The organism is Roseivirga sp. BDSF3-8, assembly GCF_041449215.1.
Taxonomy (GTDB): Bacteria; Bacteroidota; Bacteroidia; order Cytophagales; family Cyclobacteriaceae; genus JBGNFV01.
This window is the reverse complement of record NZ_JBGNFV010000001.1, coordinates 692,059-749,729: the sequence shown is the minus strand read 5'-3', so window position 1 is coordinate 749,729 and position 57,671 is coordinate 692,059. Positions and strand designations below refer to the sequence as shown.

At 49.6% G+C, this 57,671-nt stretch carries 33 protein-coding genes (2 of these 33 only partly in view); 17 read left to right on the top strand and 16 right to left on the bottom strand.

The window, feature by feature from the left end; translation table 11 throughout:
* The 11 genes from AB9P05_RS02905 to AB9P05_RS02855 all read left to right on the top strand — a co-directional run.
* A protein-coding gene (locus AB9P05_RS02905; protein ID WP_371907313.1) for an SDR family NAD(P)-dependent oxidoreductase crosses the window boundary here: on the top strand, positions 1–2,325 show its end. 4,218 nt of this gene lie to the left of the window's left edge; the window shows 2,325 of its 6,543 coding nt (coding positions 4,219–6,543); its start codon lies off the left edge, out of view; the stop codon is at positions 2,323–2,325.
* Between the two features lie 20 nt (positions 2,326–2,345).
* Complete coding sequence (locus tag AB9P05_RS02900) at positions 2,346–8,255, top strand: type I polyketide synthase (protein ID WP_371907312.1); 5,910 nt, start codon at positions 2,346–2,348, stop codon at positions 8,253–8,255.
* Positions 8,255–12,742, top strand: a complete 4,488-nt coding sequence (locus AB9P05_RS02895; RefSeq protein WP_371907311.1) for an SDR family NAD(P)-dependent oxidoreductase — start codon at positions 8,255–8,257, stop codon at positions 12,740–12,742. The genes AB9P05_RS02900 and AB9P05_RS02895 overlap by 1 nt, the downstream gene beginning before the upstream one ends.
* 29 nt (positions 12,743–12,771) lie before the next feature.
* Positions 12,772–16,026 (top strand): amino acid adenylation domain-containing protein, encoded by a 3,255-nt coding sequence (locus tag AB9P05_RS02890; RefSeq protein ID WP_371907310.1) that lies wholly within the window; start codon positions 12,772–12,774, stop codon positions 16,024–16,026.
* Between the two features lie 85 nt (positions 16,027–16,111).
* Entirely contained in the window at positions 16,112–21,334 is a 5,223-nt protein-coding gene (locus tag AB9P05_RS02885) for an amino acid adenylation domain-containing protein (RefSeq protein WP_371907309.1), read from the top strand.
* Positions 21,335–21,352: 18 nt separating this feature from the next.
* On the top strand, positions 21,353–21,976 hold the full coding sequence (locus AB9P05_RS02880; RefSeq protein ID WP_371907308.1) for a hypothetical protein: 624 nt from the start codon (positions 21,353–21,355) through the stop codon (positions 21,974–21,976).
* 78 nt (positions 21,977–22,054) lie between these two features.
* Entirely contained in the window at positions 22,055–23,860 is a 1,806-nt protein-coding gene (locus tag AB9P05_RS02875; RefSeq protein WP_371907307.1) for a hypothetical protein, read from the top strand.
* Between the two features lie 14 nt (positions 23,861–23,874).
* On the top strand, positions 23,875–25,683 hold the full coding sequence (locus AB9P05_RS02870) for a carbamoyltransferase (RefSeq protein WP_371907306.1): 1,809 nt from the start codon (positions 23,875–23,877) through the stop codon (positions 25,681–25,683).
* The gene (locus AB9P05_RS02865) at positions 25,664–26,749 is read left to right on the top strand and encodes a fatty acid desaturase (RefSeq protein ID WP_371907305.1); all 1,086 of its coding nucleotides are present in this window, start codon (positions 25,664–25,666) and stop codon (positions 26,747–26,749) included. Before AB9P05_RS02870 ends, AB9P05_RS02865 begins: the two co-directional genes overlap by 20 nt.
* 143 nt (positions 26,750–26,892) lie before the next feature.
* Positions 26,893–28,416 (top strand): IS1182 family transposase, encoded by a 1,524-nt coding sequence (locus tag AB9P05_RS02860; RefSeq protein ID WP_371911331.1) that lies wholly within the window; start codon positions 26,893–26,895, stop codon positions 28,414–28,416.
* A gap of 606 nt (positions 28,417–29,022) precedes the next feature.
* Positions 29,023–29,343, top strand: coding sequence for a hypothetical protein (locus AB9P05_RS02855; protein ID WP_371907304.1), 321 nt, complete (start codon positions 29,023–29,025; stop codon positions 29,341–29,343).
* A gap of 200 nt (positions 29,344–29,543) precedes the next feature.
* On the opposite strand, the gene AB9P05_RS02850 is transcribed toward AB9P05_RS02855, so the two are convergent.
* Positions 29,544–34,649, bottom strand: coding sequence for a PKD domain-containing protein (locus AB9P05_RS02850; RefSeq protein ID WP_371907303.1), 5,106 nt, complete (start codon positions 34,647–34,649; stop codon positions 29,544–29,546).
* A 259-nt stretch (positions 34,650–34,908) separates the two neighbouring features.
* Between AB9P05_RS02850 and AB9P05_RS02845 the strand changes: the two genes are divergently transcribed.
* The 3 genes from AB9P05_RS02845 (at position 34,909) to AB9P05_RS02835 (ending at position 39,588) form a co-directional block, all read left to right on the top strand.
* The gene (locus AB9P05_RS02845) at positions 34,909–35,928 is read left to right on the top strand and encodes a type IX secretion system membrane protein PorP/SprF (protein WP_371907302.1); all 1,020 of its coding nucleotides are present in this window, start codon (positions 34,909–34,911) and stop codon (positions 35,926–35,928) included.
* A 53-nt stretch (positions 35,929–35,981) separates the two neighbouring features.
* Positions 35,982–37,178, top strand: a complete 1,197-nt coding sequence (locus AB9P05_RS02840) for a M48 family metallopeptidase (RefSeq protein WP_371907301.1) — start codon at positions 35,982–35,984, stop codon at positions 37,176–37,178.
* A 106-nt stretch (positions 37,179–37,284) separates the two neighbouring features.
* Positions 37,285–39,588: an OmpA family protein gene (locus AB9P05_RS02835; RefSeq protein WP_371907300.1), complete on the top strand. Its 2,304-nt coding sequence runs from the start codon at positions 37,285–37,287 to the stop codon at positions 39,586–39,588.
* A 60-nt stretch (positions 39,589–39,648) separates the two neighbouring features.
* Here the strand turns inward: AB9P05_RS02835 and AB9P05_RS02830 are convergent, their stop codons facing one another.
* From AB9P05_RS02830 to AB9P05_RS02820, 3 genes are all read right to left on the bottom strand, one after another.
* Positions 39,649–41,415 (bottom strand): hypothetical protein, encoded by a 1,767-nt coding sequence (locus tag AB9P05_RS02830; protein ID WP_371907299.1) that lies wholly within the window; start codon positions 41,413–41,415, stop codon positions 39,649–39,651.
* A 710-nt stretch (positions 41,416–42,125) separates the two neighbouring features.
* A complete protein-coding gene (locus tag AB9P05_RS02825; RefSeq protein WP_371907298.1) occupies positions 42,126–43,184 on the bottom strand; it encodes an NAD(P)H-dependent glycerol-3-phosphate dehydrogenase in 1,059 nt (352 codons plus the stop codon).
* Complete coding sequence (locus AB9P05_RS02820; protein ID WP_371907297.1) at positions 43,156–44,847, bottom strand: 1-acyl-sn-glycerol-3-phosphate acyltransferase; 1,692 nt, start codon at positions 44,845–44,847, stop codon at positions 43,156–43,158. Before AB9P05_RS02820 ends, AB9P05_RS02825 begins: the two co-directional genes overlap by 29 nt.
* A 195-nt stretch (positions 44,848–45,042) precedes the next feature.
* Between AB9P05_RS02820 and AB9P05_RS02815 the strand changes: the two genes are divergently transcribed.
* Positions 45,043–47,007: an aconitate hydratase gene (locus AB9P05_RS02815; RefSeq protein WP_371907296.1), complete on the top strand. Its 1,965-nt coding sequence runs from the start codon at positions 45,043–45,045 to the stop codon at positions 47,005–47,007.
* Here the strand turns inward: AB9P05_RS02815 and AB9P05_RS02810 are convergent.
* From AB9P05_RS02810 to AB9P05_RS02795, 4 genes are all read right to left on the bottom strand, one after another.
* A complete protein-coding gene (locus AB9P05_RS02810; protein ID WP_371907295.1) occupies positions 47,004–47,747 on the bottom strand; it encodes a hypothetical protein in 744 nt (247 codons plus the stop codon). The two genes, AB9P05_RS02815 and AB9P05_RS02810, sit on opposite strands and share 4 nt — an antisense overlap.
* On the bottom strand, positions 47,747–48,655 hold the full coding sequence (locus AB9P05_RS02805; protein ID WP_371907294.1) for a hypothetical protein: 909 nt from the start codon (positions 48,653–48,655) through the stop codon (positions 47,747–47,749). The genes AB9P05_RS02810 and AB9P05_RS02805 overlap by 1 nt, the downstream gene beginning before the upstream one ends.
* A gap of 49 nt (positions 48,656–48,704) precedes the next feature.
* Positions 48,705–49,274 (bottom strand): TIR domain-containing protein, encoded by a 570-nt coding sequence (locus tag AB9P05_RS02800; RefSeq protein WP_371907293.1) that lies wholly within the window; start codon positions 49,272–49,274, stop codon positions 48,705–48,707.
* 234 nt (positions 49,275–49,508) lie between these two features.
* Positions 49,509–49,877 (bottom strand): OsmC family protein, encoded by a 369-nt coding sequence (locus AB9P05_RS02795; RefSeq protein ID WP_371907292.1) that lies wholly within the window; start codon positions 49,875–49,877, stop codon positions 49,509–49,511.
* 198 nt (positions 49,878–50,075) lie between these two features.
* Between AB9P05_RS02795 and AB9P05_RS02790 the strand changes: the two genes are divergently transcribed.
* The gene (locus AB9P05_RS02790; protein ID WP_371907291.1) at positions 50,076–50,342 is read left to right on the top strand and encodes a hypothetical protein; all 267 of its coding nucleotides are present in this window, start codon (positions 50,076–50,078) and stop codon (positions 50,340–50,342) included.
* An 85-nt stretch (positions 50,343–50,427) separates the two neighbouring features.
* Here the strand turns inward: AB9P05_RS02790 and accC are convergent, their stop codons facing one another.
* From accC to AB9P05_RS02750, 8 genes are all read right to left on the bottom strand, one after another.
* Complete coding sequence (gene accC / locus AB9P05_RS02785; protein WP_371907290.1) at positions 50,428–51,780, bottom strand: acetyl-CoA carboxylase biotin carboxylase subunit; 1,353 nt, start codon at positions 51,778–51,780, stop codon at positions 50,428–50,430.
* 50 nt (positions 51,781–51,830) lie between these two features.
* Positions 51,831–52,331 (bottom strand): acetyl-CoA carboxylase biotin carboxyl carrier protein, encoded by a 501-nt coding sequence (gene accB / locus AB9P05_RS02780; RefSeq protein WP_371907289.1) that lies wholly within the window; start codon positions 52,329–52,331, stop codon positions 51,831–51,833.
* A 5-nt stretch (positions 52,332–52,336) separates the two neighbouring features.
* A complete protein-coding gene (gene efp, locus AB9P05_RS02775) occupies positions 52,337–52,900 on the bottom strand; it encodes an elongation factor P (protein WP_371907288.1) in 564 nt (187 codons plus the stop codon).
* Between the two features lie 58 nt (positions 52,901–52,958).
* Positions 52,959–53,957, bottom strand: a complete 999-nt coding sequence (locus AB9P05_RS02770) for a beta-ketoacyl-ACP synthase III (RefSeq protein ID WP_371907287.1) — start codon at positions 53,955–53,957, stop codon at positions 52,959–52,961.
* Positions 53,958–54,245: 288 nt separating this feature from the next.
* Positions 54,246–54,437, bottom strand: coding sequence for a 50S ribosomal protein L32 (gene rpmF / locus AB9P05_RS02765; RefSeq protein ID WP_371907286.1), 192 nt, complete (start codon positions 54,435–54,437; stop codon positions 54,246–54,248).
* 22 nt (positions 54,438–54,459) lie between these two features.
* Positions 54,460–55,011 carry a DUF177 domain-containing protein gene (locus tag AB9P05_RS02760; protein ID WP_371907285.1) on the bottom strand — a complete coding sequence of 184 codons (552 nt, stop codon included), beginning with the start codon at positions 55,009–55,011 and terminating at the stop codon, positions 54,460–54,462.
* A gap of 144 nt (positions 55,012–55,155) precedes the next feature.
* The gene (pdxA, locus tag AB9P05_RS02755) at positions 55,156–56,187 is read right to left on the bottom strand and encodes a 4-hydroxythreonine-4-phosphate dehydrogenase PdxA (RefSeq protein ID WP_371907284.1); all 1,032 of its coding nucleotides are present in this window, start codon (positions 56,185–56,187) and stop codon (positions 55,156–55,158) included.
* The gene (locus AB9P05_RS02750) at positions 56,180–57,613 is read right to left on the bottom strand and encodes a M17 family metallopeptidase (protein WP_371907283.1); all 1,434 of its coding nucleotides are present in this window, start codon (positions 57,611–57,613) and stop codon (positions 56,180–56,182) included. The genes pdxA and AB9P05_RS02750 overlap by 8 nt, the downstream gene beginning before the upstream one ends.
* Before the next feature lie 51 nt (positions 57,614–57,664).
* Here AB9P05_RS02750 and rsmA point away from each other — a divergent pair, with 51 nt between their 5' ends.
* Positions 57,665–57,671, top strand: the beginning of a protein-coding gene (gene rsmA, locus AB9P05_RS02745; protein WP_371907282.1) for a 16S rRNA (adenine(1518)-N(6)/adenine(1519)-N(6))-dimethyltransferase RsmA. It continues 776 nt past the right edge of the window; only the first 7 of its 783 coding nucleotides appear in the window; the start codon lies at positions 57,665–57,667; its stop codon lies off the right edge, out of view.

The window sequence follows — 57,671 nt, the reverse complement described above, 5'->3', positions numbered from 1 at the left end:
GGCTATTGGAGTCGCCAGATTCGAGAGAGCGTAAACTTTGTCGGTGGAGCAGAAACCCTTCGGGAGATGGGCACCAATGTATTTGTTGAAGTTGGTCCCAAAGCCGTCCTGCTACCCATGATAGCCCGGCTGTTCCCTGATCAGCCTAAAGAAATTATCCCCTGCCTGCGCAGCATAGCCACAGAGGAGAGTGATTTTACCACTGCCATAGGTAAACTGTATGAAACAGGCCAGCCCATTAATTGGGAGGCCTATTATGGCACTACCCCCTCTCGTCATGTATCATTGCCGCTTTATCCCTTCAACGAGTCTTCCTATTGGCTCAAAAAGCCAGGCATGGCCTTCTCCGGAGATACAGAGGCACTGCTGGCAAGCCTGGAAGCACAGGGAGCGTTTACTCCTGAAGAAAAGGCCCTATTGCCGAGCCTATTGAAGAAAATCCAGGCCCTGTCTGGTAATCAACCCGCTGAAGATGACAGCATGTTGTATACAGCCAACTGGCAGCCTGCACCTGCTCGTGAGCTAAGCACCGCAGCCCCTCCGAATGAGCAGTGGCTTGTCATAGGCGATGCCGTAGACCCGGCCCTTTTGCTCGCCCTTTTCCGCAGAAATGAGAGGGTCGACACCATAAGTCTAAACGAATTTGTAGCCGTAGATCACGACACCACCTACCAGCGCTGGCAGCAGCTACTGGCACAGAAAGTTTCCGGTAATATACCACTCAGGTTTATCCTTACCCTGAGCGATGAGGCCGTGCGTGAAAGGGCAGAATGGCACCAGGCGATGTTCCTGAGCCTCTCCGCCATGACCCGGAGTTTGGACGAAAACCCCCAATACAAAGCCGTAGTGGTAACAAAGAGAGCTGTTATGGTGGAGGGGACAGAAGTTCACCAGGCCTACAGCCAGCTTTGGGGAGCAACCAAAGCCCTTTGCCTTGATTATCCACAGCAGTTTGCCGGTATTATCGACTACCAGCAAGCTAATAAGCAGGTTTTACCCCAACTGGTAGAAGATATTTGCAGCCCTGTAAAAGGCGAGCCATTCATCTCTTTCCAAGGCGAGCAGCGCCACCTCTACCGTATAGAAAAAGCACATTCCCTAACGGAAGAGCCCTTTAAAACGAACGGTGCCTATCTTATTTCAGGGGGTCTTGGTTCCCTCGGGCAGCACCTGGCCGTCTGGCTTTCACAAGCCGGGGCCAGCCACATTGTACTCCTTACCCGCAGGCAGGATGCGCTAATACCCCAACGCCTCAAAAATCACCTCGCCGCCGGTGCTACTGTTCAGGTAGCCACCTGCGATGTGCGAAGTGAAGAAGACGTACGCCACCTGGCCCAAAGCCTGGGGGAAGAAGGGGTCACCATCCGCGGCATAGTCCACGCAGCCGGTGTCGCTGCCGAGCTGACTCCCCCGGAGACTTCAGCAGAAGCCATTCAGAACATTGTAGACACTAAAGTACTCGGTGCTCAGTACCTGGATCGCTATTTTGGGGAAAAGGCCGGGCTGCAACTTCACTTTTCATCCATAGCCGCCATATGGGGCAGTGCCAGGCAGATGCTTTACAGCGCCGCAAACCAGGCCCTCGATGCCTTCTGCCATAACCTCCGTCTACAGGGCAAAAAAGCCATTGCCATTAATTGGGGCCCCTGGGCCGGCAGCCAGATGGTAGCCGGTGAGTTTGAAGAGAAAATGGCCAAAAGCGGCATTACCCCGCTACAGCCTGAAGCGGCCCTGGACAGACTTGGTAAAATCATCACCGCGGACCTGCCGGGTGCCATAGTCGTAGAGGCTGATTGGGAACGATTTGCCGATGTATACGCCAGCAGCCGTTCATTTAATCTCTTCAATGGGGTACTACAGGCCCCGGTAACTAATAAGGAAGGTCGGGAAGAAGTGAAGCAGGGAAATGCCCTTCGAAAGGAGCTGGCTGCCCTGAACTTTGAGGCAGACAGAAAGGCCCACCTCAGCACCATGCTACAGGAAATGGTACAGACCATTCTCGGCCACCGTGGCGGTTCCCTGCCCCCTGTACAGACCGGCTTCTTTGAGTTGGGGCTCGACTCCCTCATGTCCGTAGAGCTTAAAAATAAGCTGCAAAACCACACCGGACTTAAGCTCCCCAATACCCTGCTGTTTGAGCAGGCCAATATTACCGAACTGGCCGCCTACCTGGCTTCAGAACTGAGTGACGCAGAGGAGACAACCACTGTTTTGCAGGCTGTCCCCCCCCAAACACAGGATAATGTAACGGATACCGGAGAGTTTGATCACCTCTCTGAAGATGAACTGGCCCGCCTGCTGGCCGATGAACTGAGCGAAAACTAATAACACCCAGCCTGTCAGTAATGGAGAAGACCGATAACAAAGCAATCATCAAAAAAGCCCTGATTGAGATCAGGAAGCTGAAAGCCGAACTACAGGGCTACCGCCAGGCCGAACAGGAGGCTGTGGCGATCGTAGGCATGGGCTGCCGCTTTCCCGGCGGAATAGATAGCCCTGAAGCGTTCTGGCAGTTTCTGAGCGAAGGCAAAGACGGCGTAAACCTCGTGCCCGGCGAGCGGTGGAGCAGCGAGCGATACTTCGACCCCAGTCCCGCAGCCGGTAAAATCTATACAGACCAGGGCGGTTTTGTAGACAGTATCGACCGTTTTGACCCTGTCTTTTTCGGGATTTCGCCCCGTGAGGCTACCTACATAGACCCACAGCACCGCATGCTCCTTGAAACAGCCTGGCAGGCCCTGGAAAATGCCGGTATTCCCGTTGACCGTGAGCACGACCCGCACCGCACCGGCGTGTTCGTAGGCCTTACCACCAGTGACTACCTCAGTGACATACTCGAGCGCCACGGTAGTGAGAAGATCAATGCCTTCTATGGCGTAGGCAACGCCCACAACGCCGCCTCCGGGCGTATCTCCCATACCTTTGGCTTTGCCGGTCCTTCCATCACCGTCGATACCGCCTGCTCCTCCTCCCTTACCTCCGTACACCTGGCCGCTCAGGCCCTGCTAAACGGCGACTGCGGGCTGGCTCTCGCAGGAGGTGTCAATGCCCTCATCAACCCCACCAACTCCATTGTCACCGCCCAGGCCAGCATGCTTTCCCCCGAAGGCCGCTGCAAAACCTTTGACGACGCTGCCGATGGCTATATCCGTAGCGAAGGCTGCGGCGTAGTCGTACTTAAGCGCCTGAGTGATGCACAACGTGACGGCAATACCGTATTGGCCGTGATTAAAGGCAGCCAGGTAAACCACAATGCCACCAGCAGCTCCATCACCGTACCCAACATGAAGGCCCAGGCTGCCCTTATCAGTGATGTGCTGACCAAAAGTGGCGTGAAAGCCGAAGAGGTCGGCTACATCGAGTGCCACGGTACCGGCACCAATCTCGGCGATCCCATAGAGCTAAGAGCCTTGCAGGCCGTATTCGGCAACAGCCACAGCACCGCCGAGCCACTCTACATCGGCGCCGTAAAGTCCAATATCGGTCATGCAGAATCTGCCGCCGGTGTCGCCGGGCTAATCAAAACCGTAATGGCTTTGCAGAAAGGACGTATTCCCGGCAACCTGCACTTTAGCACCCCCAACAAAAATATTGACTGGGAAGGGCTGCCCTTCCGCGTCGTTACTGCCGAAACAGAGTGGAACGCCCGAACCGACAGGCGCTATGCAGGCGTCAGCTCCTTTGGCGTATCCGGCACCAATGCCCATATCCTGCTGGCCGAAGCAACAGAAGTGCACACAGATGCACCCGTAGTTCCCGGTTACGTTTTTGCCCTATCGGCTAAAACCCCCGAGGCCCTGCAGCAACTCAAACAGCAGTACGCCGACTACCTTACAGCGCACCCCCACACCTCCCTGCATGACCTTTGCCTCAGTACCACCAAAGGCCGCAGCCAGTTTGCTTACCGGTCAGCCGCTCGCGTCAATAGCTTGGAAGAAGTCCGGCACTTCCTGCAGCAGGAAAGTCCTTCTAACGAAAAGAAAGATCAATCTCTTTCACTGCATCTTACCGGAAGCCAGGCAGAGGTTAGTAAGACAGCAGGAAACCTTTTTAGCCGGTCAAAGGCTTTCCGGGAGATTGTGAAGGCCATGGAACCACCCGTAAAGGCGCGTTTTGCCCGTTCTTTCACAGAAAAGATACAAGACAACCAGGCCTGGCAACCTGTCGACACGTTTTGCGCCACCCTGGCCCTGGTCCGGTACTATCGGCAGATCGGTATTAGCCCTGCCAGCTTGCAGGCAGAAGGCTTTCACCTGCTGGCCGCCGCCTGCTTTGCCGGTGTCTTTAGCCTGGAAGAAGCCCTCGACTTCCTGGAAAGCGACGGTACCACGGCACCGCTCCTGCGAAAGCCTTCGCTCCCTGTTCGTAAAGGAGCAGAAGCCCGCCTCCTTACTGACGAGTTGATGTCAGTAAGCTTCTGGAAGAAAGTAATCAGCGAAGAGGTTACAGAAGCGGTAAACTCATCTCCTGCACATGGCCTCACCTTCTCCCTTACCGGCGAAGATATCTATACCCGTCTGGCGGAATTGTATGAATCCGGCTTTACCATAAACTGGCAGACCATTTACCAGGAGCCACACCGTCAACTGGCCCTGCCTAACTACCCTTTTGCCCGCGAGCGCTATTGGCTCGACGGCCGCACAGTATCCGTTAATGCAGAAGAAACACCCATTCACCCATACTGCGACGCCGTTTTACCCTATGCGAAGAGCCAGGGTACAACATTGATAAAGAATCGCCTGAACGCTGACCAGATACAAGACCACAGCATTCAGGGAAAAGTGACCGTGCCCGGTGCGGCCTATGTGGAGCTACTACTTGCAGCCGCCCGTACGGAACACGCAGAGGGCCCTGTACAGCTAAAAAACATCTCCTTTTCAGATACCTATACTGTTCCCAAAGACCAGGACGCCGGTCTCCAATCAGTTTGTGAGCAAAAAGACGGAGCCACCCAGGTTTCCATATACTACCCCGGCCCCCGGAGCTATAAGTTATGTGCCAGCGGGCAGATAGATAAACTATCAGAAATCACAACCACGGGTTTCGATTCCACTCGCCTTCAACTTTCAGGTAAACGATATGAGGGCACAGCCCTTTATGAAAAACTAGCCGGATTTGGTTACCACTACGGACCCCTGTACCAGGGCATAAAATCCTTTACCTGTGGCAGCGATGAAGTCAGCGGTAGCATAGAGGCCCCCGAAAGCCTGCTTCCGGAGTACGACCGCTATGCCTTCCACCCCGCTATGCTGGATGCCTGTCTCCAACTGGCCGGCGCCAGCCTGCTGCAGCAAGCCGATAGCGAAACCTTTGTCCCCGTCTTCATCGGTAATCTCCAACTGATGCGCAGCGTGCCTCCCCGCCTGAAAGTGCATGCCGAACTACGTCGAAACGGGCAGAACAGCACATTGTCCGCCATTTATCACATCTATAGTGAGGAAAATGAACCCCTCGCCCTCATAGACAATGTCATTTTCCGGAAACTGGAACAGAAGACGCCTGCCGCCGACCGCAGCAAGCTATACCGCAGAGGCTGGGAAGTACTACCCGGCAAGGCATTTGGCAGCAAAAAGAATACGGAGACGGCCCTGCTCATCAACGCCGGAAACCCGGCCGATAGCCCCCTCCGTCAGGCACTCGAAAACGAAGGCCTGGAATACCTGGAGGCTGTACACAGTACATATAATGCAGCTTTCGGAGAGTCCATTTACCCCGTGAACCTGCTGGACGAGTCCGTCTGCCATGAGTTCATCGCCAGCGCCGGAAATATCGACCAGGTAATGCTGGATCTCAGTACCCTGGACACGACCGGAGCGGAAGGAGCTCAGCAGGCCACTACCATGCTGCTCACCCTGACCAAATGCCTGCTCAAAAACAGTGGTAAGCACCTGCCTGCCCTCAGCCTCGTAGTACATACCGGTGAAAACCACCCAGGCACAAGCGGGCTTTACGGCCTCACCGCCGTACTTAATCAGGAGGAGCCGCGCCTCAAAGCGCAGGTTATTGGTATAGACCGAAATGAACCGAACTACCTCAACCTCCAGAAGGCCCTGTGCTACGAAACAGAAGAAGAACGCCTGCTACTGGCCGATGACGTAATCTACGGGCAACGACTACAGGCTACCAAAGCACCTGAAGAAAACCTGCAAAGTAACTACAAGCTCAAGATAGACGAGCCGGGCGCCTTCAGTGACCTGTACCTGCAGTCCTTTAACCCCGCAAAGCCCGGCCCCGATGAGGTCGCTATGCGCGTAGTGGCTTCCGGCGTCAATTTCAAAGAAGTTCTCTACGCCCTCGGTGCCCTGCCCATGCCTAAGGAGGAAGACAATACCTTCGAATTCGGCTTTGAGTGCGCTGGTATCGTCACTGCAGTGGGGGATAATGTAAAAGATATTAAAGCAGGTGATGAGGTAATCGGAGCCATTGCCCCCGGTAGCATTGGCAGCCATACCATCGTTCACAAAGACTTTGTGTTCCAAAAGCCTGAAACCCTTTCCTTTGAGGAAGCCGCCACCCTGCCTATTGTATTCATTACCGCTTGGTACGCACTGGTGGACCTGGCAAAGATAGACCAGGATAGCCGTGTGCTGATTCATGCCGCCGCCGGTGGCGTGGGCCTCTCCGCCTTGCAGGTAGCCCAACTGGCCGGAGCCGAAATATTCGGTACCGCCAGCCAGCCCAAGCACCACATCCTGCGGACCAAAGGCGTGGAGCACATCTACAACTCCCGCACACTCCATTTTGCCGAAGAGATCAAAGCCGATACAAATGGTAAGGGCGTTAGTGTAGTGCTTAACAGCCTTTCCGGGGACTTTATGTTCAAAAGCCTTGACCTGCTGGAGCAGGGAGGTTGCTTCCTGGAAATAGGCAAGGTAACGCAGGACACAATAAACAAAATAAAGAGGCTGCGTCCCGATGTCCGTTACTTCAATTTTGACATTGGTGAAATAGCCCAGGTAGATCCCCAACTCATTCGCGGCGTATTCCAGGCTGTACTGGACCGGATGGCTAAAGGGGAACTAAAGGCCATTCCGCATACAGACTGGCCCATAACAGAAGCAGAAAAGGCATTTGCCCATTTTGCCAAAGGAAAGAATATAGGAAAAGTGGTGCTGACCCACCACCAGCACCCTGAAGTGCCGCTCTTCTTCCCCTATGAAGACTACCTGGTAACAGGAGGAAACGGAGGACTGGGTAGCCAGCTCCTGCAGTGGATGTTCGACCAGGGCGCACGCCGCTTTGTAGTCATGAGTCGCAGCGGCAAACCGGAGGAAAACCCGGTACATCAGAAGCTGCTTGCCGATGGAGCCCGTATCACCTACCTGTCGGCAGATGTGGCCGACGAGAGGTCCGTAAAAGCCGCTTTTGATACACTGAAAGGGGAGGGGTATAACCTGCGCGGCATCTTCCATACCGCCGGTCTGCTGGACGACCACCTGCTCCTGCAGCAGGAGGCCGAAGCCATGGCGAAAGTAATGGCGCCTAAAGTTAAAGGCGCCTGGTTGCTCAACCACTATGCAGAGCCTTTTGCCCTGCGCCACTTCGTATGCTTCTCCTCCATTGCCGCCCTCATAGGACGCCCAGGCCAGTTTGCCTATGCCGCAGCCAATGCCGCCATGGATAGCCTCGTGGCCTGGAGACGTGAGCAGGGGCAACCCGCTACTACACTCAACTGGGGCCCGTTTGCCGGTCATGGCATGGCGAGAGACCTGGATATGAAAGGCAGCAGCATCCGCAAACTGAATGTGGCAGAAGACTTCAGCGCCATAGAAATCGCCCTGCGGGAAGACCATCAGCAGCTTGCTATAGCTGACGCAGATTGGGAAGGCCTGAGCCGTGAAGTGCCATACTACGGACGCACCCCCATGCTGGATCATGTGCGTACGCGGGCTGCGGCCCCGGCTAAGAAGCAGGCATTGAGCACTCCTGCTGCGGATGATCTCCCCGCCATCATTCGCCGGACCATCCGCCACGTGTTGGGCCTATCCGAGCACCACAACGTAGACCCTTCCCGTTCCCTGTTCGACTACGGGCTGGACTCACTGATGGCCGTAGAGCTCAAAAACAAGATAGAGAAGCTGACCGGTGAGGACATCGGCCCAGGCTTCCTCTTCAACTACTCCACCATGGAAGCCATAGCAGGCTACTTTGATAAGAGCCCTGGGGCCCCTGTTGCTGAAACAGAAAAGAAAGAAGAAGACATGACAGCCGAGGAACTGTCGAAACTATTGGACGAAGAACTAAACAGCCTGTGATGAGTGCGGACATAGCTTATTGGAAAGACCAGATACAGCGTAGCCTGAAGGCCATCAGGAAGCTGAAAGAAGAAAATGCACGGCTGAAAGAAGGCGGAGCATCTGACCGCGAGCCTATCGCCGTAGTCGGGATGAGCTGTAAACTGCCCTATGCAAACGACACGCTCTCTGACTTTTGGAAGGCACTGACCGAAGGCAAAGACCTGACCAGTGACATCCCCGCAGACCGCTGGGATACGGCCCGCTACCATGACCCCGACCCGACGCGTGAAGACACCTATTACGTCAATCGGGGCGGCGTGCTCGCCCGGAACCACAAGGTTTTTGATCCTGCCTTCTTTAATATTTCTCCCACTGAGGCCAAATACATGGATCCGCAGCAGCGGCTCTTGCTGGAGGCAGCCTGGGAGGCTTTTGAGAATGCCAGTATAGCTCCGTCTACCTATGATAAAAGCGAGACCGGCGTATTCATAGGTACCGCAGCCTTTGATAATGCCATCCGCCTCCACCAGTCCCACGCACCTGTAAGTGCCTACACCGGCACAGGCAATACCCTGAGCGGGGGAGCAGGCCGTATCGCCCACTTCTTCGGTTTCAATGGGCCCGTGCTGTCCACCGATACCGCCTGCTCTTCTTCCCTGGTCGCCCTGCACCAGGCCTGCCGCAGCCTGCAGAACAGCGAATGCAGCGCCGCCCTCGTCGGGGGCGTAAACATGCTCCTGTCGCCGGAGATCATGGTCAACTTCTGCCAGGCCAATATGCTCGCCCCCGATGGCCGCTGCAAGACCTTTGATGAGTCTGCAGACGGATATACCCGCGGAGAAGGAGTCGGCATGGTCATCCTGAAGCCCCTTTCACAAGCGATAAAAGACGGAAACCCTGTCTACGGCATCATCCGTGGTACCGCTATCAACCATGATGGCCGGGCCGGAGGCCTCACCGTGCCTAACGGACTCGCCCAGCAGGCCGTAATTGAAAAAGCCCTGAAGGACGCCAAACTCAAGCCCGCCCAGGTAGGCTACGTCGAGTGTCATGGTACCGGCACCAGCCTCGGTGACCCCATCGAGTTCGAGGCCATCGCCAATGTGTATGGCAAGCGCCCTGCGGATAACACCTTATTCATAGGCTCCCTCAAAACCAACATTGGCCACCTGGAAGCCGCCGCAGGCATTGCCGGACTTATCAAGACCCTGCTCTGCTTGAAAAACCGAAGCCTCGTACCTCACCTGCACGTACAGGAGCCCAGCAGCCACATTCCCTGGCGAAAATATCCCCAGATCCAACTGATACAGGAAAATGCCGGTTGGCAACCCACTCCGGGTGAGTCGCTACGTAGGGCGGCCATCAGCTCATTCGGATTTACCGGTAGCAATGCCCACGTCATTGTAGAAGAGTATGTGGCCGCTGAGGTGAAGGCAACACCGGAACTTACAGAACAGGCCGTGCTGACGATATCGGCCAAATCTGCCTCAGCGCTGAATGACCTGAAGAAAAAATACATTGACTGGCTGCCTGGTTCAGAAGCCCCCCTGCATGCCATCGCCCACAGCAGCCAAAGCGGTCGCGAGCATTTTGCCTACCGTATAGCTGTAGCAGGTAGCAGTAAGGAAGAATGGCTGGAACAGCTTGCCGGTGCCGAAGAGGAACAAACCGAAACCCCTCAGCCAAAGGTAGCCTTTCTCTTTACCGGTCAGGGAGCGCAGTACCACGGTATGGGAGCTACCTTGTATAAAGAGAACGCCTTCTTCCGTGAAAAAATAGAGGAGTGCGCCCGCCTCCTGGAAGGCAAGCTGCCTGTAGCGCTTACTAGTCTCCTCTTTGATGAAGCCCCTGCGGAAGAGCTCCACCAGACCCGCTACGCACAGCCTGCGCTATTCGCCATCGAGTATGCCACCGCTTCCCTGTGGATGCACCTTGGCGTACAGCCAGATGTATTGCTGGGACATAGCATAGGAGAGCTGCCTGCAGCCTGCCTGGCCGGTGTCTTCTCCCTGGAAGATGCCCTGACCCTCGTAGCTGAGCGCGGCAGGCTTATGCACGAAGCCCCCGGCGATGGGGTAATGTACAGCGTGGAAATGCCTGGTAATGAACTGGAAGCCTTGGTTGCCCATGAGCCTATGGCAAGTGTGGCTGCACAAAACACTCCGGTACAAAGCGTACTTTCAGGACAGCGGGAAGCTGTAGACAAGATCGTAAGCGAGTTGCAGGCAAAAGGCATCCATACCAAAGCCCTCAAAGTGTCGCACGCCTTCCATTCCCCCTTAATGCAGGAGGCAAAAGAACGCTTTTACGCCCTGCTGAAGACTATAAAATTCACTCAGCCTGCTATACCTGTCATCTCTAACCTGACCGGTAAAGTGCTGAGCCAGGAGCTGGCCACGCCGGAATACTGGGCGGAGCAGATTGTGAACCCGGTACGCTTTGCTGATTGTATTGAGGCACTGCCGCGGCAGGAAATTACCTGCTGCCTGGAAGTTGGCCCTAACCCCGTGCTCCTTTCCTTTATTGGCAATACCCTGGAGGAAGCCCCCGCCGCTGTGCCTACCCTGCGCCGCGTGCAGGATGCCGGGCATAGCTTTGCCAAAGCCCTTGCCAAACTTTACCAAGCAGGCGCTGACCTGCGTTGGGAGAACCTGCAGCCCGGATACCGCCCGGAACACGTACTGCTACCCAACTACGCCTGGCAGCACCAGGAATATTGGGTGGAAGGCACCTATCAACCTGCCATAAGCCACTCCGCTGAGCCCATCCCTGATGTATACCAAGAAGTGTGGCAGGAAGAGGAAGTGGCTCAAGCCACTGAAGTAAGCGCTCCGGTACACACAGTGCTGGCCGGATACCAGGCAGACGAAAGTGAGTACCTGAAAGCATTTCTTGAAAGGAAAGGCCAAAAGATTAGTCACCTGCAGATAGGCGAGGGACAGGAAGCCATCGGCCGCGTGCTGCAGGCAATAGAAGGCGATTTTAACCTCATCGTCTGCCCCACATCCACCACCGATAGTGAGGAGACAGAAGAAACAGGCTGGCAGTTTATAGCCCTTGTACAGGAGCTGGAACGGCAAAAGCTGATGCGCCGGATGAAAACCTGCGCGGTGGTGCTCCATGCTGAAGCAGACAGCCTGAGTGCCTCACAAAACGGTCTGATCACCCTGTCCCGCGTGCTGGAAAATGAGCTGGGCGCAGGAGGCTTCAGCCGGATCATACTGGAGGGGCAAATCGCTGACGACCTCCTTGAAAAAGCCTTTTCTGAAATGCTTAGCGGGCAGCGCGAAAGTACCGTCTCCCTGAAAGGAGAACAGCGTAAAGTACTGCGTCTGAAAAAGGAAACGGCTACTCTTACAGGTGCCTCAGACATTTTCTCCAGAGAGAAGAGCTACCTCATTACCGGCGGTACCGGTGCCCTTGGGGTAGAGTTGGTACGCTGGGCCGCCACACAGGGTGCCCGCCACATGGTACTCGTTTCCCGCTCTGGTAAACTGAAGGACGATAGCCTGCTTATCGAGATGCAAAAGGCCGGACTGCAGATTGAGATAGTAGCAGCCGACATAGCCGATCGCCAAGAGGTAGATTCCCTTTGCGCCAAATTTGGAAGCCGCTACCCGGCTCTGGGCGGCGTGTTTCACCTGGCAGGTGTGCTGGCAGATGCTACCATGACCAGCCTGAATGAAGAGGATTTCCGCCGGGTGTATCAGCCCAAAGCGGCGGGTGCCTGGCACCTGCACGAGGCGACAAGGTCACTCGATATTGACTATTTCGTGCAGTTCTCCTCTGTAGCGGCTGTGCTGGGTGCGCCGGGGCAGGTAAATTATGCCTTTGCCAATAGCGTAGCCGACAGCCTTACGCACCTGCGTGCAGCCGAAAACCTACCCTGCCTGACACTGAACTGGGGTCCATGGGCCGGTGCCGGTATGGCAGAAAGCTACAGCGGCCAGGAGCAGGTACTCTATAAGCACAGCGTAGAGGCAGGCTTCCGCGTAATGGCCGGGCTGATGACGGGAAAGAAAACAGGCCGCTACCTCATCGGAAAGTTTAACGAAACCCTGACCCGTGCACTCGACCTACCTCTTTTGCGTAGCCAAAACAGCGCTCAGACTCTGCCTGCCCTTGTAGGAACAGAAGCAACTGAAAGCCTCAGCCCTGACGGACTGAAAAGCATACTGGCAGGCGTGCTGGAAATACCCGCCAGTCAACTGGAAAACCATGTGCCGGTCATCAACTACGGATTTGATTCCTTGTTGGCACTTAAAACCAAGAATAAGATCTACCGCGACTACGGCATTGACCTAAATACGGAGGCATTCATGCGAAACCCAAGCATTGACGACCTCTACGCCATCATAAGCGAGCAGCAAGCCGGTAAACAGGCCGGTGTAGCCGAAACAGAGCAGCAGGAAGAAGTAGCTCCCATGAGTGCGGAGGAACAACTGGCCAACCTGGACAACATGACAGAAGAGGAGATAGACGCCCTGCTAAAATCAATGTCCTGATAAGAAAAGAAAGAGAAACACCTGGGAAAATGAGTACGGAAATAGAAAAGAAGAAAGAGCAACTACGGCAACTGCTAATGCTAAAGGCGCAGCAGGCAAAGAAACCCTTCGGCCTGTCGCAAGGGCAGAAATCGCTGTTGTTTTTGCAGATGAGCCAAAAGGACAGAGTGGACTATAACTCCGGTTTTGCCATCCGGATAGAAGGGGCCTTAGATGTGGAACTGTTCGGTACCTGCGTGAAGGAGCTCGGCCAGCGTCACGGTATTTTGCGCACCATTTTTTCCAGTGATAAAGACAAGGAGTACCAGCAAACAGGCGATCAGCCGCTGACATTGGAGGTGGTGGACTGCCCCGGTGCCTCGGAAGAGGAACTCGACAGGCTGGTAACAGAACGGTTGCAGACACCTTTTGATCTGGAGAATGGTCCTGTCGCACGTCCTGCTCTTTTCCGTATCAGCGAAAGTGAGCACGTATTCCTCTTTGCCCTTCACCATATTATATACGACGAGTGGACCAGCCGTATCCTGCTCATGGACCTGACCACCCTCTACCAGCGCCGCTTAAATGATCCGGCGTTTAAGCTGCCCCCGGTCAAAAACACCTTTGCCGAATATGTAAGCTGGCAGGAGCAGCAGATGGAAAAACCTGAGCTGGTTAACTTCTGGCAAAACTACCTGGAAAACCACGAAGAGGCCCAACTGGAACTGAACGGTGACCAGTTAATACAGGCACACGAGCTGAATGCATCGGGTGAGGTGATTCAGCTTCCCATCAATGAAAAGCTTATGAGCGGCCTGCGGCAACTATGCGCAGCGCAGGGAGCCACCATGTTCAATATGATGATCAGCCTCTTTGAGGTGGCCCTGAGCCGCTATGCCGGACAGGAGGAAATCATGATCGGTACCCCCGTGGCCGGCCGAAATAACCCCGACTTTCACCAGACAGCAGGCTACTTCGTGAACCTGATCCCCATGCGTACCCGTGTGGAAGGGGAGGAGCGCTTTAGCGATTTCCTGAAAAAGAATGTAGAGAACAACCGCCGCGTACTGGCCCACCAGGATTTTCCTTTCAATAAAATGGTGGAAATGACCAGCCGCCAGCGTAGCACAGCCCGTCATCCCCTCTTCAACATCGCCTTTACCTATTACAACCAAAAAAGGTTAAAAGACGAGTTACGCCAGTCAGTCAATATTATTGACGGACTGCAACTGTCCGAGTACGAGATACGCCAGCAGGAAGATGCCTACGACATAACTTTCGAAGTGAAGGAAATGGAGCACAGTGGCCAGGTAAAATTCAAGTACCGGACCGCCCGCTACACAGCCCCCTACATGGAAGGCTTTGCCAGCTACCTGCTTGGCTTAGTGGAAAAGGTAGTAGCCAACCCCGACCAATCTGTTTCTGACCTGGCGGCCTTCAACCCTGAAGTTCATGCCTTAGCCTCCGGCCCCGACCGGGAGCTTGGTGGTGCACAAACAGTATATGACGCATTCAGGAAAACAGCCGGTCAAAATGGTAGCAGCATGGCCCTGCGCCATGGCAACACCAGCCTGAGCTATGCCCAACTGGCTGAACACACAGAAAGGCTGACAGCCGCTTTGCAGCAAAAGCTGGGTAGCGAAAAACATGTAGGCTTGCTTGCCGGTACCGGCTTCCCCATGATTCAGGGAATGCTCAGCCTCCTGGCCCTCGGAAAAGCTTATGTGCCCCTGAAGACAGACCTGCCCGCCAGCCGCCAGGCCTGGATGCTGGAGAATGCAGGGGCCAGTGTAGTCCTCTGCGATCGTGCCCATAAGGAGCGCGCCGAATCACTGGGAGAAAACCTGACTGCATTGTGTATCGAAGACCTTTTGGAGACAGAAACCCCCGGCTTTGAGGCTCCTGCGATACAACCCGAAGACACCGCCTACCTCATGTACACCTCCGGCTCTACCGGTACGCCAAAAGGCGTAACTGTGGCCCACCGGTCCATACTGAACCTGGTGCAGCAGCAGGAAGAAATGCAGATAAACGCGGGCGATCGCGTGCCGCAGCTTTCTAATTACTCCTTTGACGGCAGCATATACGATATTTTCGGCTCCCTGCTGAATGGCGCCACCCTGCACCTTATCGATCAGGAAGTAATAGGCTCAGCCGATAGCCTGTTGCGGTATTTCAGTGAGCACCAAATCAATAAAGGCTTCTTTACCACTGCACTATTCAATAGCCTCGTAGACCTGGACGCGGCCCGCTACCTCTCTACCTTTGACAGGGTCTTGTTTGGTGGCGAGCAGGTATCTGTAAAGCACGTAAGCCAGGCCCTGAGGCAGGCAAAGCCTCATACGCTGCTACATGTGTACGGCCCTACGGAAACCACAACCTATGCCACGGCCTACCCCATTAAGGAAAGAGATACAGCGTCAAGAACCATCCCTATCGGTCGGCCCCTGGCGGGCGTGCACGTATCCATACGTATGCAGGATTTACAGCCTGCGCCCGTTGGTGTGACCGGAGAAATCTGCATCAGCGGTGCCGGACTCAGCAAAGGCTACCTGGGACACCCTGAGCTAACAGAAGAGAAGTTTGTGACCGACAGCCACGGCACCACTCTCTACAAAACCGGTGACTATGGCTATATGCTACCAGCCGGAGAGATCGTATTTGCCGGAAGAAAAGACCACCAGGTCAAAATGCGCGGATTCCGAATTGAACTTGGTGAAATAGAGGCCGCCCTGTATCGTATGGAAGGCGTGAAAAAGGCCATCGTGCTGGTAGAAAATGAAAACACCGACCGCAGCCGCCTGCTGGCCGCAGTGGAGGGGGATACGACCAGTCTTAAAGAAGAAGACATTCGCACCAGCCTGGCTGAGAACCTGCCCGATTATATGCTACCCGCCCGCATACTGGTATTTGATAATATGGCGCTTAATAAGAATGCAAAGATTGACCGAAATCTGCTGTGGGAAGCTATCAGGCAGCAGCTTAGCGGGGAAAGCCGCGAAAAAGTAGTGCCTGCTACGCCCGAAGAAACAGCCGTAGCCGCAATATGGAAAGAAGTGCTGGGTACAGAAAATATCGGTGTCACCGACTCCTTTTTCGAACTGGGCGGCAACTCCCTGCTTGCTATGCGGGTACTATCCCGGATTAAGCACGATAAAGCCATTGAGCTAAGCCCTAACGAGCTGTTCGACAGCCCAACGATCCGCGGCCTGTGTGAGGTGATGGCGAAAAAGAAACCGGCAGCCCCAGGCGGTCCGTCACGGATCAGACGCTCAAACCGCGACCAGTTTTTATTAAAGAAGTAAAGAAAGAAGAACCATACGTCATGCTATCCGGCGACAAAAACACCTTTGAAACAGAAGCCTGTAAAGGCGGAAAAACATTGCACCTATGAACATGGAAGAAACCAAAATATACGCCTACCCTGTATCCGGGGCTCAGCATCGCTTATGGCTTTTGTCCAAATTTGATAAGGCCAACGCCGCCTATAATATCACCGGCGTACTCACCGTATCCGAAAAGCTGGACACGGAGGTATTCAAAGCCTCTATCCTGGAGATCATCCGCCGCCACGAGACCCTGCGTACCTCCTTCCGTGAAGTAGATGGCGAGATACGCCAGCTTGTGGCAGAAGAAGTAGACTTTCGCTTTGAAGAGCTGAGCACTTCTACCGCTGGCCTCGACGCCTTAATTCGTGAAAAGGCCGCCCGCCCCTTTGACCTGGAGCAGGGGCCGCTGCTGCGCGTGACCCTCATTCGCCTGGAAGACAGCAGTGAGTACCGGATCATCATTTCCATGCACCATATCATTTCCGATGGCTGGTCTATCGGCATTTTTATCAAAGAATGCAGTGAGATATACAACAGCCTGCTTGCTGGTCGCCAGCCCGCACTGTCACTACTGGAAACGCAGTACGTAGACTATACCCTGTGGGAGCAGGACATGCTGGAAACCGACGAGTACCAGCAAAAGATGGCTTTCTGGCAGGAAGAGCTGAAAGATGCCCCCGCCCTGTTAGAACTCCCCTACAAACAGGAACGCCCTGCCCTGCAAAGCTTTGACGGTGCCTTGTATACCCAGTCCGTGGAGGCAGCCCTTACCCGGCAGATCAAAACCTTCTGCACAGGCCGTCACGTAAGCCCCTACATGCTGCTGATGGCGGTATATAAAATTGCCCTGAGCAAATATGCTGATCAGACAGATGTACTGGTAGGTACCACCGTGGCTAACCGTAATGCCCCCGAACTGGAAGAGCTGATCGGCTTCTTTGTCAATACCCTCGTAGTACGCTCGCAAGTGGCCCCCGAAAAGTCCTTCGAGACCCTGCTGGATGAAGTCAGGCGCACAACCCTCCGCGTATTTGAAAACAAAGAGATCGGTTTTGATACCATTGTAGACCTCGTAAAGCCTCCGCGCAGCACCAGCTACAGCCCCATTTTCCAGGCCATGTTCAGCATGGAAAATATGCCCGTGGAAACCCTGCATTTTGGCGAGGAAACAGCCGGTATAGAAGGCCCGGGAATGGTCTTTGCTAAATTTGACCTTACCCTTTCCGTTCGTGAGAAGGGAGAGGCATATGAGTTTGAATTTGAGTACAATACCCGCCTCTTTGACGAAGCCTTTATTGCCGGGTTCAGCCATCGCTATCTGCGGGTACTACAGAATGTGTTAGCAAACCCCTCTGTACGTATTGCCGATATTTCCCTGCTTAGCCAGGCAGAGGAGAAGCAGGTGCTGCAGGAATTGAATGATACGGCTGCAGATTATCCGCGAGAGTCGTCTTTCATCCGGGAGTTTAAGAAAATGGCTCAGGCCCAACCGGAAGCAATTGCCTGCGAGGGTGACGGGAAAAACCTGAGCTACCGCGAGCTGGATGAGCTATCGAATAAGGTGGCCAATGCACTAAGTGAAAAGGGAGTAGCCACCGGTAAAAAAGTCGCCCTCTACCTGGAGCGCAACGCTGACTTGCTCCCTCTTCTGCTTGCCGTACAGAAAACAGGAGCCACCTACATTCCCCTCGACCCCGGCTACCCCGATAGCCGTATCCGGTATATCCTAAACGATGCCGGTGCGGAAGCCATGATTTGCCAGCAGGAAAACCATGACCGCTTCGAGCTGCTGCAGGGTACAACGCTTATAATGGCTGAAGACCTCGCAAGCGGCGAGCATTCAGCAGAATTTAGCCTGCCCGTTACAGCGCCTGAGGCCGTCTACATGATCTATACCTCCGGCTCTACCGGTAACCCCAAGGGGGTGCGGATAGCGCCTCATTCCCTGCTGAACTTCCTCACCGCCATGCGCGATACCCTGCAGGCAGGAGCTGCGCACAAGCTGTTGGCCGTTACCTCCATGGCCTTCGATATCTCCGGTCTGGAGTTTTACCTGCCTCTGCTGGCAGGAGGTACCGTCGTGCTCGCCAGGGAAAAGGAGGTAAAATCGCCTCAGTCCATCTCCGAACTGATTACCCGGCACGGCATCAATATCATGCAGGCCACCCCTTCCTTCTGGCAAACCATGAAGGAGGCCGACTGGACCCCGGCCCCTGGCTTTAAGCTCCTTTGCGGAGGCGAGGCCCTGCCTGCTACCCTGGCAGCCTGGCTTGCGGCACAGCCAATCGAAGCATGGAATATGTACGGCCCCACAGAGACCACTATCTGGTCTTCATGTGCCCGAATTACTACCGGTGCGCCGATTGCGATTGGAAGACCCATTCACAATACCACTTTCTATATACTGGATGCCCATCTCAAGCCAGTGGCTCCGGGACTGAAAGGCGAGTTGTACATCGGGGGTGAAGGTCTGGCCGTAGATTACTACCAGCGCCCTGAGCTGACAGCCGAGCGCTTTATCGACTGGCAATACAAGAGCCATAATGAAAGATTGTACCGAACCGGCGATGTGGCTGCCTGCCTGCCCGATGGCAACGTAAAATACCTGGGCAGAAATGACGCACAGGTGAAAATCAGCGGTTACCGTATCGAGCTTGGCGAAGTAGAAAGCAAAATTATGGCGGTAGATGCCGTAGAGCAGGCGGCCGTAGTGACCCAAAAAGACAGCGACGGAAATGCCTTTATGGTGGCTTTTCTGAAAATGAACCAGGAACTGAGCGTAGCTGACCTGCGCAGCGAGCTGAAACAGTACCTGCCCGCCTACATGATCCCCGCACGCTTCGCGGTGGTAGAAGCCTACCCCCTCACGCCAAACGGCAAGGTGGATAAAAAGGCCCTGGCTGCTTACGAAGATGGTAAGCAACTGGCAGCTAATGAATATGTAGCCCCGGCCACTCCGGAAGAAAGCCTGCTGGCTGAGCTCTGGGCCACCGTGCTGGAAATGGACCGCATAGGCGTCACAGACAACTTTTTCAACCTTGGCGGAGCTTCCCTTCAGAGCGTGAAGATCAGTAACCTGGCAGAGGAAAAAGGCTGGTACGTAACCCCTGAGCTGATATTTGAATTCAGTACCGTACGCGAGCTGGCCACCCAGATGAAGCCCCTGAGCGGCTTCAATACCGGAGGTGCCCGTATTCAGCAGGAAGAAATCACCGTGCCAGACGGCGGGATAAAAGCCAAAGAAACGGAAGAACAGGAAACAGATACCACCACCGTCATCATTGAAAGTATGGGCATGTACCTGCCCGAAAAGACCGTGGAGTCCAAGGACATCGTAAGCAACTGCCGCAACGAGATCCGCTTCCCCATACGTCGCCTTACCGGTATCGAAAACGTACGGATGGTGGAAGATGAATTCTCCCTCGGACTGGCTGAGCGGGCCATTGAAAAGTGCCTTGCCGTATCTAAATACAAGCCTGAGCACATCGACCTAGTCATCTCCTGCAACATCTTCCGTATGGACGGGGAGAAGAGTATTGCCATTGAACCAGGCCTGTCAGTACAGCTAAGCGATAAGTTTGGCTTCACCAATGCCCTCAACTTCGACATCACCAATGCCTGTACCGGCGTGTTTACCGCCCTGTACCTAGCCGAAGCCTACATCAAGTCCGGCCGGGCCAACCGCTGCCTTGTCGTAAGCGGGGAGTACATTTCCCACATTACCAAGACCTCTATGCTCGAGGTAGAAAGCTACATGGACCAGCGTATTGCCGGCCTCACCCTGGGGGATGCCGGTTTCGCCATGATCCTCGAAAAGGCTGCCCGGCCTGCCAAAGGTTTCCAGAAGCTCGACATCTTTACCATGGGAGCTTACAGTGATCTCTGTATCGTGAAACCTACTGCACAGCCTCACGGCGGATTTGTGGTAAATACCAACGCGATAAAGATGGGTGAGGCCGGGCACGTAACCGCAGCCAACCATGCCCTGCAGACCATGAGTGCCAAAAACTGGGACTTTGAGAAGGTGAGCCATATCATCATGCACCAGGCAAGTAGCATCACCACCCAGAATGCCATGAAGGAGATCAACCGCGTACTCAATGAGAAAGTGACCAATGCTGAGAATGTCATTGACAACATTCGCGAGCGCGGCAATACCGCTACCACTACCTACTGGGTGGCTACCGTAGATAATATCCTGAACGGCCGGATTAAAGACAATAGCAACTTGCTCTACTGTATCAGTGGTTCTGGGCTTACGCTGGGCACTGCACTCTATTCTTTCGATGACCTCCCCGGACGTATGCAGGCCGTGGAAAGCTCAGGTCAGCCTTTGGCTAAGGTGGAAAATGTGGATACCGCTGAAACGCCGGCTCACAGCAGCAGACTGCGCATCCGCAGTGTAAGCCTGCGCCAGCGGATGGAGAGGGAAGAAAACGGAATAGACCTGCTTTACAAAGTAACAGATGACTGTCTGCAGACCGGTAATGAACCGCTTAAGGGTAGCGATCTGGATCTTGTAGTGTACTACGGTATCAATCGTGAGGAATATATGTACGAGCCCGCCATCTCTACCTTTATAGCCGGTAACTTTCGGGCCAATGCCTCTGTGGAAGACGTGCGCCAGGGAGGCAATACCTTTGCCTTTGACCTGATGAATGGCGCAGCAGGCTTCCTTAATACCTGCCACGTCATGCAGCAGATGGTCCAGACCGGCCGTAGCCGTAAAGTGCTCATCACCACCGGTGAGGTAGACAATAACAAACGCTATCTGGGAGAAGAAGCCGCACTGCCTATTTTCGAAGGTGGGGCCGCTATGGTGCTGGAACTGGACGAGTCAGGCGAAAAAGGCTTTGGCGAGTTTGAGTTTGCCACCCATACTGAATATATGGGCGACAAGAAGAGCCGTGCTACCTGGCAGCAGGAAAAAGTGTGCACCGTCATAGAAGAAGATACCTCTCATCATGCGGAATATGCAGACCTGACAGTGGCGACCATTGAGAAGCTTCTGCAGAAGGAAGGCCTTAGCCTGAGTGATATAAAGGTTGTCTTCGCTCCGCAGCTATCAGAGGCCTACCTCCAGCGTCTTAAGCAGTCGCCACTTTTCAGCAACTATGCCGGACAGTGGGGAGAGGTACCGGAGCCTGTGGGCAATAGTACACTTACCACCCCTTACCAGCTACACCATGCCATGGAAAATGGCCTGGTAAGTGAAGGGGACACCGGACTGATTATCAACCTTGGGGCTGGTCTGCAAATAGGCTGTGCCACCTATCGTTTCTAAAGTTTAAAAATTATTACAGTGACTATACTTACCGCCTCCATCACCAGTGCCATCACGGCCTTTCTCATAGGGAGAGTGTACCTTAATCTGCAGTATCATAAGTCTAATGCAGGCTTCAGGCAGCAGGCCATCATTGACTGCACCCAAGAACTGGTGCAGGAATATAAAGCCAATGGGCAGATAGATCCTCATCTTCACATTAAACACCGGTATGGTCTTTCCGCCGTGGTAGAAACCTGCCTCATGCACTATGGCCTCTCCGCCGCAGATAATAAAGAAGAAGGTGTCTTTCCTTATTTCCATGCCCCGGTTGCAGAATCGGAAATGGCCTTTTTTGAGGAGCGCATTCGACCGGTGATGATTGATCTGAATAACAATGCCTTCATTGGCTGGATCAATTGGGTGCCTAATGTGCAGCGACTCACCACCTTGTGGAGCATCTGCTTTTCGCTCGAAAAAGTAACGCAGAGCCTGACATATCTTTCAGAAAAAGAAGGAAGAACTGCTGTTCAAAACGAAGATAAGAAGTACCGTCTGAGCCATTCCGCTTTAGCCTCTAAAGAAGGAATAGAGCTGAAACAACAACACGAGCAGATCCGCCAACTGTGGTACAAATGGCTTCAGCTAAATAAGATCGCTTGATTATGGTAAAAGGCATTAATTTTGCCGGATCAGCAAATGAAAGCAGGCCAGGTGCCTGTATGTAAAGAAGATTGATATATGGAAAATAAAGATAGGCCCATCGCTTTCTATCAGGGCAGGGTAGAGCAGTTGACAGAGGTGGTAAACAAGCTGGAGAAGAAAAGCAGGACCATATCCTTTTTCAGGCTATTGAGTGGTATAGGTATCATTGTCAGTACCTACTATTTATTTAAAGCGCCGCAACCGGTACTTTGGGCTGGCTTAGCCGTGTCTCTGGTTATTTTTCTATGGCTGGTTAAGTTTTCCATCCGCGTTAAAAGAGAGAAGCGTTTTAATGAAAAGCTTCTTTCTATAAATGAAGATGAGATCAAGGCTTTGTCCGGCGATTACAGTGCTTTTGATGGAGGAAAAGACTTGCTCAATCCAGATCATGCTTTCTCCTATGACCTGGATATGTTTGGCCCCGAGTCTATCTTCCAGGTCATCAACCGTACCTGTACCCTTCAGGGGAGAGAGGCCCTTGCGGATATTCTGACCAGACTCAATACGGATACAAAATTCATTGGACGCAGACAGAAAGCCATTGCCGAATTACGTAGCAAATCCCAGTGGCGGCAGCAATACGGAGCTACAGGTCTGCTTACAGAGGAGTCTCCTGACGATAAGGGACAAATAGAAAACTGGCTGGCGGTAGAAAATAAATTTTATGGCAGTAGCTTCTATAAGGTTATTATCACCCTACTGCCTGCTATTACTATTCTGGCATGGCTGGCAGGCGCTTTCGGCTTTATCAGTACCTACGTAGGGGCCTGCTTGTCATTTCTGCAACTGGTTGTGTCCTTTGCGCATATTAAATACACCAACCACCGCCAGGGGCTCATCAGTAAGCGTATAGACATATTGAGGAAGTATTATCAGCTCATAGAGGCTATTGAAGATGAGGAGTTTACTTCTGCTGAACTGGCTGAAGTAAAGCAGTCCATTTTTCATAAGGAAGAAAAGCCATCAAAGTCATTTGCGAAGATCATCAATCTCGTAGACCTGCTGGACCACCGCATGAATATCGTGCTGACACTTGTCCTCAACGGCCTGCTGCTTTGGGATCTGAATTGTATGTACCGTATCGAGAGGTGGGTAAATGAGTTCGGCCCTGTGTTCCCTCGCTGGATCAAAGCCGTGGCTACCTTCGATGCGCTATCCAGCCTGGCCGGGTTTATGTACAATAACCCTGATTACGCCATACCCGAGGTGACTGAGAGGGATGACTTTTTTATGCACATGGAGCATGGAGGCCACCCTCTCCTTAGCCGCGAGGAGTTGGTCACTAATGATGTCATCCAGGAAGGTGACGGCAATATATTCCTCATTACAGGAGCGAACATGGCCGGTAAGAGTACCTTCCTGCGTACCGTTGGCCTGAACCTGGTACTGGCGATGGCCGGTACCTGCGTATGTGCCCGCCGCTTTGCCTTTACGCCGGTGCAGCTATACACCAGCATGCGTACGAATGACTCTTTGCAGAAGCACACCTCTTTCTTTTTTGCTGAACTGAAGAGGCTGAAGTTCATCGTGGAGCAATTGAAAAAGGATGAGAAGTGCTACGTGCTGCTGGATGAAATACTGAAAGGGACTAACAGCAAAGACCAGCATACCGGTGCCCGCCGCCTGATTGAAAACATGATCCGGCTGGAGGGAGTGGGCATGGTAGCCACTCATGACATTGCCCTTACCAGCCTGGAAGCTGAATACCCGAAAAATATTAAAAACATTGCCTTTGAGATCGGTATGGAAAATAACCAAATGGTATTTGACTACCGCTACAAAGAGGGCGTTTGCCAAAATATGAATGCCACCCTGCTCATGGAGCAAATGGAAATATTCTAAACCACCCCCTACCTATGAAAAAGAAGTATTATATCGGCGTAGGGACTACCTTTCATGACCCCTCCATCAGCATTGTGGATGAGCAGGGGCAGGTAGTTTTTGCCGAAGCCACCGAGCGCTACCTGCAGTTTAAGCGTGCCTTGGGCTGTCCTGCCGATCCCGTTATTCGCGTTGAAGAGCTACTGAAAGAGTACTGCGACACAAATGCGGAGTTTCATATTGCCACCACATGGAGCAAAACCCACCTGACCTCACTTAAGGTGCTCAACTCAATCGGCTTGTTTAAAAAACAACCGAAAGGCTTCTCCAAAACAGTATTCCGGGCCATCATGCAGTCTATGCTCCCGGATTCCAGCCAGGTATGGTTTTTTAAAAAACAACTGGCCAGCAATATTCAATCCGGCACCAGCATTGAGCGAAACCTGCGGGTAAAGTACAATAATCACGACATCACCTGGCACCGGTTTAACCATCACGAAACACATGCCGCCCTCGCCTGCTACGGCTCTGGCATGGATGAGGCGCTCTGCCTCGTAATGGATGGTACCGGTGAGATGGGAGCATTGTCCTACTTCCACTACCAGAACGGTAAATTAAAGCAGCTCGGCCATAACAAGGGCTTTGAGAGCATGGGCTATTTCTACCTCACCCTTACAGAGCTTTGTGGGTTTGATCCTATAAGAGGAGAGGAGTGGAAGGTGATGGGAATGGCGCCTTATGGTAAAAAGGACGAGATGTTCTACGACCAGCTAGGCAGCATTTTCACCATCAAAGGCTTAAAGATCAAATTTAAGACCAAGCCCGCTAAGGTTTTGGAAACGATAGACGAGATCGCCCGCCGCATCAAGGATTCAGGCAATGACTTTCAGTTGAGGGCTAACCTTGCCTACACCGGCCAGTTGCTCTTTACCGAGTACATGACGGAGCTTATTGGCAACTTCCATAAGCTGGGGCTTTCGGATAACCTGGTCTATACCGGCGGCTGTGCACTCAATTCAGCCTACAACGGCAAGATCGCAGCCGAAACCGGCTTTAAAAATGTCTATATTCCTTCTGCTCCCGGCGACGATGGTAACTCCCTGGGTGCCGCCTGGCTGGCCTACTATAATGATAACCCAGAGGCGAAAACTGATACAGGCAAAAAACTGACACCTTACCTGGGGTCTGTTATTAAGGATGAGGAGATAGAAGGCTTTCTCAAGTTCAGTGGCTTTACCAGTTACCGGCACCTGCCCGGGACTGTTGCCCAGGAGACAGCTAAGTTGCTGGCTGAAGGCAAGCTGGTAGGGTGGGTGCAAGGCCGTAGTGAATTTGGCCCCCGGGCCTTAGGAAACCGCTCCATCCTGGCTGATCCGCGCTCAAAGGACATGAAGGACAAGATTAACAGCCGTGTCAAGTTCCGCGAAGAATTCAGGCCTTTTGCCCCCTCCATCCTCGAAGAGTACGGAGAGGAATACTTTGAGCAATACCAGGACACTCCCTATATGGAGCGTACCCTCGACTTTCGCCCTGAGGTAAGAGATAAAGTGCCGGCTGTGGTGCACGAAAACCGCTCCGGCCGCCTGCAGTCTGTAAAAAAGGACTGGAACCCACGGTACCATGCCCTGATTGATGCCTTCCGTGAAATTACCGGCGTGCCTGTACTGCTCAATACCAGCTTTAACGTTATGGGCAAACCCATTGTACACAGCTTCAATGATGCATTGATGGTATTCTTTAACTCCGGTCTGGATGTGCTGGTGGTAAATGATTACCTCTTTGAAAAAACACCTATCGAACAAGAACTAACGAATAAAGAGACCTATGAAACTGCAATTTCTTGAAGGGAACAACTCAGACTTCTACAATGAGCTGACCCATAAGGTAGATAAGTACTTTAAGGAAAATAAGCTCAGCCGCTACGCCGATACGGGCATGGTGCTGAAGACTATTTTCATTACCGTAACCTACCTGGCCATGTACGGCCTCCTCATCACCAGCAGCTTCAATGCATTTACCGGCATACTGTACTGCGTGATTATGGGCCTGATGCACCCGCTGTTCTTTATAAACATAGGTCATGATGCCCTGCACCATACCTACAGCAAAAAGAAGAGCGTGAACCGCTTTCTGGCATACTTCCTCAATTTTGCCGGACTTAATGCCTACATCAACCGCATTTTGCACCTCAAGGTACACCACCTATTTACCAGTGTGGAGGGGTATGATATCATTATTGAGGAATACAGTGTACTGCGCCTGTCTGAAAACCAGCCATACGAGAAGATGCACAAGTACCAGGTGTATTATGCGCCCTTGATCTATTCCCTGTTCTCCATCTTCCTCATCTTTTCCATAGACTTTGTACTCTTTAAGCGTAGCCGCATGGGCAATTCGCCTATAGAGCACTCTAAGGGAGAGATGGCTAAGCTCTATTTACAAAAACTCAGCTACCTCTTCTTTATGCTTGTATTACCCCTGATGGTGGTAAATGTAGCATGGTACTGGGTGGTTATGGGCTTTTTCTTAGTGCACATGATCAGCGGACTGGCATTGGCTATGGTAGGGGTGCTTAATCACCAGATCAATGAGTCAGTGTTCCCCCAGCCTAACGAAGATGGCTACATAACCAATAGCCGCAAAAACCATGAGCTGGAGGCTACAATAGACTTTGCTCCCTATAGCAAACTGGCTCTTTGGTATTTTGGCGGGTTTAATACCCACACCGCCCACCATCTTTTCCCTAACCTCTGTCATACCCACTACATTCCGGTTACCCGTATGATAGAAGAGACGGTAAAGGACTACGGACTTACCTATCGTAAGCATTCCCTCGCCGGGGCTATCAAATCACACTTCGCCTACCTGAAGCGATTATCCAAGCCACCAAAAGCCGTAAAGGTTTCATGATGTCGTTTACTGGCAATTGAACTAGGTCTTAATATATAAGAGGCTGTCTCAAAAGACAGCCTCTTTTTTTTGGAGTTGGCCATAAAAAAAGCGAGGGCATTACTACCCCCGCTTTCCAAGATGTGATATCTTGAGTTGTGTCAATAAGCGAAAAGATAGTTTTTAAAGACTACAACCCCAAGCAAATTATGCTTTTACCTCCGAGCCTGGAGGAGTTAATAGAGGCAGACCATCCAGTTCGGGTGGTCAACGAAGTGGTCGATCGTCTTGATATTGCCCCTCTATTGACTGGTTATAAGCCTGGCGGTACATCAGTATATCATCCAAGGATGCTGCTTAAAATATTGATTTACGGGTATATGAGTAATATCTACTCTACCCGCAAGTTGGAGGCAGCTATTGGTCAAAACGTTCACTTCATGTGGTTGGCAGGTATGAACAAGCCTGACCATAACACTATTGCCCGTTTTCGATGCGATCGGTTGAAAGATAGCCTGAAGGTGATCTTTGCTCAGATTGTAATGTTCTTAGTTGATGAGGGCCTACTGGACTTAAAGACAGTTTACACCGACGGCACCAAGATAGAAGCCCAGGCTAATCGCTACACGTTTGTGTGGGGCAGGTCTATTAAGACCAATACCGAAAAGATAAGCCAACAGCTTGAAGAGTTGTGGGACTATACCCAGCGGGTGGCAGAAGACGAGTTATATCAGGAAAAGCCTGATTTTAGCAAAATCGATGCTCGAAAGGTTAGTGATACTATTGATAGGATTGACCAGGCACTCACGGGCAAGAAGATAGCAAAAGGGAAGAGGCAGAAGCTTACCTATGCACGAAAAAACTGGCCTGGGAAGCTGGCTGAATACCAGCAGAAGCAAGCTATACTGGGACAACGAAACAGCTATTCAAAGACTGACCACGATGCAACCTTTATGATGATGAAGGAAGACCATATGCGAAATGGACAGCTCAAGCCGGGCTATAACCTTCAGATCAGCACCTCCAATCAATACTTGGTAAACTACACGATCCATCAAAATCCTACCGACACCCTAACGTTACAACCCCATCTTAAGAACTATCAGCAGTTATATAACACCCTGCCTGACACTATATGCGCTGATGCAGGATATGGTAGCGAAGAGAACTATGACTATCTGAAAGATAAAGTAGAGAAGGCCTATGTAAAGTATAATTACTTCCATAAGGAGCAAACCAGAAAATGGAAGCAAGACATATCTAAATCTCAGAACCTGCATTACAACGAAGAGCAGGATAAGGTCTATTGCCCGGCAGGCCAGCCAATGGATCATATAGGAAAGCGAAAAACAAAAACTAAGTCGGGTTATGAACAAACTTATGCACAATATCAGGCCAGAAACTGCCTGGAGTGTCCATTAAGGAGCGGTTGTTTTAAAGCAAAAGGCAACCGGATAGTTGAGATCAATCATAACCTTAGAACTCACAAGCAAAAAGTGCGGGATATGCTTATGAGTGACCAGGGAATAGCTCATCGCAAGCAGCGACCGGCAGATGTAGAAACTGTGTTCGCAGCCATCAAACACAACCGGGGCTTCCGCAGATTTATGATGCGGGGAACAGAGAAAGTCGAAATAGAAGCCGGACTACTGGCTATTGCACATAACCTGCTCAAAAAGGCTTCATAGAGAGCCTGTTTTCTTCGCCAAAAGAAAACAGATCATCAATAGCATTTACAGCAGATGAGCCTGGAAAGAAAAAAGTAAAGGCTGCCTCAACACTTTTGAGACAGCCTCTTTCTTTTTATTCAAAATGTAAATTTGTATTTGGTAAACTACCGCGAGGTGGTACCGGGTCGCGTTCGACCGGGTCGCGCCTGACCGGGTCGTGCCTGACCGGGTCGCGTCCGACTTCGCTATGCAGAGTGTTTGAAGTAATTCTCCAATTATTGTTTGGTGTGAAAAAGGCCTTTCTACTTTTGAGACAGCCTATTTATTTTTTTAGGTGCTGGTAGTGTTTAGGTTTTTCTCGAATGCGAGCCCAGTCGAATGCCGTCCAGCGGGATGCCGCTCTGTTTCCCCAAGGGGGAAGGAACGGTGTATAGTAGACTTTTGGTTTTTAATCCTGTCTAGAGGGCTATTGTCTGGCTGAGGTTAAAGGGTATATGTATCAAAGCACATAGGCTACTGTTTCAAGTGCCGCCTCTCAATCATCTAATTGCTTATATTTAATATTACTCTTCGCTGTATTTCGCAACAACTCTACCAGCGTGTAACCAATTAATTTTTATACTTATGAAAACTAAACTGTTCTTAGTTGCGGCGCTGCTTTTTGTAGCGGCTAACTTCTCTTTTGTTGAAAAAGAAAAAACTGTTGAAGAACGTAAATTTTACCCTACGGAATATGTTCGTTATGACGGATGGGGCTCCTGCGGACTTGTTTTCAGAAATCTAAATACCGGAGAGCAAATCTGGGTAGTTTCGCAGCCGGAAGAAATGTATTTGCGGATTGGGTCTACCTTTTACATTTCAAGAGTGGCCTGGCCCTATGTGAATCCTAATTGTACGCAGTGGCAGATCACGGAATTCCAGCAAGTATCTAATCCATATTATTAATTTGTCTTAAGGATAACAATACAATAACTAGGCTGTCTCGAAGGGCAGCCTGTTTTTTTTATTTATTCAGGAAGAGTCATGCTTCCACCTTCAACCGGTGAAAGATGATTCCTGCAATTTGGATACCTTATTGATCAGGGTAAAAAATAAGGCCGCCTGCTGAAAAGCAGGCGGCCTTTGATGTATTAATTGAAGCACAATTACCTGATTATGGTAATGCTGCCCCTCTTCCGTTGTTCTTCATTGAATTCTTCGCGAATGCCCGTAAAGCGGATTACATAAGCGTAGGTACCTGCCGGCACCAGGCTACCGTTAAATGTGCCATCCCAGCGGAAATCCTGGTTGTCAGAGAAAAAGATCAATTCGCCCCAGCGGTTATAAATATAGATCTCAAACTCATTCACATACCGGGGGAATACGAAGAATTCACGGTTGGTACCACCCGGCCTGAAAGCATTAGGTGCATCCACTTCAGGGCTGCAATCTTCTATCACATCTACCTCCAAAGTAGTAGGGCAGTTGTAAAGGTTCGTTCCTACAAAAGTATAAGTACCTTCAGTATCTGCGATCAATACCTGATTCCTTGAGATCAGTTCACCGTCAAGGTACCACTCGTAGTATTGGAAAGATGCCTGCGGATCCAATTCGATCAGCGCCTCCTCCAGGTTGTCTGAAAGCGGGCAAATGATTGCCGACTCAGGAAGCGTAACCGGCGTGAAGGGGGCCTCACTCAGTGTCAGCTCGCTTGTTGCCGTACAGCCATCAGCAGTGGTGATAGTAAGTGAAATAGCCAATCTGCCTTGTCCGCTCGGGTAGAAAAGCACAGCACTGTCCGCTGCTACCGACTCCCCGTTTACCGTCCAGTCATACGTCTCCACCTCGCGATTGATCAGAGCATCGATCCTTACGTCTTCTCCGTTAGGACAGTTAGCATAAGGAGCGTCCAGTTCAAGCTCCAGTGGTTCCCTGATGTTAAAAGGTCTGTCTTCCGTTACCGCATCACAACCCGATGCATTATCTATCACCCTCAGTGATACATCATACCGGCGAATCTCATTCAATACCAGCTCGTTCACATACTCTACCTGGCCATTTATTGTCCATTCATATGTGTAATTGCCAGCAGGAGAAGGTATAAGCCTGATTTCCCCTTCGCACTCATCGCCTTCTACAGTAAAGTCCGGCACAGGAGGCTCCAGAATGTTTACATCTATCAGAACTGTGGTGTCGCAAACCAGAGGATCTGAAGGATCGGAGATAATCGCGCGGAACGTTCCGCTGCCCTGTACCCCGACACTAGCATTATTCGGACTGGCACCATCGGCAAACTGACCGGTTACCTCTTCCCAGCGTACGGCAAGGTTAGGGTTTTGCCGTTCAATGGAGATCAGACCAGGCTCACACAGATCGATAGGCGTTTCATAAGTAAAGGCCGTTGGCCGGGTGATCGCGGGTACAACAAAATCATCAGAGAAGAAGCAGCCACCCTGGTTAATTTCAAATAGATAGTTGCCCTCAGTTAGCTCAGGCACATCCACCGTAGCAGGAGTGACAGGCTGCAGGTTTGTAAAACCACCTGTAGCCATCTCAAGCCCATTTTCGTCAAGCACACGGTAAGTTGCGGCTCCCGCAGACGCCCCGGTAATATTATCTACTGTTACCTGAGCTACGCAATTATTCACAGCAAGGCTTACATCCAGCGAACGGGAAGCATCTTCCAGCGTAAATACATCCTGAGAGGTACAGCCAGTTGTCTGGTTCTGCACCACCAGCGTATAATTACCCGGGTCAACATTCTGCAGGTTCATGTCATTTCCTACTACGGTCCGGTTCTCATCAAGCCACTGATAAACATAGGTAGCCGTTGCATCCGTAGGTGCATTGATGAATATGGAGCCGTCTGCATTGCCACAGGTACCCGGATTAATAGATGCCAGTGAAGGGTCAGGCTCATCATAAAGCCTGATGACTACCTCATCTGACACCGTACAGAATGTCAGTGTATTAGTTACCTCTAATCTGTAAGTAGCTTCATCCAGCGTTTCGTTGATTTGGATAGTGCGGCTGGTTCCGGCCGGTGTTCCGTTTATAAACCACTGCAGCGTAACCGGAGCATTAGGGCTGATGCCCGAGTCTATAACGCCTAACTCAGTCCCGCGACAGGCAAACTGATCCTCAGGAAGTTCAACCTCCGGACGCCCTTCAGAGATGCTTACAGGTACCGTGGTAGCACAGCCAAATTCGTTAGTCACCGTAACGGTGTAATCGCCCACCTGGTCAAAGATCACCGTGCGCGTAGAATCGCCTGTGGACCATCCGTAAGTCAGACCCTCATCAGGCAGACCGGCCGGCAGAGCATCCACCAACACGCCATTGTCATCACAGATCACCGCCTCCAGATCTTCAAGCTGCGGTTCTTCATAGATCACGATCTCCTTTTGTACCACAAAGCTGTCCACATTATAAGGCTCATAACCCAGAGGTAGACAGCGGTTATCAACTACCAGGGTCACAAGGTAGGTGCCAGCCTCATCATACGTATGCGTCAGTTGCTGATCCGTACTTGTCGTACCATCTCCCAGATTCCAGAAGAAGGTGTCGATATCCGATGAAGGGGTGGCCGAAAAGAGTACTTCCTGGCCACGACAGGTATTGCTCGCCGTAAAGTCGGGCAATCCCGTACCCGCCTGCTGGTTTTGAACATAGTTAGGTAGTCCGAGTGTACTTTGCCTTCCGCCAAGATCCTGGTCATCTTCCGTTAGCACTGAGGCCGTCTCTTCATCCTCATTGGGTTCTATTACAGATAGGGTTCCACTGTTATTCTGAGCGACATACACCCGGTTATCAGGGCCAATCTGTATGGCACCATATTCCGTACCCGGGTTATTAGCTAATTCCTCAATGCTCTGATTAATGTACGCCTCATCGCCCGGCCCGATAGTATCCACGAAATATTCATAGATTGCTCCTGAACCTGGAACACTAACATACATTTTAGCACCCCCGGGAGAGAAGCCTATCCCATAAACCGGGTCCGAGGGTACATCAATACTAATAACATCTGACAAGGCGCCCGTACTGTCAATGCGGAACAGTTCTACCGCCGGGTTATTGCCGGGGATAGATACAGCCAGCAGGTCACCATTAGGAGATACCGTCATATAGCCCTGCCCTCCTGCAGGGTTAGCGCTGGTATGCACTGAGCCTTCTGAGAAAACCTCAGGGCCCGTAATGCCTTCGGCAGATAAGCTATAGCTCAGGAAATTATTAGTGCCGAATTCGTGAGCCAGTATCGTTGTACCTCCGCCATTACCATCAAAGGCCACCACCTTTTCAGTTACTTTAGTGAATAGGTTCACATCCTTCTCTACCACCTCGCCAAGGGCACTATTAGCCTTAATATCTACTATAGAATATTTAAGGAGATGTCCGCCACTTTCTACCGCCTGTGTGGTAAATATGTAAAATAGTGTTTCATCATCCGGAAAAGGTACAATGATGGACGACATCGTGGAACCTGCGTCACCCCCGATGTTGGTGCCGTTGGCCATAACATTGTCACTTTGGTCCCATACCGTTTCTCCATCAGTATAGAATAGCATTTCCCCATTAGGTCCTGCAATAACGGAACAACCTTCAGGAGCCGTCATAGCACTGTTTAACAGCGGTACCGGAGGGTTTTCATTAAAGTCAAGCCCAGCCTGGTCGCCAAAGTGCCATAAAGTGGATATTGCGGTAGTATCCCCGTAAATACGAAGTTCCATTTCATCATACGCGCTACAACCAGCCGCGTCAGTTACCTCTACCCAGTAAGTACCGGCCTCGCTGGCTTCTATTGTCTGAGTTGTTTCCCCTGTATTCCAGATATAGGTGCCCATAGCGCCCGCATCCAGCGTCAGTACATCCCCGGGGCAAACAGTGGTATCATTCAGCATTACCTGGAGTTGCGTTTCCTGTATGGTCACCGTTTTGGTTACAGTCTGCGTGGTACCACCATAATCTGCCGTAAGCGTGACCTGGTAGTCTCCTGAGGCAGGAAATTCTACACGTGGCTGTACATTTGTCACGTTTATTGTGTCAGCACCATCCGCAGAAATCATTTCCCACCGGTACTCTTTGGCAGGTGGCTCGCTAAAGGCTACAAATTTTGTCTCATTTCCCAGGCATACGTCAAAGAAGGTAAAGTCTAAACCTGCCGTAATGCGATAAGTAGGCAGAAATGAAGGAAACTGGCTGCCGGCAAAGTCCTGGCGCCTGAACAGGGCCTCCTCATATTCCACCACATCGGCAATGCTATCCAGTTGAGAAAATCTGCCTGTCAGGTATGGCCCGCTGCCGGTTTCTCGGTATAGGTGATAAAGGTTGCCATCAGGGGCTTCCTGTAACCCGTAGCTTCGTGCCACGGGGTTTTCAAGAAGAGCTACTGGTAGCGCGCTATTGTTATTAAGGTCCATCCGGTACACATTAGCTTGTGTGCCGCTCTCGCCCGTTCTGCTCAGGTATAGAAAGTCCCCCCCAGGGGAAAATGCCACGTCATAAACGGCAGTATTTTCAGCATTGGCCGCAGTAAAGCCCGTGTTAAATACTGGCCTCACGTACCCCACCGCACCGCTGGTCCTGTTAAAGGTCAATAGCTGGATATTCGTATTTCCATTACGTGGCGCTACCGCTATCCTGTTGCCGGAAGAGTTAAGAGCCAGGTGGGCAGCAGGAGTAGTGGCATTCACAGGGGCCCCGGCAAGAGGATAGGTCTGTACAGCCAGGTTATTCGTTTCGGCAATGGTGATCACTACATACTCACCCGCACCATTTTGCGTAATCAGCCACGAACCCGTAAAGTCACTATTCGGTACGACCAGCAACGTTTCGCCTACACCAGCCAGGAGTAGCTGGTTTTTGACCGTCACATCGCCTGATGGCAGATTACCCGCTGAGGCGTTACCTGTAGCAGCCATATCCACTATACTATAGGTAAGATTGGTGCCATCGGTATAAAACACATAATACTGCGTTTCATTACCTGCCCCGGGGACAGGAGCTACCGCCACCCCTTGATTAAGAGCGGCATTACCGGTAAGGCCCCCGCCATTTGGCATCGGAGTATTACCTGCATCCACCACCACCTCTCCGTCGGAGTAAAAGAGGAGGCTGCCGGTAATGGGGTTTGTCGCCACAGCGCTACCTCCCGTTCCAAATGGAATATACTGCCCGTCAATGAGGAGGGCTTCACGGTCTGACTGTGAAAAAACTATCGCCTGTGAGCTATTACCAAAATACCATCGGTATCCGGCCAGGCTCTGAGCCATAGCAGTCTCAGTAACCAGTAAATAGCCTAGCAATGTCAGGGTAAAAAGATATCTGAATGTCCTATGCATGAGAAAGTTTCTGTCTTTCCAACCAACGCCTATATGACAGGTGATCGCGTGAATAACCTACAAATTTGTGCTATTTTAACACATACTATATATAAGTGCTGGGTAAAATTCGTTTATTTCATACTTCCTGATACTATTTGTGGATGTGTTTTTCTAATTTGGCCATATTTCCCAGATAAATCTTTATTCCATGCGGAAAATCCTTTTCGTTTTGCTGATTTTCGCGGGAATGCTCACTGAGAGTTTCGCGCAAGACCCGCAGTTTTCTCAATACTACGCAGCACCGCTGTACCTGAACCCGGCCTTCACCGGCGCCAGCGGACAGGGTAGGGCAGGGTTGAACTACCGGAACCAGTGGCCTTCCATTGACGCTAATTTCACTACTTATTCTGCTTACGCAGATTATTATTTTGATGATTTCAACAGCGGGCTGGGCCTGCTTATCCTGCATGATGAGGTTGCCGATGTGGGTATGAACCAAACCCAGATCGGACTCAACTATGCTTACCAGCTTCGTCTGAGTGAGACGTTTACCTTTCGGCCGGGTGTCGAGGCCCAGTACGTATTGCAATCTCTCAATTTCAGCGACCTGAGATTCGCCGATCAGTACAATGGGTCAGATTTTGAGCTTCCTACCAATGAAGACCTGGGCGGTGGAGATAATATCGGATATTTTAACCTGGCATTTGGCGGACTCCTTTACTCGGAAAACTTCTGGATAGGAGGTGCCGTGCATAACCTTACCGAGCCTAATCAAAGCTACGTGAGTGGTGACAATCCCAGGCTACGCAGGATAAGCGTACACGGCGGGTATCGCTTTCCCCTTCCGGCCGGCCCCGGCTATAAGGGACGTAACCGCGATGGCCTCGAGCGCACCATCACACCCACCTTCCAGTATAAGATGCAGGGGGACTTTGACCAGCTTGATGCAGGGGTGTATGCTACCCTGGAGCCGGTAGTGATAGGAATATGGTACAGAGGCCTGCCCTTTAAACCGCTCAATGATCAGGCAAATAACGAATCGGTTGTACTCCTGGTAGGCTTTACAAGCGATAATCTCCAGATCGGATATAGTTTTGACTACACTGTAAGCCGTCTGGGTATTGCCAGCGGGGGTGCACACGAGATTAGCCTTACGTACCTCTTTAACCTGGCCGACCCGCGTCGTCCACCCAAAAACGTCCGCCAAATACCCTGTCCCCGCTTCTGATGCCTAATATTGGATCAGAACAAATACAATGGCTGCTAATCATACTGTTGGCAGTGAGCTTCATTATAGAAAGGCTGCTGGCCTGGGTAAACCGCCGCTATGGAAAAAAAAAGAGCCTGCCGGATGAACTAAAGGACTATTTCGACGAAGAAAAATATGCTAAAATGGAGGCCTACCGGAAGGAACGGGCCTCATTTTCTTTGTTCTCCTCTACATTAAGCACAGGCATTATGCTGGTGCTGCTGGCCTTCGGTGGCTTCGGGTGGCTGGACAGTGAATTACGGCAGGTAACCCAACATTATATATGGCTACCCTTACTGTATTTCGGTGTGCTCGGACTCAGCGCTGACCTGCTTAGTCTCCCTCTTCAGGTATATGATACCTTTATACTCGAAGAGCGTTACGGCTTTAACCGTACCAGCACCAAAACCTTCTTTCTGGACAAAGTAAAAGGCTACCTGCTTGGGGCCATCTTTGGAGGTGCCGTGCTTGCCCTGCTGGTATGGCTTGTTCGCGAGCTCGGGAATGACTTCTGGTGGGTGTTCTGGATAGTCATAACCCTCTTCAGCCTCTTCATGTCTTTCTTTTATACCAGTTGGCTACTGCCGCTGTTTAACCAACTGAGTCCGTTGCAGGCGGGAAGCCTCCGTGATAAACTGGAAGCCTATGGGCGGGGCATTGGTTATCCGCTGGATAAGATATTCGTGGTGGATGGGTCTAAGAGAAGTAGCCGGGCCAATGCCTTCTTCTCCGGTTTTGGCAGCCGCAAAAAGGTGGTCCTTTATGATACCCTTATAGAAGGTACCAGCGATGAAGAGCTTGTGGCCGTACTGGCACATGAGATAGGCCACTATAAAAAAAAGCATATCAACAATGGCATCATCATGTCTGTGATCCAGACAGGCCTCATCCTATATCTTGCCAGCCTGCTTATTTACAATGGTACCCTCAGCGGGGCCCTTGGAGCCGGCCAGTGGAGCTTACATGTTAACCTGATAGGGTTTTCTGTTTTGCTTTCCCCTCTTACCGGTATTTTAGGTTTGTTATCAAATTACATTAGCCGTAAGAATGAGTTCCAGGCCGATCGTTTTGCCACTTCCACGTACCGGGCAGAACCGCTTGGTACGGCACTGAAAAAGCTGGCTACCGACAATTACGAAAACCTGCACCCACATCCGGTCTACGTATTTTGTTATTACTCCCATCCACCCCTTCTCAGACGTTTACGTGCTATAAATGAGGCTGTCTGAATGCTGACTTTTTAGGGGTGGGCTTATCCCTGTAAGGTATTGGTCTGATTCGTACCGGTTTATACTTCATTAAACATAATCTTTGTAAAAAACAGGATTATAAGTTATGAAGAACGGTTTACATTTTTTCCTGTCCGTATTCATGCTGGCTCTCACCGTTGGTAGCGCCTGGGCACAGAGTGATGCGGAGCAGAAAATCTACCGTGCCGATAAATACTTCGGTTTAAAGAACTATGAGGCAGCACTGGAGCTTTATGAGGAAGCTATCGGTGCCGGTGTGAGTGATGCGCAGGTATTGTATCGTGCAGGTGTAAGTAAAGCACATCAGATGCATGTAGATCAGCAAATTGAAGCTATTTCATGGCTGAAGGGTGCGGCCGCTTCAGGCAAGGTGCCGGTAGATGTATATTATTACCTCGGTGATCTGTACCACAAAAATGCCCAGATTGCAGAAGCCATTTCTTCATTTGAAAAATACCAGGCAGAGGCTAAAGACAAAGGCAAAATGTACCAGCTTTCTGAGGAAAAGCTGGATCAGAGCCGCAATGCACTCTCTCTGATGAGCCAGAAAAAAGATATCGAAGTCTTTCCATTCGGGTCTAATGTGAATACACCTGCCACCGAGTACAACCCCGTAGTGTCTGCCGATGAATCAGTCATGGCGTTTACGGCCATGCGTAAGGATGAAAAAGGCCGTGGCTTTGTAGAAGAGATTCAGATTGTGGAAAAAGACGAGCATGGCAATTGGCTGCAGGCTCAGAAAGTGGATATCCCTACCAAATATAATGTAGGTACGGCCGGTCTTTCACCCGATGGCCGCCACATGCTCATATTTATTGGTGGCGCTAATAATACCGGTAATATCTACTCCATAGACAAAGAAGGAAAAAAATGGTCTGTACCTGCTCCCGTAGGCGAGCCGGTAAACAGCCGCTACCTGGAAACAACAGCCAGCATTACGGCAGATAACAAAACCATTTACTTTGCCAGTAACCGCCCCGACGGATATGGCGGTATGGATATCTATATGGCTACCCGCCGCGACGATGGGGGCTGGAATCGTCCGGTAAACCTCGGACCAGAGATTAATACCGATAAGGACGAGGATGCTCCTTTCATACACCCCGACCAGCGTACCCTGTATTTTACCTCCAGCGGACATAATAGCATGGGTGGCAAAGATATATTTAAGGTGCTGAAAGTAGGCTCCGGATGGTCTTCTCCTGAAAATATGGGGTACCCCATCAATACCACCGCAAATGATAACTATTTTACCCTGACAGCTGACGGTAAAAAAGGTTTTTTCAGTAGTGACCGTAAAGGTGGGAGCGGTGCGCAGGATGTCTACTATTTCCAAATGCCTGATCAGTATGCCAATATTCCTATGACCCTGATCAAGGGGCAGATACTTGCGGGTGAATCTTTGGAGCCTGTTCCCACTAAGATCAAAGTGATAGACAAGTCCACAAATACCAAAGTAGATTATGTGTATGATCCTGATCCTGAAACAGGGTATTACCTTATCATTTTCCCTCCCGGCAAAAACTACGACATGATCATTGAGGCAGAAGGATATATGCCTTACACTGTCAATGTGAATATTCCTAACCAAAACTACTTTTACGAACTGTACCAGCGCATCTACCTGAAGCCTATTGTGCAGTTTGATGAGATGGTAGGTCAGGAAGTAAGCGTGAAAAACGCCTTTTTCGATACGAAAACCAATGCCGATGTGAACCCACGGGCCGCGAATGAGGCAATGCTCATTGAGAAGGATAGTATCGATGTATATGAGCTTATGGAAAGCATCATTGCGGCGAATGATACCGCAGCCTATGATTACCTGATGGACCTTATGTATAAGACTAACCCTGTCAGCGACATAGACTTCGATGCCAAATCAGACCTTATAGAGACGGCTGATATCGTGTACTACTACGAAGAAAATGATCCTGAAGATCTGGAAATGAGAATAGTGGACAATGATACCATTATGTCATTACCTACCTTCTTCGTTTCCAAAGAGGCCAAACGCCAGGCAGAAGAGCAAAGTAAGCCACTGGCGTACGATAAAAGCCTGCTGGAAAAGGTGCATAAAATTTATTTTGATACAGATCAAAGTACCCTTACTACCAAAGGTGAAACGGACCTGCAGAATGTACTGGGAAGCCTTTCGGAGTACGATGGCCTTGGGATAGAGATCAGCGGTTTTGCTTCCAGCGATGGTAATGCAGACTATAACCGAAACCTGAGTAATCAACGGGCTATATCCGTTCTTAACTTCTTTAACGAAAGAGGTGTTGCCAGGCGTAGAATCATTGCCAAAGGCTACGGAGCCACACAGAATCAAAGTGATAAAAAGGAAGCCCGCCGCGTAGAGATCAGGCTGGTAGACCTTTCAAGACAATAGAAATAACCGACGTTATCCTGAAAGGGGCTGTGTCACGTGATGCAGCCCCTTTTATTGTTTCTAGCGATACGGAAGTACCTCCGGAGCCCCTATATCAAAGTCCCCAAAATTATTGGACTCTGTACCTCCCAGCTCCAGAGCGGTGGGGCTGGCATCACGGGGGGCATTCGGGTAAAATGCAAAACGCAGATGAAACGTTTTAAAGGCCAGGTTTTCATTACGAATACGCACCCCAAAGCCGAAACCCTGGTAAAACTGGCCTTCAAATACCGGCTCTCCCCTGTTTGAGATGAAGCCCATATCGGCAAACAGGTAGGGTGCCAGGTTAAACCCTATAGCTGCATAGGGAGTAAATACAATCGACTCTAATTGTACAGAGAAACGCCTGCTGCCCCGCAGGTCAAAACTTCTGAGCCCTCGTATCCCGTTTTCCTCTTCCAGTGAAATCAGCTCATGGTTAAATCGCCTGATGCCGTTGGTATAGTTTAGTGTGACAAACTGCCTGAGCCGGTAATCCCAAATGGGCAGCAGGCTGCTGAAAAAGTTGGTTTTAGCTATTAAAGCCCCTTGTTCTACATCACCCCTATTAAAAAAGCCACCCAGTGAAAGCTCCATCCTCAGGTAAGATGCGTCATTTAGCAGCGTACCGTTAGCCATATTTACCCCATGGTACCACCGGTCGTAGAGGTCACCTTGCTCCTTACCCGTAATAAAGTTGACCCGGTAACCCGTAGGAATATCCTCTGTGCGTCCAAAACCATATACCAGTGTGCTACGGTAAAACTGGCGGTAAGAAATACCCAGGCTGGCTAGGTACAATGTGGTGCTGCGGTAGAGCCGGTTTGTGTCGGAGGTGACTTCCGGCCGTGTTGTATAATCAAGGTCAAGCAGACGTCCGGCCAGTACAAGCTGGGAACGACTGGCTAAAAATGCCGATGTCCTGTTCACCCGGAAGCCCCTGCCAAACCATACGTCGCGGCGGTCATAGTCCAGTGGAAATATTATTTCCTCATCTACGTTTTGCCTAAGCCGTTGTTTGGTTTCCTGCCGGCTGACTTCTATCCCTCCTGCATATTTTATATTAGGAGACAGAAAAGAGCGGTTAAGCCTTATGCGCCTTCGATCAGCCCAATAAGTGTCGGCAATATCAGCCCGTAACCGGATAAAGGAGCCCCTTATATTTGCCACCTGGTACTGGGCCTCATAGCCCATTTCTTCAGTAAGATCAGGGTTAAACGACAAAGTCAGATCCAGTTCGTGGCCCAGGCCCAGTAGATTGTTCTGTCCCACCGTAAGGCTGCCTTGATCAAGGCCGGAGGGCCTTACATCCAGTGTGTAGGCAAACACATCCTTTGTGACCAATAAAATATCTACCGTATCACTATCAGGACCCCTCGGTTGTACCACCAGTCTGGCATCTCTTATAAAAGGTAGCTGGCGAATGATCCTTTCGTTATCACCGAGTGAGGCAGCCTGGATACGCTCCCCCTTTTCCAGCAGCAGGTTATTCAGCAGTACACCGTCCCGGGTTTTCATATGCAGCTTATTAGCCCGGTTTGCCCAGCCCCTCGCATGGAGGCTGGTATCAGTCACAACCGTGCCAAAAGGGGGGAGTTTTTTCAGGTAGATATTACCTACGATTTTACCATCGTATGGCCTGTAAGGGTTACGGCTATCCTCATTTTGCAGTGTATCCGCCGGTGGGGCTGATGGAGGCAGGGTAAATACGAGGTCGAACAACTCACGAGTGACCTTGGTCCCGGCAAATTTCTTTCTCAGGTTTTCGTAAAAGATTCGCGTTTTATCAATAGCCTGTTTTACAAACATCGCCTGGACAGTGTCTGCAACATAGATAGTCGTATCGCGGGGAATGTATACGCTGCTGTCCCGGAGTATCAGATAGCTATCCGCGGGAATGTTGAGAGTGTCAATAGTTGATTTTTGCTGTTTTTGGGCATAGACGGGCCTGGCGGCTAACAGGACCAGCCATACAGTAAAAAGCAGGTATGTGAGGAGAGATCTGATAAAAAACAGTAAGTTATAGTACGTGAAAAAAACCTGGCTTAGTACGCAGGTAACTTGCAGTCTAAAAAAATTGTACCGGTTTAAAGTATAAAAATAAGGGATTAGCCTTTATTAACGGTGTGCAGATTTAAAAAATATTACGCATGCTATTAAAAACTTGCATCGTTTTTGCTGAGTATTTTAAAGTAATGAACACCATCAAGCAAAAATTTCGTTACATTGATAGAATGTCTCTCGACAAACTGAGAATTGGGACAAACTAATTTTTAATTCATTTCGGGAGAATTCTGATAAATAGATTTACAGACAGGAAAGTATTTGCTTGAATACTTTCTGAAAATATAGAGTTGGCATGAATAAGCAGATTGAATATACAGTAGCATCAATCAAATCTTTGATTGAAAAACTTGCCTCAACCATTTTTGATAAGCAACCTGTGCCGGTGCCTGTCAGGGTTAAGAATAACCGATAATACTTTGTTAATCAAATCCGCCGGAAGGCGGATTTTTCATTTACAGGAAGTCGATATCCACATTAAAAGGATACTTCATCAGATATTGCAGTCCTTCCGTCACCGTAAGCCCTTCGAATAGCACTTTATAAAGTGTTTCCGTAATGGGTGCTCTCATACCAATGGACTCAATCAGTTTTTTTACCGTTCTTACCGTCTGTATACCCTCAGCCGTTTCGCTCATCGTATTCAATACCTCATCCAGCGACTCTCCCTGAGCAAGGCGGTAACCTACTGTAAAATTACGACTTAGGTTACTGGTACAGGTAGCTACCAGATCACCCACTCCAGCTAACCCGATAAATGCCTGCGTATTCCCCCCGAAGGCGCGCCCCAGATAGATCATTTCCACCATACCACGGCTTATCAGCAGAGACCTGGCGTTTTCTCCGAGTCCCATGCCACTTACAGCCCCTGAGGCTATAGCAATAATATTTTTCAGTACACCACACAGTTCTACCCCTATCAGGTCTGTGCTCCCGTACACCTGGAAACGTTCATTTCGTAGTAGCCGCTGCCCTTCATGAATCACTTCACGAAACTGGCTGGCTACCACCGTGGCGGCGGGCTGGTTATGGGCTAATTCCTTCGCCAGATTTGGGCCTGCCATGCATCCAATACGTACAACCACCGTTTCCTCACGGATAACTTCGCTCATTGTTTTTACGCACTCCCGCTCCAGTGACTCCAGGTCATCCAGTGACTTTCCTTCCGGCAGCAGCAAATCCAGTCCTTTGGTGCCGTGTATCAGCATATGGTAGGGGTAAAGATACGGAGAGAGGTCCCGTATCATCTGCCGGAAATTAGAACTAGGTACTACAGGAAATATAATATGGCACTGTTCTGCCAGGTAGGCAAGGTCATTTGTAGCCTTTACTCGTTCATTAAAATCGTGGCTCCCAAGCTTATGCGTTTCATTAACCTCATCCACTACTTCCTGGCGGCGGGCGTAGATAAGGACATCACTGTTCTTTGAAAGCAAATTGGTGACTGCTGCACCGAAACTGCCCGCTCCTATTACGCCTATTGGTCTAGACATACTTTTCGAGGTCATAACCATCCATACGGTTTCGGTAGTAAAATAATTTATTCAGGTCGTCGCTCAGAATGTCTCCGTTCTTATTGCGGTATAAGGTGCGGTTAGCATGGTACATGCCCACGTTTTCAAGACCATGTTTAATGATTTCGTCAACTTCCCTGGTCATATGCGGAGCCAGGTCCACCTTGCCTTTTTCATACAGCACATACACCCTTTGCAGAAGTCTTTCGAATACCTCTTTGAAGTGATCATAAGGTATCACCTGCTCTTCTTCAGGTAATCTGAGCAGGCTAAACAGATCAAGTTTGTAATGTCTTTTCCGCAGGATCTCATAGGCAGTAAAAGCCACCAGGTGGCTGCTGAATACACGGTTGATGCGGTGATATTCTTCCACGATCCGCTCGGCAAGCATCCGTGTGTACTGCTCTTCGCGCTGTTTGTTTTCCGTAATCTTTCCGGCATTACGGAAATAGTCGCGCATGTTTACCTGTCTGCCATCGCGGCTGATACTTACACCTTCTTCGTTTACATAATTACCCATCAGGTCCATAGGTTTTCCTATAGATACCGAGATATCGCTACCCTTGGTAAAGAATTTTACAAGGAACTTAAGGATGCCTGCTGATGTGGAGAACTTGTCATTTTCAACATAGTAGCGCTCCTGACCCTTCTGCTGCAGGTACTGATTTATCAGACCGGGAGCTTCCAGTACGAAGTGATAATTCAGCACCACAGGCACTACAAAAAGCTTATGTGATTTGCCCTCCGGCTTTTGCTGGTATAGGATTCGCTGGGCCTCCATGGCAGACCCCAGTAGGCCCATTTTAAGGCGGTTTTCTATTTTGCCGCTCCGGCTTCGCGTACCTCCCGGAAAAAACAGGCTATGACACCCCTTGCGTAGAGCCAGGTTAGCATAGGTTTTCAGCGTTTCCAGGTATACCATATTTTTTTTTCGGCGGTCTACCTTATACGCCCCCAGGCTATTCATGAAGTAGGAGAAGATGCCGATGTTAAACAGGTTCAGGCCTGCGCCATAGATAAATGGAGGTAGGCCCATCGCATGTATTACCCAGCCTATAAGTATAGAATCCAGGTTACTAAAGTGTGTCGGTACCATCACAATGGTGCCTATCTTTGCCAGTTTTCTCAGGTGCTCGGTTTCTCCCGTAATATGGATCTTGTCCTGCAGCGTAAGCTCGCGGCTCCAGATAGCGCCAAATTTCTTAATACGGCTGGCATTGAGAAGGCGGGCAAAGCCAAATGTTACCATAGACCGGGTAAACCGGTAGTAACTTGGCCTGAAATCCCCTGCGATTTCGTGAGAGTATCTGGAAATAATCTCCCTTAGCAGTTCTTCAGGTAAGTCGAGTTGTTCTTCCGGATCGGTAGAGTAAGATACCAGGCGGGTCTTTATACTGGACCAGAAAGAGTGCTCGTCCTCAGGATCCACATTCCATGGATTCTGCTTGATTCGGAGCTTTTCCAGGTACATTACGTTTTCCAGTTCTTCTACCAGGGTACCGTTATTGCCTCTAACCTCTTTTACCCGTTCAATAGCCTCTCCGATTACCTCCTCTATAAAAGCCTCACGATTACGGGCCATCTTTACAACCGGCCACTCACGGGGGCCCGGTAGAATAGGCGTGTACTTTTTTTTAGTATGTATCGGGACTTCTGGTTTCATTCAGTGACCTTTCGGTAAAGCGGACAAATATACATAAACACTATCAAATAACCGGATTTCATAACCGGTATGGGGTTAGTCGACTTATTCGGCATTTTAACTCACCCTCACTAACAAACAGGAAAGCCATTGGTTGATTTTATTAGCTACTCTATTTATAGCACACCTTTTACCTAATCAATTCGCAGAAAACTAATGGCAAAACCACAGAACGTTGCACAAAAGCTAATCGCCTCACACCTGATAGAGGGAGAGATGGAACCCGGTAAAGAGATCGGTATCAAGATAGACCAGACCTTAACCCAGGATGCTACAGGTACCCTGGTCATGCTGGAACTCGAGGCTATGAAACTTGAGAAGATTAAAACAGAGAAGTCTGTACAATACGTAGATCATAACCTCCTGCAGACAGACTTTAAGAATGCCGACGATCATGTGTTTTTGAGATCCGCCGCTCAAAAATTCGGACTATGGTTTAGCCGGCCAGGTAATGGGGTAAGCCACCCCGTTCACATGGAGCGATTTGGTGTCCCTGGTAAGACCCTGGTTGGTTCAGATAGCCATACGCCAGCAGCCGGTTCCCTGGGTATGCTGGCACTGGGCGCCGGTGGGCTCGATGTGGCCTTTTCAATTGCCGGAGAGCCACTTTATTTTAAAATGCCCAAAGTACTGGGAGTAAAGCTCACGGGTAAATTACCGGCATGGGTTAGCGCCAAAGATGTGGTGCTCGAAATGCTGCGGAGGTACGATGTAAAAGGCTGCCGTGGTATGATTGTAGAGTATTATGGACCCGGGCTGGAAAATCTAGATGCTATGGACCGGCATGTAATTGCCAATATGGGTACTGAATTAGGAGCAACAACCACTGTCTTCCCAGCTGATAATAAGGTAAAAGCCTTTATGGATGCCCAGCAGCGTGGTGATGAGTTTGTTGAGCTGTTACCTGATGAGGGGGCAGAATATGATGAACATGATGAGATCGTACTTGATGACCTTGTGCCCATGATCGCATTACCCAGCAGCCCTGGTAAAGTAAAGACAGTGCGTGAGGTAGAAGGAAAAGACGTTCACCAGGTGGTTATCGGATCTTCGGCTAATCCCGGCTATCGTGATTTCTGGATTGTCAGTGAAATTGTAAAAGACCAGGAGATCAATCCGGATGTCTCGTTTGATATTAATCCCACTTCCCGCCAGATCATTGAAAACCTTTCTGCTAATGGAGCTATGAAAAACCTCATACATGCAGGGGCCAGGTTCCACCAGGCAGGCTGTATGGGATGTATCGGTATGGGACAGGCCCCAGCCTCCGGGAAAATCAGCCTCAGAACCATGCCCCGTAACTTCCCCGGCCGGTCGGGTACCCTTGATGACCAGGTATACCTTTGCTCTCCCGAAACAGCCGCGGCTGCTGCACTAACCGGTAAAATAACCGATCCCAGGGATCTGGAGAAGCAATTTAACATCAAATACCCGGTATACAGCCCTCCAGCCGAGGTCATTATTAATGAAAAGATGCTTATTGGCCCTAATGGGAAAAATGTGAAACTGGAAAAGGGGCCTAACATAAAGAGCCTTCCTGAATTTGACGGGCTCAAAGATAAATACAAGTTGCCTGTTCTCTTGAAAATGGAGGATAACATCAGCACAGATGAAATTTTGAGAGCAGGGGCAGAGGTACTGCCATTCCGTTCAAATATTCCTGCCATCAGCCGGTACTCCTTTTCCATTATTGACGAAAGCTTTCATGACCGGGCTAAGGAAGCTCAGGAGAAGGAGGGGGGTCATGTAGTTGTAGCCGGCGAAAATTACGCTCAGGGTTCCAGCCGTGAGCATGCAGCACTTGCGCCCCGTTATTTGGGTCAGGTAGCTGTTTTAGCTAAGAGCTACGCACGGATCGGCTGGCAAAACCTGATTAACTTTGGCATAGTACCATTGGAGTTTGTAAATGCAGATGACTTTAATAAGATAAATCAGGGAGACACACTGGTGCTTGAGAATATGCGTGAGAGCCTGAAAGAAAGGAAGAATGTCACCGTTAAGAATACTTCTAATGATGAGGAGTACGAAATGACCTACACCCTTAGTGACCGGCAGGTAGATGTGATTCTCGCCGGAGGAGTGATAAACTATTTCCGTATCAAGAAAAACGCAGACAACTAGATGACAGGCTGCTGCCCGGGTTCGGGATGCAGTCGTACCATTTGACGCTCCAGCGTACTGTAAAGACGGTATTCCATAGTGCCGTCTTTATTTTTTTCATAGCGCACCTCTTTCTCCAGTTTTTCGGGTATAAGCCGTAACTGTATCTGGCTGCTTTCTTTTTCAGGCTCCTTGCTAAGAGTAAAGTAATCATCACTTGGTACCAGACCGCCCTGACTCAAAAGTAACTCCCACTGTTTATTCGTAATGCTAAGGTAGAGGGGTTGCTCTTCGCGCATAATAAGCTGCCGGTTCACATAGCCAATAAAGCCATTGGTCCCTTCGGACTTATTGGGTATCAGAATAAGGTCTGTACTGATCTGCCGTCCAAAACCATGATGCACCAGTAAGGCAGGTGAGCCTTTAATTCCCAGATAAAATAGGTATGAGCATAAGATCAGAATAATAATAGCCAATGAACTGGCAGCAATACCCTTAAAAATAGCAAACAGAGTAAGCCCGCCGGCTATACCTCCGCCTATGAGCGGTGCCAGCAACTTTTTATGTTCCATTGATATATGGCTCAGGTTGGCGCGGGAATAGGTAGATAACTTGCCATGCCTGAATACGATTAACCGCTGATTAGTAAATAGAATACGGTTTCTTTCATCCCCTTCCTTAAGCAGGTAAAGCTTAGCCAGCCCTTCTTCACCTTCCTGCCACGTGAGCTCTTCCGTGACCCTTGAAAAAAATGTAGCCATCAGCCATAAATATAGGTAAGCCCTTTTATGATCAGGGTTATCATTTCACTTACGTGATTTGTGTGCATAAGATGCTCATTTTCTTCCACACTCAGGCCATTATTTAGTCTTTCAAGCCCCTTTTCATTAAAAAATGATATAATGTCATTGGGGCCCACGAAGTCATCCCCCATCTTTTGACGAGTATAATCAATTAAGTTTGCCCTGTTAACGTCCTTTCTCTGATACTCTTCAGTAAGAACCTCGGGAGAGCCGCCTTGCAGCGCCTCGATTATATGTGAGGTGACACCACCAAATGAGCCCAGTAGGTATACTGGCTTCCTGTATCGCATTGTCCAATATATTTCCTCTACCACCCCTGGGTGAAAGCCTTTGTAGTTGCTGGTCTTACCATACATAGCAATACGGCTATCCATATGCCTTGCCATTTGTTGCCGCATAGAAGTAAGGGATCTGGCCCAACAGTACCGATTGTTAATATTGTCCGGAGAAATAAATTCCGTTGGGTCCGCATCTTCTATCAACTCAGATGGCATCTTTACAGGCCTGATATGCAGTTTCCCTTGAAACTCCTGGTAGTCATGTGAAGCGACAAGTACGGATATTGGCCAAACTACATAATTCACCATCAGATTTCGCTGATAAAATTTCTGCAGAGAATTGTCAGCTGAGAGCTGACTCATCATGGTAAGAGTAATTCCTCCCGACTCCTGGCTTCTGAAGTCCCCTCCGAATCCGATGGTAATACCGGCATATTGCAGATAACGGACAATCTCTCTTTTCTTTGCCAATATAAGATCGCAGTTGGCAGTCTCAGGTAACTCTCCGGCTTCAGGAAAGGATATACTTATCCCAATCTGCTTATTGACGAATGTCCTGTAGATGTTTATATCTTCCTGGGTTGACAATGACGTAACAGGTTATTTATTAGGTGATTGAGGTGGCCAATTTACACAACTATGGCTTTGCGTCTACACGTTCTTTCGTATCAAGGTCATGGCTAAGTAAGGGCCTTGAATCATCGTAATAAAATGTTTTCCTTTTTTGGACTGCACCGTTTATATGTTCAGCCATTTTTGATGGATCGAAAGTCCAGTGGTGCAATGAGGCGAAGCCCGTAGCAAGATTGTCTGCCAGCCTGGGAGGAAGCAGGGAATGATCCACATCCTCTTTCAAAAAATCCTTATGGTCTGGAAGTATAATGCCGAGAATACCAGATGGGTAGCCATCAGGGTGAGATCGAAGAGACGCACTGATCTCCCAATCGACATATTTGCGTCCGTAGGTGTGGGGACCTATCATGACGATGGTTACCTTGGTATCTTTAATATAATGTTTACAAATAAGCTCTTTGATCTTCTTCTCTGGGAGGTCCGGATCTATATCACCATCATGTATCGATTGAGTGACTATTGTGGAAAAAATATTTCCGAAGTGATTCTCAAAAGCTGTCCGGTATAAGGAGCCCCCTTCTTTTTCGGAATCCTTGCCATGATGGAATGATATAAAAACCTTATGCTTTACCATAGTGCCTATAAATATCTGTTGAAAGCACTACCGAGAGTGTCTTCCATGTGATTAAGTTGACTAAGGGCGTCTTCTAAAAATTGCTTATCGATAAATTCTTTTAAATCTTCCGGATTGAACACTTCCATCTGGGAGACCTTATAGGTTAACTCTACCGGACCTCGTTCAAATTTAATCAGGTATTTATCATTCCACTCAAACAGGGTAATCCTGCAAAAGTCATTCGGAATTTGATCAACTATTCGCATTCAGGCCTACTTTTTCCCTTAATACTTCTGTCGTATAAGAAATGTTAGTCGTTTTATTGATAGAACTGGCTACAGAACAATATTTGTCTACACCAAGAGCAACTACTTTTTTCAGCGTTTCAGCATCCGTGTCTGGTGATACAAGGGTAAAATGAAGCCTAACGGCTGTATAGTACCTGGGGGGCTCAGCATTCCTATCTCCTTCAGCAGATATTATCAGGTCTTCAACAGTCTTTCTTTTCTTTTTTAGTATTTCAACAATGTCAACTGCTGCACAAGCTGAAATAGCTGATAACAGTAGCTCCATCGGGGAGTGGCCTGATTTTTCAGGAGCTGACCGCATATCAATTTTCATACGGTTCCCCGATTCATTTGTACTTTCATATTCTTTGTCCGATAGGTAACGGACGGTCGACTTCATCATAATGAAATGACTTTAATAAAATTAGAAAACATTCTTAAAAGCCCAAGCATAGTACGGATGTAAATATTGGTTTTTGCGAAACAATATTTTGGGTATTACCGTAATATTAGATGAACAACCTAAATAATCATGGAATACCCTCTTCAAAAAAATGACTTTAGTCCACCTTCCTGTCCGGTATGTGATCAGTATGAATTACTCAGACATGTGGTAGATCAAAATGATTATGCCCAAAGTAACAAACTGTGGAGCTCAACACTAGGACAATATCGGCAGATTCGCGAAAAGATCGAAGATCATAAGCGCGATCAATTAGAATCTATCGGATGGTTATTGCTATTGATTTCAGGTATAGTTACTGTTCTGGCCGTAGCGCTTCAGCAAGGAGCTTTTTAGTCTCAGTCTCCTGCTGAACTGAAAATATAAAAAAGGCCGCCCTCTTAAATTAGATAGGCGGCCTTTATATTTTTTTCTGTGAGATTTAGTATTTCTTCAAAACTGAAAAATCAAAATCATCCAGGAATTTAGTTGTGAAGTTTCCTTCCCTGAAGTTCTTATTGTCCATCAGGTGGATATGGAAAGGAATAGTTGTTTTGATTCCTTCGATCACAAACTCTTGCAGGGCACGTTTCATTCGCACGATAACTTCTTCGCGGGACTGCCCTGATACGATCAGTTTGGCAATCATACTGTCATAGTTGGGGGGAATGGTATAGCCCGCATATACATGTGTATCTACCCGTACGCCATGGCCGCCCGGTAGATGCAGGTTTGTGATTTTACCGGGTGAGGGTCTGAACCCGTTAGCAGGATCCTCAGCATTGATCCGGCACTCCATGCTATGCAGATTAGGATAATAGTTTTGCCCGGAAATATCTATTCCTGCGGCTACTTTTATCTGTTCCTTAATGAGATCAAAGTCGGTAACCTGCTCAGTAATCGGGTGCTCTACCTGGATACGGGTATTCATCTCCATAAAGTAAAAGTTTCTGTGCTTGTCTACCAGAAACTCTATGGTGCCGGCACCTTCATAGCCAATATGCTCAGCGCCTTTAATGGCCGCTTCACCCATACGCTTTCTGAGGTCGTCATCCATGATTGGAGAGGGGGTCTCTTCTACCAACTTCTGGTGGCGCCTCTGTATTGAACAGTCACGCTCAGAAAGGTGGCAGGCTTTTCCCCGCTGATCGCCCACAATTTGTATTTCAATATGGCGGGGCTCTTCGACAAACTTCTCCAGGTACAGGCCTTCATTACCGAATGAGGCTCCAGCTTCGCGGCGGGCATCGTCCCAGGCTTTTTTAAATCCGTCCGGCTCCTTCACAATCCGCATACCTTTACCCCCACCACCGGCAGTAGCTTTAAGTATAACCGGATAGCCGATCTCCTTGGCAATCTTCATGCCTTCTTCGATCGTATCCAGCAAGCCTTCGCTACCTGGTATGGTAGGTACCCCGGCTTCTTTCATGGTGGCTTTGGCCGTAGCCTTGTCACCCATTTTCCGGATCATTTCCGGAGAAGCTCCAATAAACTTAATACCGTACTCCTCACATACACGTGAGAATTCGGAATTTTCAGAGAGAAAGCCATATCCCGGATGGATCGCGTCCGAGTTAGTGACTTCGGCAGCCGCTATAATATTGGGTATATTGAGATAAGACTGTGCGCTCGGGGGAGGGCCTATGCAAACGGCTTCGTCAGCAAAGCGTACATGGAGGCTATCCTCATCGGCCTTAGAATACACGGCCACCGTTTTGATGCCCATCTCACGGCAGGTTCGGATAACCCGTAGGGCTATCTCGCCCCGGTTGGCAATAAGTATTTTTTTAAACACGTGATTAGCTCCGTTATATGATGAAAAATGTTGCCTTAAGTCAATGACTCTTAGCTGGGATCTACCAAAAACAGAGGCTGATCGTATTCTACAGGAGAAGCATTTTCCACCAATACTTTAACAATGGTACCGGATACTTCAGATTCGATTTCATTGAATAGTTTCATGGCCTCAACGATACAAACTGTATCTCCTGTGTTTATTTTATCTCCTACATTAAAGAAGGGAGGGGAGTCAGGGCTGGCTGAACGATAGAATGTACCGATCATTGGTGACTTTACCTGAACATATTTGCTGTCATCACTACCGCTGGCCGGCTTTTCAGCAGCAGGAGCTGCCTGAGGCTGTGCAGCGGATTGCTCTGCAGATGCAGCAGACGCTGGTGCTGGTGCAGGGGCAGCTGGTGTACTTGGTGCAGGGGTGCCTGCCTGTACGCGCGCTTCGCTATGCTTTTTGACCTTAATTTTAAATTCTTCGGTCTCTATATTGACTTCATCTAAACCAGACTGGCTAATAAAGTCGATTAATTCCTGGATTTCTTTGGCTTTCATTGAGTTTACTTTACGCGTTCATGATAGGACCCCGTCCGCGTGTCAATACGGATCATTTCGTCCTGGTCGATAAATAGTGGCACCTGGATGGTCGCGCCGGTTTCGAGCTCCGCTGCTTTCGTGGCATTAGTGGCAGTATCACCTTTTATACCTGGTTCGGTATAGGTAACCTGAAGTTCTACGAAAGGAGGGAGGTCTACACCCAGAGCTGTCTCAGTTTCGTCATGAACCAGAATTTCGACTTCCTGTCCGTCCTTCATAAACTGAGGGGCGTTGATAATCGACTCTTCTATCTGGGTCTGTTCGAAGGTGTTGCTATCCATAAAATGATAGCCCAGGTCATCCTTATACAAAAACTGGTGGGGCCTTTTCTCAATACGTGCTGTATTGACCTTGACCCCTGAGTTGAAGGTGTTTTCCAATACACGCCCGGTCTTTACATTTTTAAGTTTAGTTCGGACGAAGGCGGCACCTTTTCCCGGTTTTACGTGCTGGAATTCTACGATCCAGTATAGATCGTTATTGTATTCTATGCACATTCCATTACGGAAATCAGCAGTAGTGGCCATTGTGTTTGGTATATTTTTCCTAAAATACGAATACGTAACGAATTTAAAAATCAGCGCATTACTTAGGGTCGTACGCCCATTTCACATACACGGCTCCCCAGGTAAAGCCTCCTCCGAATGCTGCCAGAACAAGATTATCACCTTTTTTAAGCTGATTCTCATAATTCCAGAGACAAAGAGGAATGGTTCCGCTAGTTGTGTTGCCATACTTATGAATATTAAGCATAACCTTTTCACTGCCAATACCCATACGGTTGGCAGTGGCATCTATGATGCGCTTATTAGCCTGGTGGGGTACCAGCCAGGCAATGTCTTCTGATTGAAGATTATTCCGCTCCATAATGTTTGCGGAAACGTCTGCCATGTTTGTTACGGCAAACTTAAATACAGTTGAGCCTTCCTGGTGCACATAGTGCTCACGCCGGGCTACCGTTTCGGCAGTAGAGGGGCGGCGGCTTCCACCAGCCTTCATATGCAGGAAAGGTTCTCCGGAGCCATCAGTATGAAGCATGGTGTCCATGATGCCTTCGTTTTCTTCAGTAGGCTCAAGCATAACAGCACCACCCCCATCACCGAAGATAATGCAAGTCGTGCGATCAGAGTAATCAATGATACTGGACATTTTATCAGCCCCTACCACAATTACCTTTTTGTACTTGCCTGTCTCGATAAACTGAGAGCCTGTGGTCAGGGCAAATAAAAACCCTGAACATGCGGCTTGCAAGTCATACGAGAATGCATTTACCAACCCGGTGCCATTAGATATGATGTTGGCCGTGGCTGGAAACAGCATATCCGGAGTGGTAGTGGCGCAGATAAGGAGGTCTACTTCCTCAGGTTTGGTATTGGTTTTTTCCAGAAGTCCTTTTACAGCCTCAATTCCCAATACGGACGTACCCTGGTCTTCTCCTTTAAGTATTCTTCTTTCTTTGATACCCGTTCGCGAGGTGATCCATTCGTCAGTAGTATCGACGATGGTTTCCAGTTCTTTATTATCCAGAACGTACGGAGGCACATATCCTTGGACTCCGGTAATTTTTGCTTTTAAATTATTCATTCGCTAAGGGGTTGTGCGTTTAAGCAGAACGAACTATATCCGGAAAGTGCCGTCTGCCGCATTTTTGTTTAGGATTATGAGAGGCCATTCTTTGGCCGGCCAGGTTTTTAGTATGCTGTTTATTCCTTAGCTGAAAACAAAAAGGGAACATACCCGGACAGTAAATGGCCGCGGAGATGTTCCCTTTTCACTCAACCTTCCATGCTGGAAAAACGAACAGGCCCGGAGCATGTGAGCCGGGGCGCACGTGCCGAGCCATACCGTTTGCCGGTAAGAAGTGTCATTATATCAGACCAGCGTCTCTTTCTCCATTACTACCTTACCTTTATAATAGAGTTTTCCCTCGTGCCAGTGGGCACGGTGAGGAAGGTGGTACTCCTGGGTAGTAGGACATACTGCCAGATTAGGGGCAGTAGTTTTATAATGGGTTCTTCTTTTATCCCTTCTGGTTTTGGATGTTTTCCTTTTAGGATGCGCCATTTCTACTTCAGTTTATCGCTTCTTATCGCTTCAAATTCTTTAATGCCTGCCATCTTGGATCGATGGCTTCTTCTTCGTCCTGCTCAGTGGTGTCACTATCAGCCTGTTGTGTATTGGCTGAAGAGGTATATACCATTGTGCCGGCCTCCTCGTCTTCCTGATCATCTTCGGCTGTCCTGAGGTCAGGGTGAACCTTTTTGATCGGGATAGTCAGTCCGATAAAATCATAAACGGGCTGAGCGACATTGATCGACTGCGTAGTGTGAGTAATGATCGTGATGTCGTCATCCAGTTCCTGCTCTTCGTCGCCAAATTTATAAACCATTTTGTTCTCTACCGAAAAGGTATGATCAAAAGGTTCAAGGCTCCTGTCGCAAATCAGCTCTACAGATCCGTTTAACTTAAAGGTAGCATTGATCATGGTCTCGGATTTCTCCAAAATAACATCAACTTTACCAGCTCCTTTTTCAAAAAGCCCCAAGTTATACTTTTCAAAAAACTGATCATTTAGATCGAACTGAAACGAATGAGTGCCATTGTTCAGCTTAAATATGTCGATATCGTAGTATCTCATGCCAGACAATAGCGCTCTTTCAAATCAAGAGCGCAAATTTAGGTCTTTTTTTTGTAATAGAAAAGCATTCTTTCTGCACGAAAAAATGCTGATGTGAAATATCTGATGAAAAACCGGGCTGCCGGGCTAAAAGTTCATTTTTCTTTATGAAAACAGCCCCTCTCCTCTCCGTTTTTTTACAATATCAGCCGCCAGAAAAATAGCCTGAAGCATACTTTCTTCACTAGCCAGGTTTTTACCTGCTATGTCATAGGCTGTGCCATGGTCAGGAGAGGTGCGTACATATGATAGCCCTGCAGTGAAATTTACCCCTGACCCAAATGATAGTGTTTTAAAGGGAACCAGTCCCTGATCGTGATACATAGCCAGCACGGCATCAAATTTTTTAAAATGACCCATGCCGAAAAAACCGTCTGCGGGGTAGGGGCCAAATACCAGGTGCCCTTTATCCTTGTAAGAGTTAATCACAGGTGTTATGAGGTCCCGGTCTTCTGTTCCTAATAGGCCTTCCTCTCCTGCATGTGGGTTAAGTCCTAAGACAGCCACCTTTGGCTTTAGTATGCCAAAGTCATTCTTAAGCGAGTACAGCATCATATCAAGCTTGCTACGCAGCACTTCGGGTGTGAGCCTGTCGGGCACTGCACTGAGAGGGATATGGCCGGTAGCTACACCAACCCTCAGGTCACCTGATACCATGAACATGAGGCTATCTGCTGCACCGGCACGCTGAGCGAAATATTCAGTATGGCCCGGAAACTTAAAGTCGTCAGACTGCATCACATTTTTATTTATAGGCGCTGTAACAACTGCCTCTATGTGACCCTCATCCATTTCTTTTACGGCTTTTTCCAGTGCCAGGTAGGCATATTTTCCACCGTTCTCGCTTTCAATGCCTGTGTCTATTTCTGCCAGCTCTTCCCAGCAGTTGACTACATTTACTTTTTTTGGGTTAAAGCTACCAGGATCTTTAGCTTGAAAATACGAGAATTCCTGTACGTCAATGGCTTTTTTGTAATACCCAAGCACTTTAGTGCTGCCATATACCACCGGAGTGATTAGTTGAGTCAGGCGGGTATCGGCGAGGGCTTTTATGATAATCTCCGGGCCTATCCCATTAATATCCCCAATTGAGATACCGATCACTGGTTTATGTGTGAGTCTGTTTTGCTTATCCATTGGCTCCGTTTTTCAGAAATGTAAATAAGAGACGAACGCCTGCTCCGGTGCCTCCTTTGCCTTTATAGGAGTCTCCCCCTTTTAGAAAAGCGGATCCGGCTATATCAAAGTGCATCCAGGGATAATCTGTAAAATATTGCAGAAAAACGCCTGCCGTTATCGCTCCCGCCGAATCCCCGCCCAGGTTGGAGATGTCAGCTATGTCTGAGTGCAACTGTGCTTTGTACTCCTCCCATAAAGGAAACTCAACAAGGCGTTCATAAGCCTGTTCACCAGCTTTGATCAATTGGGCTTTTTCCTGTTCAGCAGCGGTACCCATGCACACAATTCCCTCCTTACCTATAGCTCGCATGGCAGCTCCGGTAAGGGTGGCAAAGTCCATTACAAGTTCCGGGTTGTATTTTTTGGCATAATGCAGTGCATCTGCAAGTATTAACCTTCCTTCTGCATCCGTGTTCATCACCTCCACCGTTTTTCCGCTATACATGGTGATGACGTCTCCTGGAGCCACAGCATTGCCATTGAGGCGATTATCTGTAGCGGGGATGAGACCTACCAGGTGGATGGGAAGCCTGGCTGCTGCTACGGCGGCAAAAGCCCCGGCAACACACGCAGCGCCACCCATGTCGCTCTTCATCATGTCCATGCTGTTTGGCGTAGGTTTCAGACTCAGGCCACCTGTGTCATACATAACCCCCTTTCCTACCAGCACAATAGGCCTGTCATTGATAGAGTTGTCAGGCTTATATTCTAGAATATTAAATGTAGGAGGATCTTCACTTCCCGCATTTACAGCCAGTAGTCCTCCCATCTTCAGGCTCAGGATCTTAGATTCGTTGAAGACATCAACATCAAACCCATGTTTTTGCCCCAGTGACTTGATCTCTTCGCTGAATTGCTCAGCGTTCAGATCTATCACAGGGGTGTTAACGAGGTCCCTTGCCGCAAAAACTCCCTGCACGACTGCTTTTATTTCGTCCAGATCAGCCTGAGAGACTGCATCGGCATGCACAAATACTTCCTTTAGGGGGTTAGCCTTTTTTTCAGACTTGTATCTGGTAAATGAGTAAGAGCTAAGTAGATAACCTTCCAAAAAGGCTAGTACCTCATATTTGCCTACGGCATGCCCGTCTATCTGCAGGGAGGTTATTTCATCTTTTGCAAGGGTATTTAGAGCTTCAAACCCTTGTTTTCTCCGGGATTCCAGAAGAATGTGATCACTGCTTTTTTGGGGAAACTTGAAAAAAGCCAGATTTCGACCGCTATGCCATAGATAGGCACTTTCCTGCCCGCCGGCATACCTGTTTTGCACGTAGCCCCAGAGTTCATCAGGGCAATAATCAGGTTTTACCGGGCTTGCGCCGGACAATGAAACGGTAGGGTGATCTCCTAAAAGTGTGGGGGTGGTTTTTATGGCGACTTCCATGAAAAATCGTATTTTGGCCGCAATTTAAACCTTTTTCATACAATATTAAACATGACCG

Excerpts from the sequence above, each read along its gene's own strand:
- AB9P05_RS02900 (WP_371907312.1), top strand. The coding sequence starts at position 2,346 with ATGGAGAAGACCGATAACAAAGCAATCATCAAAAAAGCCCTGATTGAG.
- AB9P05_RS02895 (WP_371907311.1), top strand. The coding sequence starts at position 8,255 with ATGAGTGCGGACATAGCTTATTGGAAAGACCAGATACAGCGTAGCCTG.
- AB9P05_RS02890 (WP_371907310.1), top strand. The coding sequence starts at position 12,772 with ATGAGTACGGAAATAGAAAAGAAGAAAGAGCAACTACGGCAACTGCTA.
- AB9P05_RS02885 (WP_371907309.1), top strand. The coding sequence starts at position 16,112 with ATGAACATGGAAGAAACCAAAATATACGCCTACCCTGTATCCGGGGCT.
- AB9P05_RS02875 (WP_371907307.1), top strand. The coding sequence starts at position 22,055 with ATGGAAAATAAAGATAGGCCCATCGCTTTCTATCAGGGCAGGGTAGAG.
- AB9P05_RS02870 (WP_371907306.1), top strand. The coding sequence starts at position 23,875 with ATGAAAAAGAAGTATTATATCGGCGTAGGGACTACCTTTCATGACCCC.
- AB9P05_RS02865 (WP_371907305.1), top strand. The coding sequence starts at position 25,664 with ATGAAACTGCAATTTCTTGAAGGGAACAACTCAGACTTCTACAATGAG.
- AB9P05_RS02855 (WP_371907304.1), top strand. The coding sequence starts at position 29,023 with ATGAAAACTAAACTGTTCTTAGTTGCGGCGCTGCTTTTTGTAGCGGCT.
- AB9P05_RS02850 (WP_371907303.1), bottom strand. The coding sequence starts at position 34,649 with ATGGCTCAGAGCCTGGCCGGATACCGATGGTATTTTGGTAATAGCTCA.
- AB9P05_RS02845 (WP_371907302.1), top strand. The coding sequence starts at position 34,909 with ATGCGGAAAATCCTTTTCGTTTTGCTGATTTTCGCGGGAATGCTCACT.
- AB9P05_RS02835 (WP_371907300.1), top strand. The coding sequence starts at position 37,285 with ATGAAGAACGGTTTACATTTTTTCCTGTCCGTATTCATGCTGGCTCTC.
- AB9P05_RS02830 (WP_371907299.1), bottom strand. The coding sequence starts at position 41,415 with ATGTTTGTAAAACAGGCTATTGATAAAACGCGAATCTTTTACGAAAAC.
- AB9P05_RS02825 (WP_371907298.1), bottom strand. The coding sequence starts at position 43,184 with ATGGTTATGACCTCGAAAAGTATGTCTAGACCAATAGGCGTAATAGGA.
- AB9P05_RS02820 (WP_371907297.1), bottom strand. The coding sequence starts at position 44,847 with ATGAAACCAGAAGTCCCGATACATACTAAAAAAAAGTACACGCCTATT.
- AB9P05_RS02815 (WP_371907296.1), top strand. The coding sequence starts at position 45,043 with ATGGCAAAACCACAGAACGTTGCACAAAAGCTAATCGCCTCACACCTG.
- AB9P05_RS02810 (WP_371907295.1), bottom strand. The coding sequence starts at position 47,747 with ATGGCTACATTTTTTTCAAGGGTCACGGAAGAGCTCACGTGGCAGGAA.
- AB9P05_RS02800 (WP_371907293.1), bottom strand. The coding sequence starts at position 49,274 with ATGGTAAAGCATAAGGTTTTTATATCATTCCATCATGGCAAGGATTCC.
- AB9P05_RS02795 (WP_371907292.1), bottom strand. The coding sequence starts at position 49,877 with ATGAAAATTGATATGCGGTCAGCTCCTGAAAAATCAGGCCACTCCCCG.
- AB9P05_RS02790 (WP_371907291.1), top strand. The coding sequence starts at position 50,076 with ATGGAATACCCTCTTCAAAAAAATGACTTTAGTCCACCTTCCTGTCCG.
- accB (WP_371907289.1), bottom strand. The coding sequence starts at position 52,331 with ATGAAAGCCAAAGAAATCCAGGAATTAATCGACTTTATTAGCCAGTCT.
- efp (WP_371907288.1), bottom strand. The coding sequence starts at position 52,900 with ATGGCCACTACTGCTGATTTCCGTAATGGAATGTGCATAGAATACAAT.
- AB9P05_RS02770 (WP_371907287.1), bottom strand. The coding sequence starts at position 53,957 with ATGAATAATTTAAAAGCAAAAATTACCGGAGTCCAAGGATATGTGCCT.
- rpmF (WP_371907286.1), bottom strand. The coding sequence starts at position 54,437 with ATGGCGCATCCTAAAAGGAAAACATCCAAAACCAGAAGGGATAAAAGA.
- AB9P05_RS02760 (WP_371907285.1), bottom strand. The coding sequence starts at position 55,011 with ATGAGATACTACGATATCGACATATTTAAGCTGAACAATGGCACTCAT.
- pdxA (WP_371907284.1), bottom strand. The coding sequence starts at position 56,187 with ATGGATAAGCAAAACAGACTCACACATAAACCAGTGATCGGTATCTCA.
- AB9P05_RS02750 (WP_371907283.1), bottom strand. The coding sequence starts at position 57,613 with ATGGAAGTCGCCATAAAAACCACCCCCACACTTTTAGGAGATCACCCT.